Source organism: Sulfitobacter pacificus (genome assembly GCF_030159975.1).
Lineage (GTDB): Bacteria > Pseudomonadota > Alphaproteobacteria > Rhodobacterales > Rhodobacteraceae > Sulfitobacter > Sulfitobacter pacificus.
In genome coordinates this window covers 793,819-848,524 of the sequence record NZ_BSNL01000001.1, presented here as the reverse complement: position 1 = coordinate 848,524, position 54,706 = coordinate 793,819, and the positions used below count along the sequence as shown (strand labels likewise).

Here is a 54,706-nt window from a genome sequence, read left to right as displayed (position 1 = left end):
ACTTCATCTGATCCCACCAGACAGCTCTCTTCAGGCGTCAGTCTAAAAATCTCACGGAGCCGGATCAAGACAGCAGGGCGGATCGGCCTAGTTCAACCGTTTCCACGTCTGTTTGGAACAGATAAGCCCACCCAGCACACAACCGCCAATCTTCAAGGAATTGCCGCTCAATTTTCCGGAGCCGTTATATGTTTTGCCGTTCGAGGGTTTCCATGCCTTGCCCTCATATTCACCGTTGCCCGTGGCCACCAAGTCAAACATGGCGTTTTTTCCAATGACGTCGCTCGCCACCTTCGCGCCATTGTCAAACTTTTGCCGGAAAACACCACAGATCTTCGCCCCACAAGCCTTCATTTCAACGTGATAGTAAACACCTTTATCCGGCTGGGTCTGCCACATACCGAAAACCGGATCCGCCGCCCAGGCCGCCCCGGTACCCATCAGCCCCACCACAACCGCTGCCATGATATTTTTCATCGTAAAATCCTCCCAAATTTCAGAACACTGTGCTCATCCGCTTTTATTGTGGCAAGCGTAACCTTGGGTCGCGTTGCAAATCACTTCGCAGCATGCAAAACCCTGACACAAGCAAACCAAGGGCCTGCAAGATGATCCTCTACCCCGCAATTGACCTCAAAGACGGCAATGCCGTGCGCCTCGTTCATGGCGATATGGACCGCTCCACCGTTTTCAACGACGATCCCGCCGCCCAGGCGCTGGAATTCGTAAATGCCGGTTGCACTTGGCTGCATCTGGTTGATCTGAACGGTGCCTTTGCAGGTACCCCGGTCAATGCCGCCCCTGTCGAGGCGATCCTCAAGGCCTGCAAGGTCCCCGCCCAGCTGGGCGGCGGTATCCGCGACATGGCCACCATCGAAAGCTGGCTGGACAAGGGCCTTGCCCGCGTCATCCTTGGCACTGTGGCCGTGGAAAACCCCGATCTGGTCCGCGAGGCCGCCCGCGCCTTCCCCGGCAAGGTCGCCGTCGGCATTGACGCGCGAAACGGCAGGGTCGCCACCAAAGGTTGGGCCACTGAAACCGATGTGATGGTCACCGACCTTGCCAAATCATTTGAAGACGCCGGTGTCGCTGCCATCATCTACACCGACATCCTGCGCGATGGGGCCATGGGTGGCCCCAATATCGACGCCACCGCCGCCCTTGCCCGCGCGGTCGACATTCCCGTAATCGCCTCCGGCGGCGTCTCCTCGCTCGCTGATCTCACCGCCCTGAAATCCACCGGTGTGATCAGCGGTGCCATCTCCGGCCGCGCCCTCTACGATGGTGCCATCGATCTGAAAACCGCCCTCACATCCCTACAGACCTGACGTCATCGTGCCGTTAAACTCACCTGCACAACGGCAGCCCCAAACATATCTTCAGATAGAACGCCCAAATGCTCAAAACCCGCATCATCCCCTGCCTTGACGTCGCGGACGGCCGCGTCGTCAAAGGTGTGAACTTCGTTGGCCTGCGCGATGCCGGTGATCCGGTTGATGCCGCCATCGCCTATGATGCCGCCGGTGCGGATGAACTCTGCTTTCTCGACATCCACGCCACCCATGAAAACCGCGGCACCATGTTCGATCTGGTACGCCGTACCGCTGAACATTGCTACATCCCGCTGACCGTGGGCGGCGGCGTGCGCAGCGCTCAGGACGTGCGCGCCCTGCTCCTGGCCGGTGCCGACAAGGTCAGCTTCAATTCTGCCGCTGTGGCCGACCCCGATGTCATTGCAACAGCTGCTGATCAATTCGGCAGCCAATGCATCGTCTGCGCCATCGACGCCAAAACAGTCGCCCCCGGCAAATGGGAAATCTTCACCCATGGCGGGCGCAAGCCCACCGGCATCGACGCTGTCGCCTTTGCCAAGACCGTGGCCGCCAAAGGTGCCGGTGAAATCCTGCTGACCTCAATGGACCGGGATGGCACCAAACAGGGGTTTAACCTGCCCCTCACCCGCGCCATTTCTGACGCGGTTTGCGTTCCTGTCATTGCCTCGGGCGGTGTTGGCACCCTCGATCACCTCGTGGACGGTGTGACAAAAGGTGGCGCATCCGCCGTGCTTGCCGCCTCGATCTTTCACTTTGGCGAATTCACCATTGCACAGGCCAAATCCCATATGGCCGCCGCAGGCATCCCTGTGAGGCTGACATGACCCTTGATGATCTCTACGACACCATTCTGTCACGCAAGAACGCTGATCCAAGCAGCAGCTGGACCGCACAGCTCCTTGCCAAAGGCCCTGAAAAATGTGCCGAAAAATTTGGTGAGGAGGCAGTCGAGGCGATCATAGAAGCCGTCAAAGACGACAAAACCGCCCTCACCTGCGAAGCGGCTGACGTGCTCTATCACCTCTTGGTCATGCTCGCCGCCCGCGATGTCCCTTTCAGGGATGTGCTGGACGAACTCGCCAGGCGTCAATCCACGTCCGGCATCGCCGAAAAAGCGGCCCGCTGACCCCGCTCCCCTGCTCTTTTTGGCCCTATATCCTGCGGGAGTTTGAGGGCAGCGCCCTCATCAAATTTTCCCCTTGAGGAAAATTTATAAAATCAAATGCGGGCTTGCCCGCTCCGCGCCATCAGATCACTCAGATGTCACAGCTTGCTGGAGATCACCCCGGTGGCAAACCCGCCCCTGCGCAGCTCACCAAACAACCGTTGATATTCGATCTTGGGACAGCGGTCCTGTATCACCGTCACCCCGCGTGCTTCGGCCATCGCCGCCGCCTCGGCATGTTCAACACCGATCTGCATCCAGATGGTCTGCAACTGGGGAAACACCTCCAGCGCCTCCTCGACAATCTCCGGGACAGCCTCGGAGCGGCGAAAGATATCGACCATATCCACCGGCCCCTCAACTTCCGACAGCCCACCCAGAATCACACTTCCAAACAGCATCTTACCGGCATAGGCCGGATTTACCGGCACCACATCGAAACCGCGCAGATCCAGATAGCGGGCGACAAAATAACTGGCGCGCACCGGGTTTATCGACACACCGACCATGGCGATCCGTTTGGTTCGGCGCAATACATCCCGCAGCAGGGCATCTGAATACATCATCCCTCTTCCCTATACCGGATTCCCGACAAAAAAAAGCACCCTCAAGACATGCCTGAGGGCGCAAAAGTGTGGAACGAGGGACAGTAAAGGACATGCCGGCGCTCCAGACCGGCGTGTCTTGTGACAGAGGTATGAAGCGCTCTTGCCCGATAAAAGAGGTAGCGCGAATTTGTGAACACGATGTTAACAAGATGGGCGAATCCTTGCCGAAACTGCCGTTTTGCCAACTGCTTCAGTCAAAGATGTCTTCCACAAGGTCAAACAGATCTTCTGCCGCCTCTTTCAACCAGCCGATCCGCTTTTTCATTTTGCGGGATTTGGCCTTTTTCACCGGCGGTGCCTTTGGCTTTTTCGCAAACTGGCGCAGCGGGGGCTGATGGCTGATCGCAGGCCGCACAGGCGAGGCTACAGGCAGGGTCTTCAGATTGCGCAGCGGTGCCCCGCAGCTGGCGCAGGCCAGCGCATGCTGCCCCTTGTCGAGCTTCAGCGCAGCCTTGCTGCCGCAGTGACAGCAGGTCGCGATTTTTACGGGATATCCCATGGTTCGTGGCCCTTATGCGTCGCGTCTTGCCGCATATAAGGCGATTGCGGCAGCATTCGAGACATTCAGTGAGCCAAATGCACCAACTGCGTCAATCCGCACCAAGGCATCCACCGTCTCGCGGGTCTTTTCGCGCAGCCCCGGCCCCTCGGCCCCCAGCACCAGCGCCACGGGGCGATCACGTTTGCCCTCGACCGCAGCTTCAATCGACAGCTCCGCCTCGCCATCCAGCCCCAGAACAAGATAGCCCATGTTCTGTAGCGCCCGAATCGCATCCGCAAGATTGCGCACCCGCAAATAGGGCTGGCGTTCCAGGGCACCTGATGCCGTCTTGGCCAGCGCCCCGGTTTCCGGTGCCGAATGGTGGCGCGTGCCAATCACCGCAGAGGCACCCAGCACCTCGGCAGAGCGTAGAATCGCCCCCACGTTATGCGGATCAGTCACCCGATCCAGCAACATCACCCGCGGGGCCGCGTCACCGATACAGACATCCTCAAGCCGGCCCCAATTCAGCGGCTTCACCTCAAGGACAGCCCCCTGATGCACCGACCCCGAATCCAACGGGGGTTTGAATTTACGCGGATCCACAACCTCGGGGGTGATTCCCGCCTGCGCTATCGCCTCTTCCAGCTTTGCCTGGGCATTGGGCGTCACCATCAGGCGCAATTTCTCACGCTCGGGATTCATCAGCGCATCACGCACCGCATGCAGACCAAACAGCCAAACGGTCAAGTTTGCCTCGGCTTTCTTGTCTTGTTCTTTCTGAACGACCCATTTGGGTTTCTTCATCTTTTTTTGTCCTCATGTGCAGTCTGTGCAAAAGGCTATGGTTTTTGCCTTGACGCCCCTTAGGGCCGCTTGTAATCACGCCCTCACGTTCAGCGCAATGCGAAGGACGTAGTGGGCGACAGGCCGCAAGGTGTGGCAGGGGACTGTAACTCCCTCGCGGAGACGCACGCCTGGTTCGATTCCAGGGTCGCCCACCACTTTTTCTCCTCCGCAGCAGAATTTTCCACCTGAGACGAGCCACCGTATACACCGATTGCGATTGATGCCCCGGATCAAGCCTGCGCGCCGCTTCCGTGGCAGGGCCCACCTGCGGTTTCCTTGCGGAGGTATTCGGGACGTTTCAGTGACAGGTCGCAAACTGGCCCGTTTGCAAAACGGCTCCCGGATCACCCCACCCCGCAAAGTCGTGATCAATCAAGCGCCGACCAAATGCGCCGATTTATCAGCGGCGCGCCTGTGAAGAGGGCGAAATCGCGTTCGCCGTATCCTGAAGCCGTGGCAAAATCTCTGCCTCGATGCGTTCGCGGGTCCATGTATGAGCGGAGACCGAACATTGCACTGCCGCAAAAGCATGACCATCCGGCCCGGCGATCGGACAGGCCACGCCCAGTTCTGACAGGATCATCTGTCCGGTCGAGATTGCAAAACCGTTTGCAACGGCTTCATCAATACTGCGACGGATCTCATCGCGGTCCATGGTGGTGCGGTTGGTGAAAGATTTCAGCGACCATGTACGGACCGCCTCTTCGCGGTCTTCAGCAGAAAACGTCGAAATCATCGCCCGCCCTGCCGAGGTGGACAGCGCTGGCAAACGCCGCCCCACAACCGTTGCGGCAAAATAGGTGCGTTTGCAGGGCAACCGGCTGACATAGATGATATGGTCATCAGACAACTCCGCCAGATTGACCGTCTCACCCAGCTCCTGACTGAGGTCGATCAACTTGGGAATGGCCTGCCCGACAAGCTGATCAGACCAATAATAGGAATAGGCCAGTTGCAGCCATGCATGTGACGGCCGAAACCGCCGTGTGACCGGGTTTTTGTCAAGCATGCCTTCGATATGCAGGGTATTGGCCAACCGTTGAACGGCGCTTTTGTCCAGTTCGGTACGTTGGGACAACTCGACCAATGACAGCTCTGTGTGGGTTTCATCAAAGGCGCGCAACAGGCGCAGCCCCTTTGCAAGCGAACTCACATAAAGGGTATTTTGCTTCTTTTCCAAATGCTTGCCTCAAAACCTCGGTGAAACGTCATCCGGCGGCTTGATGCCAGCAAGTCTGATCGTATGAACTGGTCGAATATAAATACTCGGTATCATATTATAATACACCCATCAAGACAGAAAACCCATGGCCTTTACCTTCGACCGCCACGGGTCATCCGGCGACCCTGCCTGCGTCACGCATTCACGGGTGCAGGGACATTCATCCGGTGCGGAACAGCAGCCAAGATAGCAAGCCGTCGCGCACCGGGCAAAATCATGCCTGTGCCATTTCACGCCGCCAATAGGCCGAAACATAAGCGTCTTTGCCGGTCCGGCCTGCCGCCTTATTCGCGCTGCGCACATGATCCGCCTGTGCCCGCTCGCCTGCAAACCAAAGATAGGCCTCCGGAGTTTTTGCCAGTGCAGCGCAGGCATCTTGCGCCATCTGCGCCCCGCTTTGAGGCGGGCAGATCTCGATCTTGACGCCAGCATGTTCGGGCATCGGATAGCGGCCGGCAGCCTCGTTTCTGGGGTACATGCGGATATGCCCGGTCAGCGCCGGATTGGCCTCAAGCACCCGCGCGATGGCCGGAAAGGCGGTGTCGTCCGAGAAGCCAAGGATCGGCCCTGCCAGCTCGCATCCGCCGCCGCCGGGGCCCACGACCAATACATCGCTGCCCATCTGGGTTGTCGTGGCCCATTCAGAGGCGCGGCCCCCGTCATGCTGCAACAGGTCGAAAACAAGTTTCCCGGCCTCAGGGTCAACATAACGCGCGGTGTAGACCGGCAGATGCAGCGCTTCGTCCCCTTTGGGCCAGACTGTTGCGCCATTTGGCCCTAGCCGCGGCCAGACCGGCACCGCCAGATCAGCCGGGGGGAGCGCAAGACGGAAATGTATTGCCCCATTGGAAAACCGCGAGACATCCCCCGCCAGCGTAACACGGTAGAAGCCGCAGGGCATATGTTCGACAGATTGAAGCGTCATCACCTTTGCATTCACCGGCAAGCTGCCCTCTTCAACCTCGGCATCTGACCAACGCAACCCTTGGGCAACTTCAGGAAACACCTCCCCGATCTGCCCGACAATGCTGTCCTTGAGGGTTTGCAGGAAATCCGCACGCTCCGATATGATCTCAGCCCGGCAGCCCTCGCCAAGTGGCACAAAGGTGATGCGCCCATAATAGGTCTGTACTGCCAATCCCCTGGCATCATCTTGCGCCACGGTCAGATCATGCGCCTGCGCCTCGGCCAGGGTAAACTGGCGCAGCGGGGCAAAGGCAATGCCGGGCAAATCTGTATGTGCGATATGTTCAGGCATGACTGACCTCCTTTGGTGAACGATGACCGGCAACGCGCCAGATGATGGGTAGGGAAATCAATGAGGCGATGCAGGCCGCGCTGAAAAAGACACCGTACCCGAGGTATTCCGCGACATAGCCCGCAGTGACCCCGGCCACCATGCTGACGGCGGCGTCCATACATTGAAAAAGGGTGAAATCCACGCCCCCCTGGCGCGGGTCGGACCAGACCATAAACTGCCCGTATAGCGCGACGAAACCAAATGCCATGACGGCCCCGCTGGCCACCATCGCAACCGGGGCAACCACGGCTGCCGGCAACAGGACATCCCCTGCCGATATCCCGACAAGCGCAAGGATCGCGGCCTGAACCGCCACCGCTGCAACCAGCACCCGCCGGGTGCCGAAACGGCGCACAAAGGCCCCGCCAAACAGCGCACCGGCAAGCCCAAGCGTCAGCCCACCCAGCCCGCTGAGCAATCCCAGTTGCGCAAGGTCATATCCTGCATCGATAAAGAAGGCACCGAACATGCCCATACCGGTCTTTTGCGCAATCACATAAAGCGCGGCGACCAACAAACCCTGACGGATCTCGGGGCGGGCTAAAGACGCACGCAGACTGGGGGTATGAGCACGCACGCGGGCTTCTGCCCCTTTGACGTGCCAGACAAACGGCAGGCATAAAATGGCAATCACAACCGCCATTGTCCACGTGCCAACAAACCAGCCGGCATGATCAACAAGGATCATAAACAAACCGCCGCCAATGGCCCCGCCAAGATAGGCCCCGCCCACTTGTGCCGCGTTGCCCCAGCCATAATCACCGTATTTCAGGGCGGCGACCGCGTGGCCATCACAGGCGATATCCACCGTCGCCGTGGCAAAGGCCGCTATCAGCAATATTGCCAGAACCGGCATCAAAGAGGTCGGCCCGATCAAACCAACCAGACCAAGCGACATCACGGCAACCGCCGCACCGATTAACACGATCAATGCCGAGCGGTCACGCCCCTGCAAGGGCAGGCGGAACCGCTCTATCATCGGTGCCCATAGAAATTTCAGCGCCCAGGGCAGCACCAGCAGCGAGACCAACCCGATCTTGTCCAGCGCCAAACCCTGCGCCCGCAACACCCCCGGCAAGCCGGACCATGTCACACCCGCGATGACACTTTGGGCGATGTAAACACCGCCCAAAGCACCGATTGTGGCCCATTTGCCCTGCATGACTGCCATCAGAAACGATAGTTCAAGGTTGCAGTGGCAGTACGGCCTTCCTGACGGTAGCAGAAGCCACCACTGCAATTCTGGCCGGTCTCATCAAAGATGTTTTTGACGTTCACCTGCAAACCCAGGCCATCGTAACCGATCTGGCCAAAGTCATAGGTCAGAGCAAGATCAGCAAAGAAGGCATCGCCGTTCTTGAAACTGTTCTGGTCATCACCCCAGCTTTCACCGACATAGCGCAGACCAGCCCCGAACCCGAAGCCTTTCAAGGCACCTTGTTGTGGCTCGTAGAAGGCCCAGAGAGAGGCGGCATGCTCTGGTGTGGCGGACAGTTTCTTGCCTACGGTTCCGGCGGTCCCTGCCTCGATTTCCATATCCAGATAGGTATAGGAACCGATCAGGCGCAACCCATTGTCATAGTTGAACTGCCCTTCCAGCTCCAACCCGCGCGAACGCAGATCATAAGGCACCTGAATTTGGTTCAACCCGCCAAAGACAGTCGGATCGACGTTCTGGAACACCACACCGTCCTCTTGCTGGATGTCAAAGACCGAGAGGCTGATCAGGCTGTCCGTGCCGGGCAGCTGATATTTAACCCCCACCTCTTTTTGCAGCCCGCGCGTCGGATCCGCCGCACGGCTGCTGAGCGGATCAGTGGGATCGGTGTAGATTAGCCCGGTTGTTGGGACAAAGGAGCTGGAAACATTCCCGAACAGTGACAGGTTCGGGTTCATCATATAGCTGACCCCAACACGCCCGGAGAAACCGTCATGAGATGTATCCGAGCCAACCTGCGCGGCGTCAAATGTGGTGAGGTCAACCTGATCATAGCGCCCGCTGAGGAACACGCTGAACGGGCCGTTGACCATTTGATCATGCAGGTAGATGCCCACTTGATCCATCTCCTGACCGCCGTAATACGGCAAGGTCAGCGCGTCAGTCTCCAGTGCCGAAACATAGCCCAGCGCATAATCCGCATCATAAGAGGTGCGACTTACATCAACCCCGGCAACCATGGTGTGTTGCCAGGACCCGGTGTCAAACCGTGCCTCCACCATAGTGTCGACGACAAGGTTCTCGGACTGCTCGACGTAATGCCCCCAATAGCGGCTCAGCCCGCTGCCAGATGGGTAAACACCGCTAAAGCGCATATCGGCGTCGACATGCGAATAGCGCAGTTTTTGCCGCAAAATCAGGTTGTTGTTAACCTCATGTTCGATCTCGTAGCCCAAACGCCACTGGGTGTTCTCAAAATCATTGTATTCCGGGTCACCAACATAGAAATCCGACGCCACTCCATAGCTGGAATTGTGATAAACCGCCGTACTGCCGACCACCGCATCGGCATATTCACCCAGAATCGTCACCGTGGTCTGGTCAGTCAGCTTGTAGGTCAGCGCAGGCGCAATCAGGTTCAGATCATCGCTATACCCCTCAAGCGGTGTATCCGCATTCCGGCTGATGCCGGTCAAACGATAGCTCAGCCTGCCCTCTTCATCCAAGGGCCCTGAGAAATCAAAGGCCAGCTCTTTGCGGTTCTCAGACCCCGTGGTCAGCTGCAACTCGCGGTAGCGTTCGTCTTTTGGCCGTTTGGATACGACATTCACAATTCCCCCGGCACCGCTGACCCCGTAAAGCGCGGAGGACGGCCCTTTCAGCACCGCCGCCCCCTCGAATGTGAATGGTTCATTGCGATACCATGCCGAGGGGCCGTTGACCTGCCGCAGCCCGTCGCGGAACAACCCGTTGTAATAGGCGGAGAACCCCCGCAAATAGATGGCGTCATACCGGGTATCGAACCCAAAGTTTGTCACCCCTACCCCCGATGAATATGACAGTGATTCCAGCAATGTGCGCGGTCGCTGATCTTCGATCTGATCTTGGGTGACAATGCTGATCGCCTGCGGCACATCCTGAATTGCGGTATCAACACGGGTCGCCTGACGCCCGGATGATCCAACGTAGCCGTCCTGAACCAGCGTCTGGTCGCTCTCTGCTTCCAGCGTAAGGGTGCCCAGTTCGACGGCATCAACTTCTTGCGCATGCACCCCCGGCGCAACCGAAAGGGCCGCGATAATCGCGATATATGAGGTTCTCATGTTCTGTCCCGTATTTGATTTTCCCCTGTGATGGCGGGAAGAAAGCAGAGAGTCAAACTATTTTAGTCAGGATTATTTTAAATATCATTTACAGCACCTTACGAAATATCTGCACAGAATATGCCAGAGTAATCCCCGTCGTCGGCACTGCAATACGCTGATTGCTGTCGCCACCAACCGGCGGTGATTTCTGCCTTGGGTAGTAAAAATATCTTCCGATTGATGTTTCGCGCTTTAGATGCATAGTTCTTTGATATGCCACGCACTGGCCTTGCCGGGCCTGCCGACATGCGCCACCTTTTGGCACCCTTTTATCAGGAGAATAAATTGAAACTGCTGCTCAAGACATTTGCCATCGCATCTGCCATGGCCCTGACCGCCGCACCCTCTTTCGCCCAAGAGCGGATCACCTATAAGTCGGCCAAAACAGCCTCTTCCTATTACCAGATGGGTGTGCAAATTGCCGAAGCCATGCGGACCGGCACCGATGGTGCGGTTGTTGTGACTGTGGAAGAAAGCCAGGGGTCGGTTCAAAACGTCATGGAAGTGCGCGCACGCGGGGCGGATTACGTCTTTACAACCCCGCCCGCCCTTGTCGGTTTGGCGCAGGGAGGAAAAGCGATGTTCGAGGGCAAGGGTGATCCCTCCTTTGACAACATCCGCGCGCTGTTTCCGATCCCCTCCCTGACCATGCATTTTGTGGTTTCTACCGACAGCGGCATCGAAAAATTCGAAGATATGGCAGGCAAGAACATCCTGCTCGGCAGCGGCAGTTTCGGGGCCCGTGAGGGGGAGAAATATCTGTCGCTCTTTGGTCTGGAAGGCAAAGTGGAACTGGCGGATTCAGAACTGTCGAACGCTGTTTCAGCTTTGAAAAACGGGCAGATTGACGGGTTTGTGACGGCTGGGTCTTATCCGGCACCCAACGTGATTGAAGCGGCGGCATCCACCGGGGTGCGGGTTCTGTCCCTTTCCGAGGAACAGGTCGCGCAAACCAAACGTACACCGCTAACCATCCCGGCCGGAACCTACGCCGGTCAGGAGGCGGATGTTGCCACAACCTCTTTGCCGGTTGTCGCCTATACCACCACCGCAATGAGCGACGACACCGCCTATCTGCTGACCAAGACGTTCTGGGATCAGAAGTCCGAACTGGGCAGCGCCGCCGCATGGTGGAACGCCATCAGCCCTGACATGATTGCAAACATCACCACAGCGGTTCACCCCGGTGCGCTGCGCTACTACGAAGAGGTTGGCGCGCCGATTTCTGACGCGCATAAGTAACCATCTCAGCCCCTGACCTGCCCGGCGATACCGCCGGGCACATTTCATTTCTTCGAGTTCCCACTATGATCAACACCCGCACTACGGCCCTTTGGGCCGGGCTCGGCATGCTGATGATCATCGCCCATATCGGGCTGATCTTTTATGGGCTGGTGCCTAATCTTGTGGCCCGCCCTCTGCATCTGGCCCTGATCCTGCCTTGGGTGTTTGTCTTTCCAGCCGTGTCGTCGGGGCAGCGCATCTGGGGGCTGCTGCTTGCGGGTGGCGGGGTGGCCTGCTGTCTCTGGATTGCGCTGCACCATCAGGAATTGCGCAACCAATACGGGTTTCTGGAAGGGCAAGGCCAGATCCTCATGGCACTGTTCCTGCTGGCGCTTGTGCTGGAAGCCGCGCGGCGGATGATTGGCTGGCCGCTGCCGCTGGTTGCTGCGCTTTCACTGGCCTACGGGCTATTTGGCCAACATATTCCGGGGCAATTTGGCCATTCCGGCACACCGCTTGCCAGTTTTCTGGGGACGCTGACCATTGCCGAGGGCGGGCTCTGGGGTAGTCTCACTGGGGTTTCCGTAGGTGTGGTTTCGATCTTTGTGATTTTTGGGGCGGTGCTGAACGCAGGTGAAGCGGGTCAAGGGTTCATGAATGTCGCCGCCGGGGCGGCGGGCCGGTTGCGCGGCGGGGCGGCAAAGGTATCGGTGTTGTCCTCCGCCCTGTTCGGGTCCATTTCCGGCTCAGCCTCTGCCAATGTCGCCTCGACCGGCGCGGTAACCTTGCCCGCGATGGTCAAACTTGGCTACCCCAAACGCCTTGCCGCCGCGGTAGAGGCTGTTGCCTCTTCTGGCGGGCAGATCATGCCGCCGCTAATGGGGGCCGGTGCCTTTGTGATGGTCGAACTGACCGGGGTGCCCTATCTGGAAATCATGCTTGCCGCGACCCTGCCTGCGGTATTGTTCTTCTTTGCCGTCTGGATTGGCATTGATGCCTTTGCCACGCGCCATGCGCTGAAAGGCATTCCAAAAGACGAACAACCTGCCCTGCGCGACATCCTGATTACCTCCTGCTTTTTTGCCCTACCGTTTTCCGTGCTGCTGCTGGGGATGTTTGCCCTGCGCCTTACCCCGCAATATGCCGCCGCATTGGCGATTTTTGTCGGCATCGCCCTGCTGGCCTTTAACGGGCAAACCGGTCTTGACCTGCGTCAGGGGGCACAGCGTTTGTCACAGACCTGTATCAGCGCGGGACGTCAGATTGCGATGATTGGGTCGATCATCATCTGCGCCTCGATTGTGATTGGTGTGCTTGGCATCACCGGACTGGGGGTCAAGCTGACCTCTTTCATCGTTTCCGGTTCTGGCGGCGCGCTTTGGCCTTCGCTGTTGCTGACCGCCCTGGCCTGCCTGTTGCTGGGGATGGAGGTTCCAACCACTGCCGCCTATGTGATCTGCGTTTCTGTCGCCGGGCCTGCCCTGACCGATCTTGGTCTGGACCCCTTGCAGGCGCATTTGTTTGTCTTCTGGTTTGCCCTGCTTTCAACCATCACCCCGCCGGTCTGTGGGGCAGTGTTTATCGCGGCGGGGATGATTGGGGAAAACTGGCTAAAGGTGGCACTCAGCGCGATGGCGCTTGGGATTGGTCTGTATTTCATTCCGCTGGGCATGATTGCCAACCCCCAGATCATCCGGCTAGGGGATGCCCCGCTTGAAGCACTTATCGCCTTTGCCAAAATGGCATTTGGGCTGGCCTGCCTATCGTTTGGTCTGATCTCAAACTACCATCTGGCGCTGCGACTGGGGTTGATCCTGCTGGGGCTTGGGGTCTTTTTTGCAGGCGCCTTTGTCTAGCGCCAAAGGACGGCATCGGGTAAGCCCCGTTGGTCCGCCACAGGGGTCCCCCGTGGTCCCGCCTGCTGCTTGCAGCAGTTAAGGAGTCAGAACGTCGCCCCGTGCAAAACGCGCCACATCCATGCTCAGATCATCATAGACGATCTGGATGGTGATGTCCTGCACAGAGCCCAGCCGCAAGGTCAGATAGGGCGCCCCATCCTCTGCCAACACCGCGTTGGGTGTGGAAAATTCCGTGTGACAAGGGGGCAGTGGCCAGTTCTGCATCGTCTCGCCATTGACGGAAATCGCCATCGCCTTCAGCCCGCAACGCCAAGCCCAAAGATGCGTCACATAAAGCAGGTCCTGCCCGTCGTATTCGCGCACCGCAACCCAATTGCCCTTGGTGGCGTTCAGGATCGGCTTGACCTCTGCCGCAGTGGTGAACTTTCCGCTGGGGGTCTGCGCCTCTGGGGTCAGCCCGGCAGGCACCACGGTCATGTTGAATTGTTGCTGTGATGTATCTGCTGCCGCATTTGGTGTCGCGGGCACGGGTGTGCCTTCGATCACCATCCCCTGCCCGATCACCACACTGTTGGTATCGACCTGAACCCCCGCCGCCTGTGCTGACGTTTGTGCCGATGGGGTGCCGTTCAACGTGGCGGCCACCATCGCAAAGAAAATCTCCAACATGGTCTGTCTCCCTGTCCGTGGCGAAATTGCCGTCTTTTGTGCAAACCCATTCGCGCCTATAGTCCCCAAAAAACAAGGCGCAGCAGAACTATGGCACGTGAACAGGCAAGCCCGCAAACCTCCAATCCCGCTTTTAATGTGGTGATCGTTGGTCAACACGGACGGTTGGCCTATGAGGCGCTGATCTTTGCCGCGTCGCTGCGCCATTGCAGTCCCGGTTTCAAGGGGCGGCTGTTTGTCGCCGAACCCCAGCCCGGGGTACTTTGGAAAAACGACCCGAGCATCAAGAACGCTGAGGTGCGCAGCGCGCTTGAAAACCTAGGGGCGGAGATTATTCCATTTGAAAGCAAACACTTCGGTCAGGAATACCCCTACGGGAACAAGATCGAAATGTTGAAGGTGCTGCCCAAGGGCGAGCCCTTTGTTTTCTTTGACACCGATACGTTGATTACCGGCGATCTAATGTCTGTCCCGTTCGATTTTGACCGCCCCAGCGCCTCCCTACGGCGCGAGGGCACATGGCCGATTCCGCAGATTTACGGCCCCGGTTACACCGGATTGTGGAAATCACTTTATGATAAATTCGACCTCGATTTCGACAGCAGTCTCGATTTAAGCCAGCCGGATGAATACTGGCGCCGCTACCTCTATTTCAACGCGGGGTTCTTTTATTATCGCTGTCCGCGGGAATTTGGCGCGAAGTTCCTGCATTACGCCTTGGCGATCCGTGACACACCGCCTGTCGAACTTTGCGCACAGTCCTTTGATCCATGGCTTGATCAGGTCGCCCTGCCTTTGGTTATTCATGCACTTGGCGGCGGGCGCGACACCCTGCCCGAAGGCTACCTGGATGGCGAGGTCAGCTGTCATTACCGTTTCCTGCCGCTGCTTTATGCGCGCGAAAGTGACCGGGTGATCGAGCTGCTGGAAACCGTCACCGCCCCCAATAAACTGAAAAAAGTGCTGAAAGGATCAAATGCCGCCAAACGCATGATCTATCAGGGCCGCGGGCATAAGGTGCGCGCCCTGTTTGATCAGGGCAACCTGCCAAGGCGCGAACAGATGATCCGCAACCAGATCAAGAAAAACGGATTCTGGATCCGCTGACCGCCGCGGCAACGACCAAACACCCGTTTTGCCACCGATCCGCTTTGCAGAACCCTTGTTCCTAGAACGGGCGGCTCTCTTGTGTGGGCAATGCCCATCCGCTAACCATTTGCCAAACCCCAAGGAGGAGATCCCCATGTCTGACCAAACCTACGGCTTCGACACGCTGCAAATTCATGCAGGTGCCCGCCCCGATCCAGCAACCGGTGCGCGCCAGACGCCGATCTACCAAACAACGGCCTATGTGTTCCGCGATGCCGATCACGCAGCGGCGCTGTTTAACCTGCAAGAGGTCGGATATATCTATTCCCGCCTGACCAATCCGACGGTTGCGGTTTTGCAGGAACGCATTGCCACGCTTGAGGGCGGTGTGGGCGCGGTTTGCTGCTCCTCCGGTCATGCCGCACAGATCATGGCGCTGTTCCCGCTGATGGGCCCGGGCAAGAATATCATCGCCTCGACACGTCTCTACGGCGGTACGGTCACGCAATTCAGCCACACGATCAAGCGTTTCGGCTGGGAGTGCAAATTCGTTGACTTTGATGATCTGGACGCGGTGAAAGCGGCGGTTGATGACAACACCCGTGCGATCTTTGGCGAGGCGATTGCCAACCCCGGTGGTTATATCATGGATGTGCGCGCCATTGCCGATATCGCTGATGCGGCAGAGGTGCCGTTGATCATCGACAACACCTCGGCCACACCCTTCCTGTGCCGCCCCATCGAACATGGCGCGACACTGGTTGTGCATTCGACCACCAAATACCTGACCGGTAACGGCACGGTCACGGGGGGCTGTGTTGTCGATTCGGGTAAATTTGACTGGTCCGCAAACGACAAATTCCCCTCGCTCAGCGCGCCCGAGCCCGCCTATCACGGTCTGAAGTTCCACGAGACCTTCGGCAATCTGGCCTTTACCTTCCACGGCATTGCCATTGGTCTGCGTGATCTGGGCATGACGATGAACCCGCAAGCGGCACATTACACACTGATGGGCACAGAAACCCTGTCGCTGCGCATGGAGCGCCATGTGGAGAACGCCAAGAAAGTGGCGGCATGGCTGGAAAAAGACGACCGCATCGAAAAGGTCACCTATGCCGGTTTGGAATCCTCACCTTATTTCGAACGTTCCAAAACCGTCTGCCCCAAGGGTGCCGGTGCCTTGTTCACGATCAGCGTGAAAGGCGGCTATGACGCCTGTATCAAACTGGTGAATGCGCTGGAAATCTTCAGCCATGTGGCAAACCTGGGCGACACGCGCAGCCTGGTGATCCACTCCGCCTCGACCACCCACCGCCAGCTTTCGCCAGAGCAGCAAGAAGCCGCCGGTGCCGGTCAGAACGTGGTGCGCATTTCCATCGGCACAGAGGACGCAGATGACCTGATCGCAGACCTTGATCAGGCGCTCAGCAAGGCCTCAAGCTAGGAAACACCGCCCGTCGGGCGGCATGATACCACCAACAAGGGCCTGTGGCGGGCATCGACCTGCCGCAGGCCTTTTCATACGCGTTCCTACAGGCTATTCTAACGTCAATCCGCGGTTAGGAAATTGCCGTTAGTCCTTGTGTAAAAGTCTCTCGTGATGAAGCCCAGTTTTGCCCTTTCCCTTTCAGTTGACGGTATTCGCCTGTTGCACCGTGCAGTGGGGGGGTGGCGCATTGTCGGAGATGTAGCGCTCGATGCAGGGGATATGGCCGCGGAACTGGCCGTGCTGCGCAAAACCGCCAGTGATCTGGAACCGGGTGCATTGCACAGCAAGCTTTTGCTGCCCAACGAACAAATCAAATATCTGACCATCGACACCCCCGGTTTTGACACTGCCGCACGCCGCGCTGCTGCTGTTTTCGCATTGGACGGCGCGACCCCCTATGCGGTGGATGATCTGGTCATTGATTGCAGTGTTGATGGCGATCACACACATATTGCTGCCGTGGCCAAGGAAACGCTGGAAGAAGCAGAAAGCTTCGCCCGCGACCACCGGTTTAACCCGGTCAGCTTTGCCGCAACGCCGGGGGATCAGCCCTATGTGGGCGAACCGTTTTTCGGGCAAACAGAGGATTGCGAAACCTTCCTGCAACCCGGTGAGACGGTTACGCCGGATGACGTTGCCGTAAAGATCGTGACGACCCCTCGTGTGACGCCGCCTGAAGGTGCCACCGAAGCAGCCGCATCAAAGGACCCAACGCCAGCGCAGGATGTTGCGCCAATGGCTGTGGAAGCGACCCCGGAAGCCGCCGAACCAAAATTTGATCAGACCGAGGAAGCACCCGCCGGTTCAGCACCTGCTGCCAAGGTCGAAAGCAAAACAGCAAAAGCCACTGCGACCCTTTCTGAAAAATCGGGGCCATCTGAAGAAACCGCGCCTTCCGAGAACATTGCATCGCGAGAAATTAATCCGCCGCTGGACAAACCTGCGACACCCGACAAGGCGGCTGCGTCTGATCCTACCGCGGCAAGTAAGGCCGCCACCCCAGTGGAACAGCCCGCCGCACAGGAAAAAACACCGCTCTCCAAAATAGACCTACCGCCTGAAAAGGCCGCACCGCCATTGGTCGGCTTTGCCAGCCGCCGCGGGCCGGAGGCCGCGACACCGCCTAAACTGGACGGGGTACAGCGCGATCGTATTGCCGCCGCCGACGTTTCGGTCAGTTCAGGGCATATCGCCATTGAGCCCGAGACCATTGCTCCCACTCCCGCTGCGGAATTGCCTGCGGACGTTATGGCCGCCCCATCAGCGGACCGTACAAGCGGCTTCCTCAGCCGGCGCTCCTCCAAAACTCAGGGTGCCAAAGCGAAAAAGGCGGCGGCACATCCCCCCGTCGCCGGCACGGAAGAAGCGTCTGAATCAGAGCGGATGACAATTTTCGGGGCCCGCAAGTCACAGGTCGGCGGCAAGCCACGGTTTCTGGGGTTGATCCTGACAGCGGCCCTTTTGATGTTTCTGGCAGGTGTGGCGGCATGGGCATCGGTATTTCTGGATGACGGCATGCGCCTTTCGCGGCTGTTTGGGCAGCGCGCCGAACCTCAAGTCGCATCCGCCCCCCCGGCTGTTGTGGCGGAACCGGAAACCGCCCCCGAAGTGCAGCTTGCCGCGCTGGAAACCAGCCTGAGCGAGGAAGACGCCGCTGTGCTGGATGCGCTGCGTGAGCCGGTGCAACCCGCGGTCCCTGCTGCCCCGACAAAGGCCGAGGTTGAAGCCCGCTATGCCACCACCGGCATCTGGCCGCTGGCACCGCAAGTGCCGCCTGAACCCGCCGGTTTGATCAATATCGAAGACCTCTATCTGACAAGCATTGACCCGGTCAGCACCACAACCGATGCGGTTGCCCTGCCAAATGGGGCCAGCTTTGGCACCGATATTGTGTTGGCGGCATTGTCCTCACCGGCTGCGGCGGGCACCGCCTTTAAACTGGATGCGAACGGTCTGGTTGTTGCCACAGCCACTGGCGCGCTAAGCCCTGATGGTTACACCGTTTTTCTGGGTAAACCCCCATTGGTCCCGCCCGCCATTCCGGCGCGTTTTCAAACCACACCGGAAGAGACCGCCGTTCAGGATGCTCTGGCTGCGGCGCGCCCCAAACCACGTCCTGCTGATCTGGTGGAAAAAACCGAACGTGCGCAGCTTGACGGGCTGACACGCAGTGAGCTGGCCGGCTACCGCCCTGCCCTGCGCCCAACATCACTTCAACAAAAAGCCGCCGCGCAGGCGGCTGTTCAAGAGGCACCGACGGTTAAACCGATTAACGTTGACGGTGCTATCGCCCTTGCGCTTGCCACCCCCAATCCAATTGAAAATGCGACTAAATTTGCCGTTCGCGCCTCTGTGCGGCCTGATGTGCGCCCCCGCAACTTTTCACGGATCGTAAAGCGCGCGCAAAAGGCCAAACCCGATCCGGCCGTTCGCGTCGCCAGCGCAGCAACCATCGCCCCGCGCAGCGTCACACCCAAGATCCCGTCAAGCGCCTCTGTCGCGAAACGGGCCACGGTCAAAAACGCGCTCAACCTGCGCAAGGTGAACCTGATTGGGGTTTACGGCAAACCCTCCAGCCGCCGCGCCTTGGTCCGTCTGGGCAACGGGCGCTATCAAAAAGTTGTTGTTGGCGACAGGATAGATGGTGGACGGGTATCCGCAATTGGCGAAAGTGAATTGCGCTACAAGAAAAGAGGCCGCGATCTGGTCCTCAAGATGCCAAGATAGGGCAGCTTTATACCGCCCTATCCCGTGCCCCCGCCGTCAGGAGGCGTCTTTTAACTCACCGTTGTCGATCTGCTCCTGTTCGATGCTTTCGAACAGCGCTTTGAAGTTCCCTTCACCGAACCCGTCATCCCCCTTGCGTTCGATGAATTCGAAAAAGATCGGACCAATCACGGTTTTTGAAAAGATCTGCAACAAGATCCGCGTCTCACCGCCATCCACGACGCCTTCACCGTCGATCAGGATGCCGTGTTTGCGCATCCGGTCCAGAGGTTCGTCGTGGTCTTTCACACGTGCCTTGCTCATATCGTAATAGGTCGCAGGCGGGCCGGGCATGAATTTCACACCTTTGTCGGCAATCGCATCCGTGGCCTCATAGATATCACGTGCGCCCACTGCGATGTGTTGAATGCCCTCCCCCTTGTATTTCTTCAGATAGGCAACGATCTGGCCCTTTTCATCCCGGTCCTCGTTGATTGGAATGCGGATGCGACCACAGGGAGAGGTCAAAGCGCGTGATGTCAGGCCGGTAAACTTGCCCGAAATGTCAAAGAAACGGATTTCACGGAAGTTGAACAGGTCGCCATAGAACTTGAACCAGACGTCCATATTGCCCTTGAACACATTGTGGGTCAGGTGATCGAGATAGTAAAAGCCGACCCCTTCAGGCTTGGACTGGGTGATCCAGTCATATTCCCAGTTGTAGGGCGATGTATCGTAATACTGATCCACAAAGTAGATCAGTGACCCGCCGATCCCCATAATCGCGGGCACATCCAGCACCTTGCCGTCCCCAGTGTATTCCTCTGCCCCATTGGCGATGGCATGGGCCAATGCCTTTTGCGCATCCACAACACGCCAGCCCATTGAGGGGGCACAGGGGCCGTGTTCTTCCACGAATTTCGCAGCAAAGCTCGATGGCTCCGCGTTCAGCACATAGGTGATGTCCCCCTGCTGCCAGAGTTCGATTTTCTGGGTCTTGTGGTTGGCCACATGGGCATAACCCATCCGGGTGAAGAGATCGCGCAGCTCTTGCGGTTCGGAACTGGCGAATTCAACAAATTCAAAACCATCCGTACCAGCCGGATTCTCTGCCGAGATGATAGATTTGGGGGCGTCATGCGGGAAAGGGCCCATGGGGCAACTCCTTGAATGTGGAAATGGCGTTGGCGACCGTTATATAAGCAACGACCCGCCAAGTTTCCGCATTCTGTCGCTTTCGTCTGGCAATTTCCGTTCAATTCCCGCAGGAATGTCGAAAACCACGCGAGAAACCCGCACCATGCTGGATGAAATTGACACCCGCCTTTTGGCCGCCCTGCAAAAAGACGCACATTTGACTGCGCAGGAGTTAAGCGAACGCTTGAATCTGTCGGCCTCACAGGCCGGGCGACGGCGTCAACGGCTGGAGTCAGAGGGATTTATCAAAGGATACACCGCGCGACTTGATCCCTTGCGGCTGGGGTTGAACGTTCAGGGGTTTGTGCAGGTCCATCTGACGACCCATGGGCCGGAAAACTCCCGCAGTTTCGGGCAATTGATGGCCGCACGTGCCGAAATCGTGAGTGTCTGGACGATGACAGGGGATGCAGATTACCTGTTACGGGTCTATTGTGCAGATCTGCCCAGCCTCAACCGGCTTATTCACGAGGTCTTGCTGCCCCATCCGGCAGTCTCGCGCGTGAACAGCCAAATTGTGATGGACCAGCTTAAACCTGACGGGCCGCTGCCCACCTGATAGCATGCCCACTCTTTCGACCTATATGACACCTGATCGCCCCAAGCCTCTATTCCTTTGAAAGGACCGACATGGAAGGTTTCCTGTTCCAAGCCACCATCTACCTTGCAGCTGCTGTCATCGCGGTGCCGATTGCCGCACGGTTGGGGTTGGGGTCTGTGCTGGGATATCTGGCGGCAGGTATCCTGATTGGTCCCGTGCTGGGGCTTGTGGGTTCCGAAACCAAGGATCTGCAACATTTCGCCGAATTCGGCGTGGTGATGATGCTGTTCCTGATCGGGCTTGAATTGGAACCACGCGCCCTTTGGGACATGCGACACCGGCTGTTGGGCCTTGGCGGATTGCAGGTGGTGATTTCTACCGCAGCGCTGATGGGCATTGCCATGGCCTATGATCAACCGTGGAATGTGGCACTGGCGATTGGTTTGACGCTGGCCTTATCCTCTACCGCGATTGTGCTGCAAACCCTGTCAGAAAAGAACCTGATGCGCACCAGCGGCGGGCGCTCTGTGTTTTCGGTGTTGTTAACGCAGGATATCGCCGTGATCCCGATCCTTGCTTTTTTGCCGCTGCTGGCGATCTCGACGGTTGCGGGGGTCATGCCGGACGGATCAATCTCGGTTAACCCAGAGAAAGTCGACGCCGCCCATAAATCCACCGAAGGCTCCCATGGCCCCGCCGCTGCCGAAGCTGCGTTCTCCTTTGTGCAAAACCTGCCCGGCTGGGGGGTCACCCTTGTGACCATCGCCGCCATCGCTGCCATTATTGTTGTTGGCGTGTTTTTCACACGGCCCGTGTTTCGCTATATCCACTCGGCCAATCTGCGTGAGATGTATACCGCCATTGCCCTACTGATCGTCACCGGTATCTCGTTTCTGATGATGCTGGTGGGGCTGTCACCCGCATTGGGTGCCTTTCTTGCGGGCGTGGTCCTGGCCAGCTCTGAATTCCGCCACGAGCTGGAAACCGACCTTGAACCCTTCAAAGGGCTGCTGCTGGGGCTGTTTTTCATCACCGTAGGCGCGGGTATCAATTTTGAGCTGCTGTTCTCCGACGCGGTGATCATCATTGGCATGGCGCTGCTGGTGATCATCATCAAAGGGATGATCCTCTATGGGTTGGCCCGTATCTTCAAACTGCGCGGGCGGGACCAATGGTTGTTTGCCTTGGGGTTAGCGCAGGCCGGTGAATTTGGATTTGTACTGGTCAGCTTCTCGGTGACCACCGGCGTGATGCCCAGCGTGGTTGCCGAAACCCTGCTCTTGGTGATTGCCCTGTCGATGCTGATCACGCCGCTGTTGTTCATCCTTTATGATGTGATTCACAAACGGATGGAGGATACCGGCGGCACGGCGGAACCGGATGATATCGAAGATGACGGTCCTGTAATCATCGCGGGGATCGGGCGCTTTGGTCAGGTCGTGAACCGTTTGGTACAGACCAGCGGCTTTCAGACCGTTGTTCTGGATCACAACCCGGAGGCAATTGCGGTGATGCGCCGGTTTGGGTTCAAGGCCTATTTGGGCGACCCGACCCGCCCAGATATCCTGCGCAAAGCGGGCATCAAGGATGCACGTGTGCTGGTTGTGGCGCTGGACGACCCCAAAGCTGCGCTGGGGCTGATCACCTATGCCCGCAAGGAACGCCCGGATCTGCACATCATCACCCGCGCACGCGACCGCACAGAGGTGTACCGCCAATATCAGGCCGGTGCCAATGACATCGTGCGCGAGATGTTTGACAGCTCCCTTCGGGCGGGTCGTTACGTGTTGGAAAACATGGGCCTGTCAGAGTTCGAGGCACATGAGGCAGAACGGATGTTCTACGCGCATGACCGCATGTCGGTGCGCGAATTGGCCGCCCTGTGGCGGGCAGATGTCGAACCTTCTGCCAATAAGGAATACGTGGCCCGCGCCAAGGAATTGCAAAAGGACCTTGAAACCGCCTTCCTCAATCGTGGCGATGACACGGAAAAGAAACGCGCGTGAAAAATAGGGAGGAGCAGCACTCTGCGGCCCTTCCCTTTCCTTACTTCGATCCGTCGCATTTAGCTGTCGCTGACACCCGCCTGTGCAAAGGTGGCCATGCTGGCGTGACAGGCCATCGCGCCTTTCAGAAGGCCAATCGCCAAAGCCGCACCAGATGCTTCACCCAGCCGCAAACCCAGCTGCAACAAGGGAGGTTTGCCCAAAGCCTCCAGCAGGCGGGCATGCCCGGCCTCGGCGCTTTGATGGCCGGCAACCGTATGATCTAACGCACCTTTTTGCGTATGCTCCAGACAGAGGGCAGCAGCGCAGCAGATGAACCCATCCAGAATGACCGGGATGCGCAAATCACGTGCCCGCGCCATCGCCCCTGCCATTGCGGCCAATTCACGCCCGCCCAGACGGCGCAGGGTTTCTAACCCATCCCCCTGCCCCTTGTGCAGGGTCACACCCTCTGCAACGACCTGTGTTTTCACACTAAGCCCCGCATCATTAACACCCGTGCCGCGTCCGGTCCATTCCGCCGCCTCTCCCCCCAGCAGGGCACAGGCCAGCGCAGCGGCTGAGGTTGTATTGGCGATCCCCATCTCCCCCACAACCAGCAGATCAGCATCCGCGTTCACCGCGTCCCATCCCGCCTGCAAAGCCGCGACAAGTTCTTCTTCGGACATTGCGGGGGCTTGGGTGAAATCTGCCGTCGGCTGATCAAGATCCAGCGCAACCACGTCCAATGTTGCCCCGTTCACCCGCGCAATCTGGTTAATCGCTGCCCCGCCATGTTGGAAATTCATCACCATCTGTGCGGTTACCTCGGCAGGGAATGCCGAAACACCCCGTGCTGCAACCCCATGGTTACCCGCGAAAACAATGACTTGTGGCGTGGAAATTTCGGTATTTTCACCACCGCGCCAGCTGCGGTACCACAGGGCAAGATCCTCCAGCTGGCCCAAGGCACCGGGCGGTTTGGTCAATTGCATGTTGTGCGCATCGGCAGCAGCACGCATATCGTCATCCGCAGGGGTGCACCCGGCCAGACAGGTGCGAAAATCAGACAGGGTTGCAAAATCATGGGTCATGGGCATGCTCTGGCTTTGGATTGCGTTGCCTCCTGTCTATCCACCACATCGCACCACAGGAAGAGGCCAAAAGGCAGAAAAGTGACTGGAAACGACATCATCAAATTTCGCCCCCGTTTTGCCGATCTGACAACCGCCCTGGGGTTGTTGACGCGGCTGCCTTTGCCCTCCTCGGTCTTCACAACGGATCAGACCCGGCCCGCGGCCCATGCTGCATGGGCCTATCCGCTGGTCGGGGTGGTCATCGCCAGCCTGTCGGCTTTTGCCGGATGGTTGACCCTATCGCTTGGCCTACCGCCAGCTGCTGCCGCTTTGTTCATGCTGCTGGCCAGCATCATCAGCACCGGTGCCATGCATGAGGACGGTCTGGCCGATTGCGCCGATGGCTTCTGGGGCGGCTGGACGCGGGAACGGCGGTTGGAGATCATGAAAGACAGCCAGATTGGCACCTATGGCGTGATTGCACTGGTGCTGTCACTGGCCTTGCGCTGGCTCGCCCTTACCGCGCTGCTTGAGGCTGGTGGCTATGTGGTGGCCTTGCTCTGCGTGGCGGTGATGTCGCGGGCGGCCATGGTTGCGGTGATGTATGGTCTGCCTGCGGCCCGCCCTTCCGGCCTTTCAGGCAATACCGGACGTCCGCCGAAATCCGCGATGGTCACTGCGGTGCTATCGGGAGTTATTGCCGCAACGCTGATACTGCCCGTCACCTTATTGCCCGTGCTGGTTACAACGATGGCTGTGGCACTTGTCGCCCGTGCCAAGGTTGGTGGGCAAACCGGGGATGTGCTGGGGGCGACGCAACAGGTGACGGAAATTGCCGTGCTGCTAAGTTTCCTTGCCACGCTGGCATAGAAAAACGCCGCCCCGTTTCAGGAACGGCGTTTTCGGATTATTCACAATCGCTTAGGCTGCGATGCGGCTTTCCAGCACGTCACCGATCTGCTTGGCCGCGGCAACCTCATCACCGCCCCCCACAGCGCCGACTTCGCGGGTCAGCCGCTCAAGTGCCGCTTCATAAAGCTGACGTTCGGAATAGCTTTGCTCGCGCTGATCGTCTGTGCGGTGCAGGTCGCGTACCACCTCAGCAATCGCAATCAGATCGCCCGAGTTGATCTTCTGCTCGTATTCCTGCGCACGGCGCGACCACATGGCCCGTTTGACCTTGGCCTTGCCCTTCAGCGTCTTCATCGCATGGGCAATGACATCAGGTGATGACAGCGCGCGCATGCCGATTTCAGTCGCCTTATGCGTCGGGACGCGCAGGGTCATCTTGTCTTTTTCAAAGGCAATCACAAACAGCTCCAGCGTGATGCCGGCGACTTCCTGCTCCTCAACGGATACGACCTGCCCAACGCCATGCGCGGGGTAGACGACAAACTCATTGGGGCGGAAATCAAGCTTTTTCGATTTAGACATGTAGTGGCTCCTGTGGCGCGGGCGAACCCGCAGTAAATAGTTGGGCTGTGGCAGACACGAAATAACGCATCCAATCGCAGCCATATGGCCCGCGATGGGGTGCGTCTAAGTCGGAATAGAATGGTCAGTTGTGGCAGCAGTTTCGCAAAGAGAAGTGATGCATTGGTGACCGATCGTCTGTTTCAGCTTTCACTTACTATACCACAAAAACGGCCGTTCCGAAAGTTCACCAGATTTGACGCAATTCCCCTGTAAAACAAGGCGCTAGGGGCAGATCATCACGAATCTCGCGCGAATCAGCCGCCCTCGCCGGGGGCTTCGGAAAAGTATTTTTCCAGCTTTCCGGTTTCGCCGTCACGCTCTTCCGCTTCGGGCAACTGGTCTTTCTTGGTGATGATCACCGGCCACAGCTCCGAATACTTGCGGTTGAACTCGACCCATTTCTCCGCATCCGGTTCTGTATCGGGGCGGATCGCGTCAGCGGGGCATTCAGGTTCACAGACGCCACAATCGATGCATTCATCAGGGTGAATCACCAGCATGTTTTCGCCTTCGTAGAAGCAATCCACCGGACATACCTCGACGCAGTCGGTGTATTTGCAGGCGATGCAGGCGTCGTTCACGATGTAGGTCATGGGAGGATCTCTGTCAGGAATGCTTTGGCGTGAAGTAAATCAGGGCGCGCGATCATTCAAGATAGCGGGCCTTAGAAAGATCAAGCGTGCGGCGATCCTTCTTACTTGGGCGCCCTTTCCCGTCAAAGCCGGGGTTTTTGGGTGGTTTGTTCTGGGTTTTGGGCTCTGGCGGGGACAGATCGGTATAAAGCGCCTGTGCTTCCGGGGCCGGACCACGCCGGATCCCCAAGGCGTCGATCTGGATCACGCGAATATGATCGCCCTGCGCAAAGGTCAGCACATCAGCGGGCGATACCGTGCTGGCTGGTTTCTTTGAAACGATGCCATTGATGCGCAGCACACCGGCCTTAACCTGTGCGGCGGCCAATGTGCGTGTCTTGAAAAACCGCGCGTGCCATAGCCATTTGTCCACGCGCAGTTTTTCGGTCATTTCAGACACTTATTTACTGTCCTTCAACCCCATCAAGGCCGCGGCGAAAGGATTGTCAGGGTCAATCGCCTTTTCCTTCTTGGGTGGACGGGCAGAGAAGTTCTGGGCCTTGTTGCCCTTATCACCCTTTGGTCCGCCTTTGCGGCCCTTGCCCTGCGACGGCTTGCCTTTGCCACGTGGCTTGTCATTGCTGCGGCGCGGGTTGCCAGTGTTGCGCGCGGGGCGACCCCAGGTGAAAGTGTAAAACACTTCCATCTCTACTTCGGCCACATCTGCATCAGGCGCCGTGCCGGGCAGGATTTCCTCGGCAGGGGTTTCCGGCAAGGCTGCCGCCACTTCAGGGGCTTCAACTGGCGTTTCTGCAATCGGTGCCACGCCCGCATCGGCGATTTCTGCCGTCGCGTCCGGTGCAGGGGATTCGGTAATTGCCCCTTCCGGTGCGGCATTTACATCCATCACCGGCGTGTCCGCCTTGGCCTCACCAGCTTTTGGCATCACCTCTGTGACCGGCTTTACCTTGCTGCGCTCTGCCTTTTCCGCGTGATAGCCCAACCCGCCCATCAGATCGGCAAATTGCTCAAGCGTCATGCCGGTGATCGACAACATATCCGCCTTGGCCTCAAACCCGCTGCGCGAGTTTTCACTGCGCAGCATGTCGGCCAGACGCTCCAACATATCAATGCGGATCGCACGGGTGCCTGCGTTGCGATATCCTGACATTGTGTCGGCCCCTTCGGGCGCACCGGCATCCACCGGAATGGTCACCAATCCGGGCGGCGGCGCTTCAGGGAATTCTGACAAGCCTTTGGAAAGCGACCACAACACCAGACGCAACCGGGTTGGCGCAGGTTTGAGCAGCAAAGGCATAAAGATGGTGAACTGACCAAAACGAATGCCATGTTTGCGCAGCGCACCACGGGCATCCTGATCCAGCGATTTGACATCCTCTGCCACCCGCGCGCGGGGAATAATGCCAAAGTTTTCAACCATCTGAAAGGCAAAGCCACGGGCCAGCCCGTTCAGTGTCTCATCCTTGGACAGCGCCAGAAGCGGTTCGAACAGCGCGGCAACCTTGCGATCAATGAAGTGCTGCAAACGGCGCTGCACCTTCTGCACAACCTCGGGGCCAGCAACATCATCGACAAATACTTCGACCTGCGGTTTCAGCGGATCCTGCCCCGCGACCAGCTTGCCCACCGCAGAAGCGCCCCACATCAGGCCGCCCTGTTCGGTGAAATCAATTTCCGTGTCGGGCGCATTGTAAAACCGGTCCGCACGCAGATGAAACTGCGGAGCCAACGCCTGAAGCGCTGCGGTCTTGATTGTCTTCTCTTCGGCGCCGCCTGCCCCTTTGTCGGCGCGGAAACGGAAACCGTCCAGCTTGCCTACAAATTCGCCTTCGACGGTCACTTCACCGGTATCGCTTACTTCGGCCACCATGGCTTCCTTCTGTCCTAGCCGGCGCAAAAGCACGGATGTGCGCCGGTCTACAAATCTTTGTGTCAAACGCTCGTGCAGGGCGTCCGATAGGCGGTCTTCTACGACACGAGTTGCCCCGCGCCAATGGCTTTCGTCCCTGGTCCAGTCTTTGCGCTGCGCGACATAGGTCCATGTGCGGATAAACGCCAATCGCTTGGACAGGGCATCGATATCCCCATCGGTACGGTCGATGCGTTTGACCTGACGCGCCAGCCAATCCTCGGAAATTTCACCTCTCTGATGCAGGTCGATGAAAATACTCTCCAGAAGGGCCGCGTGTTCCGCACTGCTGATGCCGCGAAAATCGGGAATACGGCATACATCCCACAGCAATTTCACCGAAGGACCATTGGTACAACGGGCATAAACCTCATCAAGCTGTCCGAGGGTTTTCAGCGCTTTCAGGTCGTCCGCCTCGCGGGCACGGACCAGTCTTTCCTCCTTGGGACTTACCTCTAGAGTTGAAATTAAACGGTCAATTGAGCCGAATTGCAAGGCATGGTTGCGCCAATTCAACTTGTTTTGTGGCGTGAAGTTATGGTCCATGATCGCCTGCGCCACGCCGTCATCCAGCGCCGGTGCGTCACCGGTTGTGCCAAAGGTCCCGCTTTTGAAACCGCGTCCCGCCCGCCCGGCGATCTGCGCCAGCTCATTTGGTGCCAACGGTCGCATCCGGCGCCCGTCAAATTTGCTGAGCGCGGAAAAGGCCACGTGATCTACGTCCAGATTCAGCCCCATCCCGATGGCATCTGTCGCCACCAGATAATCAACCTCACCGTTTTGATACATGTCGACCTGCGCATTGCGCGTGCGCGGGCTGAGTGCGCCCATCACCACCGCGGCTCCGCCCTTCTGGCGGCGGATCAACTCTGCGATGGCATATACATTCTCAACCGAAAATCCCACAATTGCACTGCGTGGCTTCATCCGGCTTATCTTTTTCTGACCTATATGGGTGAGTTCGGACATCCGCTCGCGAGTGACAAAATGCACCTCGGGCACCAGTGCTGCAATGCTGCCACGCATGGTGCTTGCCCCCAGAAACAGGGTTTCATGCAAACCCCGATAGCGCAGCAGGCGGTCGGTAAACACGTGCCCACGCTCTGGATCGGCACAAAGCTGGACCTCGTCAATTGCAACGCAATCCGCGCCCATTCCTTCGGGCATCGCCTCTACGGTGCAGACCCAGTATTGCGTGCGCGGCGGCACGATACGCTCCTCTCCGGTGACGAGCGCCACCACGGAGGGACCACGGATCGCAACGATCCGGTCATAGACCTCGCGCGCCAAAAGGCGCAGCGGCAGTCCGATGATGCCGGTACGATGCCCCAGCATCCGTTCGATTGCATAGCTGGTTTTGCCTGTGTTGGTCGGGCCCAATACGGCCACAACCTTTCCATTGCCTGACACTTTTTATCCGATCAGAGTTCGCGGCCAATGCCGTCGCGTTTCAATCGGCTTAATGCCTCGCGTGAATTCTCATGGCTAGGGTAGATCGCCAAGACTTTGCGATAAAGCTGCGCCGCTCTGCGCAGATCCCCAAATTCCTGCAATATCACCCCCAAACCGAACATCGCCTCATAATGCAGTGGATTCAGGGCCAGAGTGGTTTCAAGATCATCCAGCGCCGGGCCATAAAGATTGGCCCTAAAATAGGCTTCAGCGCGAGCATGGAACCCTTCGGCGAAATCTGGCGCATGGTCGGTCAAGGCTGTCAGATGTTCGATCGCCAGAGGGTATTGCCCATCTGACAAGGCCTCTCGCCCGCGCCGCAACAGCAAATCCATCGCCGCAGAGCCGGATTTTGACCACTCCAGCTCGATTTCCTTGGCCACGCGGGGCGCATCAATTTCATTGGCGTTTTTCAACCTATCGAAGACTTCCGGTGCCACAGTCCCCGCAAAACCTGTGCTGCACAGCAACACAAAGGCACCGAGTGCCGCAAGGTGACGTTTGAGGTTGACGGGTAAGTTGCGCATAACAACAGTGAATGTAACAGGCTGCCGCCACAAATCCAGACGTGACCGGCACCATTTTGCCAAAAAGGGCTGAAGATGAGCGATATTGTGAACGAAGCTGTCACTGTACTGAATGCAAAGCTGGCGGGGGCTGATTTTGACGGATCTGCCAAATTCGACATTGAGGGCGAAGGTGCCGTAATGATCGATGGTTCTGGCGCACGTGCCGCTGACGAAGACGCCGATGTCACGCTGAGCGCGGATGCCGATACGTTTAAGGAAATCCTTGACGGTGAAACCAACCCGACCTCTGCCTTTATGACTGGCAAGCTAAAGGTTGATGGCGACATGGGCATGGCAATGAAACTGGCCTCTGTTCTGGCCTGATGGACCTGACTGCGGCACCTCTGTTTACTGATGTGTTCCCCGGTCCCGAGGGCGGGGTTGCGCATTGGGCTGTCACCTCTGACGGCAAGCGGATCAGGGTCGCCCACTGGCCGCTGACCGGTGCCAAAGGCACTGTGCTTATGTTCCCCGGCCGCACTGAATATATTGAAAAATATGGACAAACTGCGCGCGAACTTGCCGGGCGCGGCTTGGCCACACTCTGTATTGACTGGCGCGGACAGGGGCTGTCGGACCGGCTGCTTGACGATCCGCTTGTCGGGCATGTCGACAGTTTTTCCGACTATCAAAAAGATGTCGCTGCCCTGATGCGGGCCGCGCGGGCACTGGCACTGCCACGGCCCTACTTTCTGTTGGCCCATTCGATGGGCGGCTGTATCGGATTGCGCGCGGTGATGGAGGGGATGGGCGTTCAAGCCGCCGCCTTTACCGGTCCGATGTGGGGAATCTACCTCAAGCCGCATCTGCGCGGCGTGGCACAATTCCTTGCCAATGTGATGCCGCGATTTGGCAAGGGCCACCAGCTGCCCCCCGGCACCATAAAAGAACCCTATGTGATCAGCGCCCCGTTTGAGGACAACCTGCTGACCACAGATTTGGAAATGTACGACATGATGCGCGATCAACTGGCCGCCCATCCTGAATTGTCGCTGGGCGGCCCAAGCTACATCTGGCTACGCGAGGCGCTGGCAGAAACCCGCCACCTTGCCGAACGCGCGGCTCCAAACCTGCCGGCGGTGACATGGCTGGGCACCAATGAGCGTATCGTCAATGTCCTGCCTATTCACACGCGCATGGAACATTGGGTCGGCGGGCGGCTTGAACTGGTCGAAGGCGGCGAGCATGAGATCCTTATGGAACATCCTCAAATCCGCACACAGGCGTTTGACGGGATCGAAAAGCTGTTCCTCGGGACGGTGACAAGTTAAAACACCCCTCGTCACTTTGAAATACGCGCGTTTGGACTAGGTTAGGCCTATGACACGCGAACCCATCCTGAGCTTCACAGACAAGGGCATCTATTGCGCCGCTGGTGATTTCTATATCGATCCCTGGCGACCGGTAGAGCGCGCCTTGATCACCCATGCCCATGCGGACCATGCACGCCCCGGCATGGGGACATATCTGGCCACAGATGGCACATTGCCAATAATGCGCCACCGGCTTGGGGATATCTCTGCCAGCAGCATCGCATATGGACAAGCGCTGCGGATCGGGGATGCGCAGGTTTCCTTCCATCCGGCGGGGCATGTTCCGGGCTCTGCGCAGATCCGGGTGGAGGTCGGCGGCGAAATCTGGGTGGCCTCCGGCGACTACAAGACCACCAATGACGGGCTGTCCGAACCGTTTGAGACAGTAAAATGCCATCATTTCATCACCGAAAGCACCTTTGGTCTGCCCGTGTTCCGCTGGGCAGACCAAAACGCCGTGGCAGCGGAAATCAACGCATGGTGGGCCAGATGTGCCGCTGTGGGAAAGACTGCGTTTCTAGGGGCTTACGCCTTGGGCAAGGCGCAGCGGTTGATGTCTATGCTGGATCCGCAGATCGGTCCGATCCTGACCCATACCGCCGTTGAAAACACCAACCGGGTGCTGCGGGAACAGGGCTATGCCTTGCCTGATACGATCCTTGCCAATGCGGATCTGAACCCAAAGGAACACCCCGGTGCGATTGTGATTTGCCCGCCCTCTGCCATGGGCAGTGCATGGGCGCGCAAGTACGGGCCACAGGAAACCGGCTTTGCCTCCGGCTGGATGGCGGTTCGCGGCATTCGCCGACGTCGCGCAGGGGACCGCGGCTTTGTCATTTCCGATCACGCGGATTGGGCTGGGTTGCTGGCTGCAATCAAAGAAACTGGTGCAGAAAATATATATGTAACACACGGTTACACGGATATCTTCAACAGATACCTTAATGAAAACGGTTGGCAATCACAGGTCGTCCCAACCCAGTTTGAAGGCGAAACACTGGAGGCGCAAGAAGACACATGAAACGTTTTGCCACCCTGTTCAACGCCATTGACCAAAGCACCAAAACCACGGTGAAAGTCGCCGCCTTAGCCGATTACTTTGCACAGGCGGATGATCTTGACCGGTTGTGGACGGTTGCGCTGTTCTCGGGCCGACGTCCGAAACGTGCTGTGACGACCACACGGCTGCGCGAATGGGCGGCAGAGGTCGCGGATGTGCCGCTTTGGCTGTTTGAGGACAGCTATGCAATTGTCGGGGATCTGGCCGAAACCATCTCCTTGATTTTACCCGTGACCAGATCGAGTGACAATCGCCCGCTTTCACATTGGATCGACGCCTTACGCGATCTTTCTAATGTGGAAGAGCCTGAACGAAAGGCCTTTGTTCTGAATGCCTGGCAACGCTTGGGCGGCACCGAGCGGTTCGTCTTTAACAAGCTGATCACCGGCGGGTTTCGGATGGGAGTCAGCCAGAAACTGATGACCCGCGCATTGGCACAGGCCACTGGCAAACCGGAGGCGGAGCTTGCACATCGCCTGATGGGAAACTGGCATCCGGACACCCACAGCTGGCACAGCCTGATTGAAGCCGAAGACGCCAGTGCCGACGCCTCGCGGCCCTATCCGTTCTATCTGGCCTATGGTCTGGAACAGGAACCACAGGCCTTGGGCACCCTCGAAGATTGGCGTGCGGAATGGAAATGGGATGGCATCCGTGGTCAGCTGATCCTGCGCGATGGCGGTTACTTTGTCTGGTCACGAGGTGAGGAACTGATGACCGACCGCTTTCCGGAATTGGCCCGCGCAATCGATCATCTACCGGGCGGCACGGTACTGGATGGTGAACTGCTGGTCTGGCAGGCAGGCATGGACAGCCCCGCCTCCTTCAACGCCCTGCAACCCCGTATCGGGCGCAAGACGGTGCCAAAAAAACTTCTGGCCGAAGCACCGGTGGTGCTGCACGCCTATGATCTGCTGGAATGGCAGGGCCAAGACATCCGCAATCTACCCTTTGCCGAACGCCGCGCCTTGCTGGAAACCGCCTGTGCCGATCTGCCTGTTGACGCCCCCATCAGACTTTCGCCACAGCTTGAATTTACCAGCTGGGACAGGCTGGCCGACTATCGCCGCAATGCACGGGCGGCCCATGCCGAGGGTCTGATGCTGAAACGCACCGACAGCCCCTATCTTGCAGGTCGTAAAAAGGGGGATTGGTGGAAATGGAAACTGGACCCGCTCACCATTGACGCGGTGATGATCTATGCACAGTCGGGATCCGGGCGGCGGGCCAACCTGTTCACCGATTTCACTTTTGCCGTGCGCAATGGTGATGATCTTGTCCCATTCACCAAGGCGTATTCGGGACTGACCGACGCGGAGTTTCGCCAGATCACCGCTTGGGTGCGCAAAAACACCCTGCAAAAATTCGGCCCCGTGCGTCAGGTCACCCCGCACCATGTGTTCGAAATTGCCTTTGAGGGTATCCAGCCCAGCACACGCCACAAATCCGGCGTGGCCCTGCGCTTTCCGCGAATGAAACGCTGGCGCAAGGACAAGCCACTGGCCGAGGCGAACACGTTGGACGATCTGAACGAAATGCTGCGCATTTATGGCTGACCGGGCGCTTGTCCCTCTGCCCTGCCACGCTTAGGTAGGTTAAAACAGATGAGGTATCCGATGTTCCAACTCCCCTTCCCCCTTCGTGACGTAAACGCCAGCCATGGCGATAAAAACCTGGGCGATCTGCCCGAATGGGATCTAAGTGATCTATATACGGGCGAAGATGCGCCGGAATTGAAACGCGATCTGGACTGGCTGGAGCAGGCTTGCGCCAGTTTCGCCAGCGACTACGAAGGCAAACTGGAGGGGCTGGATGCTGCCGGATTGCTGGAATGCGTGCTGCGCAACGAAAAGATCAACCAGATTGCTGGCCGCATCATGTCCTTTGCTGGTCTGCGCTATTATCAACTGACCACGGACGTGGGTCGGGCGAAATTCATGTCCGACATGCAGGAGAAAATCACCAATTTCACCACGCCGCTGGTGTTCTTCACGCTGGAACTGAACAAACTGCCCAATGATCACATGGGCAAACTGCTGGCGCAGAACGTTGATCTGGCACGATACAAGCCAATCTTTGACCGCATCCGCGCGATGAAGCCCTATCAGCTGTCTGACGAGCTTGAGAAGTTCATGCATGATCTGGGTGTGGTTGGTGACGCATGGGAACGAATGTTCGATGAAACCATCGCCGGTCTTGAGTTCGAAGTTGACGGTGAACAGCTGGGCATTGAGGGCACATTGAACCTGCTGACCGATCCTGTGCGCGAAAAACGCGAGGCAGGCGCACGCGAATTAGCGGATGTTTTGGGCAGCAATATCAAAACCTTCGCCCGTGTGCATAACACACAAGCCAAGGAAAAAGAGATCATCGACCGGTGGCGCGGGATGGAAACCGCGCAGACCGGCCGTCACCTGAGCAATCAGGTTGAACCTGAGGTCGTCGAGGCGCTGCGCGATGCGGTTGTCGCCGCTTACCCCAAGCTAAGCCACCGTTACTACGAGCTGAAACGCAAATGGCTGGGGCTGGACAAGATGCAGGTCTGGGACCGCAACGCCCCCCTGCCGATGGAAGATCCCCGCGTGGTGGATTGGGCTTCGGCCGAAAAAACCGTGATGGAGGCCTATAACGCCTTTGATCCGCGCATGGGTGAACTGGCCGCGCCCTTCTTTACCAAAGGCTGGATTGATGCCGCGGTAAAACCGGGCAAGGCACCGGGGGCATTCGCCCATCCCACTGTCACCGATGTGCATCCCTATGTGATGCTGAACTATCTGGGAAAACCCCGTGATGTCATGACCCTGGCGCATGAGTTGGGCCATGGTGTGCATCAGGTTTTGGCGGCAGATCAGGGCGAAATGTTGTCCTCCACCCCGTTGACGCTGGCAGAAACCGCCAGCGTCTTTGGCGAGATGCTGACCTTCCGCAAAATGCTGGATGGGGCCAAGACCCAGGCAGAACGCAAGGTCCTGCTGGCCGGCAAGGTCGAGGATATGATCAACACAGTTGTGCGCCAAATCGCGTTTTACGATTTCGAATGCAAACTGCATGCGGCCCGGCGTAACGGGGAGCTGACCCCCGATGACATCGACGCCCTGTGGATGTCCGTGCAGGGTGAATCCCTTGGACCGGCCTTTGAGTTTATGGAAGGGTATAAACACTTCTGGGCCTATATCCCGCATTTCGTGCATTCACCCTTCTACGTCTACGCCTATGCCTTTGGCGATGGCCTCGTGAACGCGCTTTATGCGGTCTATGCAGAGGGTGAAGAGGGCTTTGAAGAGAAATACTTCGACATGCTCAAGGCTGGTGGATCAAAGCACCACAAGGAGTTGCTGGCCCCTTTCGGCCTAGATGCCAGCGATCCGGCGTTCTGGGATAAAGGGTTGTCGATGATTTCCGGCTTCATCGACGAATTGGAAGCGATGGAGGATTAATCACGCCACGCGTAACACCCCACGCCGTCCCTTTTCAGGGGGCGGCTGAAGGGCACGGCATAATCCACCTGCGTATTCCACTGACCAAAATCAGGGGTGCGCGGGTTCACCGTATTGAAATCAAACTGAAAATCCCCTCCGGTGCCAAATTTCCAGCCATTGCAGATGGTGGTCAGCTCCTGCCGCATCACCCATTTTTGCGAAGCTTCAAAACTCTGGTAACCAGCCAGCCCTTTCGACTGCGACAGCCAGCAATATTCCACCATTCCCGATGAAAGCAGGTGCTCGCACACCAGCCCGCCGCCATAGCCGCCGATTTTGTAGCGGATGCCGGTTTGATTGCCGAAATTTGTGAATATCGTCTGAATATCGCGGAAATATGTGTCAATATAGGGCAGGATATCGTGCGGCCCGTGTTTGCCCGCCGTGCCGCCGAACAGGTCCACCGCCTCTTCGCGGTAAATGTCGTAGAATTCCTGATGTTTGCGGAACGATCCCGCTCCCATACTCGCTTTCAACGTCGCTTGGCGCGATGGCGAAATCTCTCCACCAGCGCTTTTGGCGTATTCGTAATTGGCCGATTGTATCGCCCCGTCCACACCATCCACCCCGAAGTAGATCGCCGAGCCGCTGGGTTGCCCGTTGGCGAGCGCCAGCTCAATCGCGCGCTGCGCATCCAGCGTACCGCGTCCCGGCGTGACAAAGGTCATCGGATTGTCATTGTTATGCTGGAACACCGCCAGCAGGCTGAAACCCGCCTGCAAAATTGCTTGGGTTTCCTCCGGCACCAATGTCTTGCACGGCAGGGTTTCCGCGACATTGTCATAATAGCGAATGATCGTATCCACCCCCAAATCACGGATCGCTGCCATCGCAGGCCTGCCAGCGCGCGGTAGAATGTCAGTCAACGGATGTGAGGCGTCAATCACTGTGAACCCGGGATGCGCCTCGCAAGATGGCCCCGCATCAGCCGCTTGTGGTAAGCCGATGACAAGAAATGAAAGAATAGCAGCGTGAAGGGTCATTTCGCCGCTGTGAAAGGGGATGCAGTCGCGCTTTAGCATACAGCAGCTTACCAGAAATCCCCGGGTCACGCTACTTCAACTGACTGTCTTTCGAGCCACGCCGATTGATGCCGCCCCGCGCCTGAAACTGCTGGTCCCGTTCACGCACGCACTCAATACAAAGTTTCACCCCCGGCAAAGCCGCGCGCCGCGCCTCTGGGATCGGTTCTTCGCATTCTGCGCAGTGGGTCCGGCTCTCGCCCACCGGTGTTTTACGCGCCTTCAATCGCGCCAGTTCATCGTTGATGGATGCCTCGATCTGTTCGGATACCGCGCCATCCTTTGCCCATCCGCCTGCCATACCCTGCCCTTTTCATGAAAAAACCCTGCCCTATGATGTGGGCAGGGTTTCAATCTCGTCAAGTCAGCCAATCCTCAGGCCCGCATTTACGCCGTGGCGAGCATGCCCTTTTCCTTGGCCAATTCGCGCATCCGCTTTTGCAGTTTTTCAAACGCCCGCACCTCAATCTGGCGGATCCGCTCGCGGCTGACGTCATATTTGCTGCTCAGATCCTCCAGCGTGATGGTTTGGTCGCTCAACCGGCGCTGGGTCAGGATATCGCGTTCACGTTCGTTCAACACTTCCATCGCATCCGCCAGCATCTCGCGCCGCGTCTCAAGCTCGTCACGTTCGGCATAATCACCGGCTTGATCGGCGTTGTCATCCTCCAGCCAGTCCTGCCATTGCATGGTGCCCTCGCCTTCAGAGCCGACCTGTGCATTCAGCGAGGCATCGCCCCCCGACATGCGCCGGTTCATCGAGATGACCTCGGCCTCTGTCACGCCCAGCTGGTTGGCGATGGTTTTCACGTTTTCCGGGCGCAGATCACCCTCTTCCAGCGCGCCAATCTTGTTCTTGGCCTTACGCAGGTTAAAGAACAGTTTTTTCTGGCCGGATGTCGTGCCCAGTTTCACCAAGGACCACGAACGCAGGATATATTCCTGAATCGACGCCCTGATCCACCACATCGCATAGGTGGCCAGCCGGAACCCTTTTTCGGGGTCGAACCGTTTCACCGCCTGCATCAGGCCGACATTCGCCTCTGAAATCACTTCGGCCTGCGGCAAACCATAGCCACGATAGCCCATGGCGATCTTGGCCGCCAAACGCAAATGCGATGTCACCATCTTATGCGCGGCTTCGGTATCCTCTTTTTCCACCCAGGCCTTGGCCAGCATATATTCCTCTTCCGGCTCCAGCAGTGGAAACTTACGGATCTCCTGCATGTAGCGGTTCAAACCGCCTTCCGGTGTGGGTGCCGGCAGATTTGCATAATTGGCCATAACTGGTCCCTTTCCCTGAAGATCCCGCTTTTCAAGAACTGATGTTTACGGGCTTAACATCAATATGGGCGGCCCCGTTTCTTTTACAAGACCATCTGCATCGGTTTTGTTCATATTGGCATAAGATTGATGAATGGGAAGTTACCTTACAGGGCGCTCACGTGCTTGTGCAGTTCCCTTCAAACCGCCAGGCGGACCACATCCAAGAGATCGGCCATATCCTGTGGCAACTGCGCCTCAAACCGCATCATCTGCCCTGACACCGGATGCTCAAACCCAAGGACCGCCGCATGCAGCGCCTGCCGGGGAAACCCCTTGACCGTCTCGGCGGCAATCTGTGGCAGGGCTGCCTTGGGCAGTTTGCGTCGCCCGCCATAGGTCGGATCCCCCACCAGCGCATGTCCCGCATGGGCCATATGCACCCTGATCTGATGGGTGCGCCCGGTTTCCAACCAGCATTCCATCAAGGCCAAGACCGGTGGCGTGCCGAAACTTTCCACCGTGCGGGCCCGCGTCACCGCGTGACGCCCGCCATTAAACAACACCGCCTGCCGCTGCCGGTCGGTCTTGTGCCGCGCCAGCTGCGTGGTCAGCTTCAAGATATTGCCGGGTTCAAACGATGCCCCCTTGATGCCCCGCAAGCGCGGGTCATTGCCATCGGGCACACCGTAGACCAGCGCCTTATAATACCGTTCAACCGTGTGTTTCTCAAACTGCCTGGCCAGGCCATGATGCGCCGCATCCGATTTTGCCACCACCAGCAAGCCACTGGTTTCCTTATCAATCCGATGCACAATGCCGGGACGTTTCATGCCACCAACTCCGGACAGGTTGTCGCCGCAATGCGCCATCAGGGCATTCACCAAAGTCCCCGAAGGTGATCCCGGTGCCGGATGCACCACCATACCTGCAGGTTTGTTGACGACCACCAGATCATCATCTTCAAACACCACATCCAGTGGGATCACCTCGGCCTGAATATGGCTCTCCTCCGCCTCCTCCACACCAATCTCGACCATCTGGCCTTCGGCAACCCTTGCGCGCGGATCGCGGACCACCTCGCCGGCCACCCTCACCGCACCCTGCTCGATCAACTTGCCCAGCCTCGTGCGCGACAGGTTCGCCTCCTCTGGCACATCCCGCGCCAGCGCCTTATCAAGACGGGGGTGCGGGCTTTCCCGCAGGACAAATGAAATACGGCGGTGAATTGACATGGATGATCCCATTGAGCCTGCAAACCTGCGGTTCTTACGGCGGTTGGTGACGGTGCTGACCGTGGTGATGATTGCGGGCGTTCTAGTGGTGATTGGCCTGCTTGTCACGCGATTGAACCGGGATACGCCGGTTTTGCCCGACCAGATCACCCTGCCCGAAGGAAAAACCGCCCGTGCTTTCACCCAAGGCCCGGATTGGTATGCCATCGTCACCTCAGAGGATGAGATCCTGATCTATGACCGCCTCACCGGTGGTTTACGACAGACCCTCCAGATCGACTGATCGCCCCTCTTTTTGGCCGTATATCCTGCGGGGAATCGATCTTTGATCGATGGGGCAGAGCCCCAAAAACATTCTCAACAAGTGACCTCAAGGCAAAATAGTGCCCAGCATACCTTCTCAGCTGAGCCGCGCCTTTGCTACGCAAAGACTCACACCCACCGCTTTCAAAAAATCGTTGATTTTGTTGAAGGTGGTACCGCCTCCCCGGCTTGAACGGGGGACCCCTGGTTCCACAAACCAGTGCTCTAACCAACTGAGCTAAGGCGGCACACGAGGCCGATTTAGCGGCCCCTCACAAAGATTGCAAGACCAAAGGCACCGCTTAAAGCGTGATTTCCCAATGCTGTTCGATCAAAGGCTGGCCAAAGGAGACAACTGGCTCTGATGACATCAGCTGCCAGCCGTTTTTGGCATAAAGCGCGCCTGCCGCGCGGTGGGATTCATGGGTCCAGAGCTTCATCTCGCTATATCCCTGCGCCTGGGCGAATCCCATACATTGCGCCAGCATCCGCTGTCCCAGCCCCTTGCCACGCGCCTTCTCCGTCAACAAAAACAACCGCAGCTTTGCAGTCTGATCATCCAGTTTCACACAAAAGATACTGCCCAGCCGCTGCCCCTCCTGACATGCGATCCAGCCCCGTTCACATGTGGGATCATGCTGATCTAGGAAATCATCCAGAATACTGGCCACCAAGACACCAAAACTGGAGTCAAACCCTTCTGCGCGCGCATAGGACTCTCGGTGCTCTGCCGCCAGCCAATCCCGGTCCTGCGCCACAAATTTGCGAATCTCGACATTCTCCATCCTGTCACCCTGCCCGCACAGGTGCTTGCCTTTCAAGCCTGTACAGGTTAGCGATGCACCCGAGATTTTGGAGGCAGCCATGGGCATCAACACCGAACGCGACATCGAAGCCAACCTTCAGATCGGCCCCACCGATGCGGGCATGGTGCGCCTCTTCGTTGAAGGCGATGGCATTGAGATCCCGATGGATTTCACCCCGGAAGAGGCCTATGAAATTGCTGAAGAAATCACCGCGGCCGCCAATCGGGTCAGCGGCAGCAAAGCCAACCGTTAACACCCATTGGTTTAATCCCACTGCGGGTGCATGTCGGGATCGCGCAGCAAGTGCAGCCGCCGCGCCGCATGGAAAGCGAACTTCTGCACCATGACCTTGCGCCGTGCAGCGGCCAATCGGCTTTCCGGCCCCATGCGAATGATCTCCCCGCCATAGGCGTCGGCAATGATCAAACCGCTGTCATCGGGCAGCAGCTCGGTTGGAAAATCACTGTCCACCGCCCAGAAAAACCGGTCTGCCCATTCAAGATAGCCGCGCCATTTGCTGTCTGACATGTAATCCGCGCGCGAGGATTTACATTCCACCACCCAAATCTCCCCTTTGGGACCCAGCGCCATCACATCCACCCGCAAACCGCGCGTGGGCACCAGCTCCTCAACGCAGGCAAAGCCGTGGCTGACCAAATGCCGCGCCGCCCCCCGCGCCAAAAGCTGGCCGGGTTGAAGCGACAAAGGGGGCACTGCGTGTTCGACAATAGACATATGACAATCATGAACATTTCATGAACATTTGCAAGAGAGCTTGTCCCATTGCCTGCTTGATCACCAGATCCACCACATAAATGGCTTGACATGATACCTTATGGTTTCGCATGTATGAAACCATAAGGTATCACAAAGAGGAGCCTCCATGCCCGACAGCACACAGATGACCTTTCGCGCTCTCGCTGATCCGACTCGGCGCGACATCCTTGCCCTTCTGCGTACCAAGGACATGACCATCGCGGATGTCTCGGATCAATTCGACATGACCCGCGCAGCGGTCAAGAAACACCTCACCGTGCTCAGCGACGGCGGGTTGATCACCATCACCCCGCGCGGCCGTGAACGCATCAACAGCATCAATCCAAACGGCTTTGCACCGGTCCTCAGCTGGCTCGAAGTCTTTGACAACTTCTGGGACGACCGCCTCGACGCCCTGAAAAATGCCATCGAAAAGGATAATACATGACCCACCCCGTAATCGAAAAAACCATCTTCCTGAAGGCCCCCCGCGCCGATGTCTGGGAGTATCTGACCCAGCCGGACAAACTGGCCTTGTGGTTCCACCCCCCAAAAACACCACTCACCGAAGGCCAACCGCTTGCCATGTTCGGTGCCGAGTCCGGAGATAAATTGATCAGGGGAGATGTCATCACAGCCCGTGCACCGGAATATCTGGAATATACTTTCACCGTCGGCCCGATGGGGGATGCCACCAGTACTGTCAAATGGACCTTGGATGAGGTTACGGGCGGCACCCGTCTGCATCTGCGCCATGAGGGCCTGCCCACAGGTGACGCGGCATTTGGTCTGCTGCTATCGCTGGACAAAGGCTGGGACGAACACATGGGCCGCATGCGCGGGTATATCAACGAGGATACCTAGATCGAAAAACGCAGGCGGGACAAATAACCCCGTCTGCGCCCTTGCGCGCCCCCTGCCCGCGCCCTACCTATGAGGGGTGGCGGGTTCTACCCTGTTCGTGAGACGTTACATTCCAGTGGCCTTAAGCAAATCCTAGGGAGCTGGCTCTGTTCGAGCCCTGGTTCGTTTATCTGGCGCCCACCTGTACATACAGGTCCCCGGGAATAAAAAACCGACCGGCAATGGTGGTCCCGTCACACCCACCTTACCAAAAACCCATGAATGCACTCAGTTGCGCGGCTCTCCGGCCCTTACCCGCAGTGGTGTCAGCCCGGCAGGAGTGCCGCCTTTGGGCCCTTTGTCCTCGCGGTTTTCCTCACTCATCAGCATCACGGCCACGCCGGTTTGCACCCCGGCAAAGACAATCCCGTTCAGCACCCAGAACACCACCAGCGCCATCAATCCGATGTCAGAGGTGCTGATCAGATGCCACAGGTTCGCGATGTTCAGCCACAACAACCCCGCGATAAAAATGGCGGAAAGGGCAAAACCAATCACACAATGTTTGATGTAGAATCGAAAGATAACCGGCATGAGGCGACTCCTTTAGACCAATATAGCCTAAAACCGCCGCTTTCAAAATTGGTCAAAACGCCTCGGGGCGTGCCTCGCGGGCCATGTGATCCAGCACCGCGTTTACAAAACTCGGTTCCTTACCCTCGGGAAAGAACGCGCGGGCAATGTCGACGTATTCTGAAATCACCACTTTCGGCGGTGTGCCCGTGTCGCGCAGTTCCGCACCGGCGGCACGAAACAGCGCACGCAAGGTCGGGTCGATCCGCGCAATTGCCCATTTGGCCACCAACCCACGATCGGTCATCTGGTCAATCGGGGCCTGATAATTTACAGCATCGTCAAGGACCTGCGAGAAATGCGCAATATCACCGTCCTGCATTTCAACACCGTCCAAGGTCGCGCCAAATCGGTGGTCCAGAAACTCGGCACGCACTTTTTCAACGGTCAGCGACGAATGCTCCATCTGAAACAGCGCCTGCACAGCATAGAGCCGCGCGGCGGATTTCATCTTGCGTTTCTGATTCCCCGACAGGCCAGTCGTCATGCGATTTTACTTCCATCTGTGTCGCCAGCCATCAGCGTATCCTCGCCCCGTGGTTTGAAGCCGATACCCTTGCTGGTGTGCGCCCACTTACGGGCCAGTGCGATCAGATGCAAGGCCGCCGCTGCTGCGCCGCCGCCTTTGTTCTGCCCCTCAGGATCTGCGCGCACTTCCGCCTGCTTTTTATTCTCTACTGTCAGGATGCCATTGCCAATACACAGCCCCTGCAAGCCCAGCAATTGCAGCGCACGGCTGCTGTCATTGCAGACGGTTTCATAATGGGTGGTTTCCCCTCGGATAACACAGCCCAATGCAACGTATCCGTCAAAGTTGCTGCGCCGGTCACTGATGCCGATGGCCGTCGGAATTTCCAGCGCACCGGGCATTTCCACCACCTCAAAATCCGCACCTGCGGCGCTCAATTCAGCCTTGGCACCGGTCAACAACCCATGGGCAATATCGCTGTAATAGGGCGACACCACGATCAACACCTTTACAGGCTTGTCAAATTCGGGCCGTGCAAGGACGGTGTGTTCTTCCGAGGATGCCATGTCTTAACCTTCCGCAATCGGGCGGGTGCCCACGATTTCAATGTGATAAGCGTCCAATCCTAAATATCGCGTTTCAGGATTATCCGTCAGCAACACCAACTTGCGCAGCCCCAGCGTAGAGAGGATCTGAGCGCCCAAACCGGTGTTCTTGACCGTGCGCGGCCCTTCGTCCTCATCGTCCAGGCGCAATTTTGGATAGGGATCACGGAACAGCAAAACCGCGCCGCGCCCTTCCTCTGCAATGATCTGCATCGCGCGGGGCAATTCATCTGCCGGGCTGGGCCCAAGACCCAGAATATCCTCCAGCGCGTTGATCGCATGGGTGCGCACCAGCACAGGATCATCCGTGGAAATATCGCCTTTGCTCAGCACCACATGGTCCGTGCCGGTGATCTGATCGGCAAACACCCGCATCTGCCATTCCCCGCCATAGGCCGAAGTCACCTTACGGCTGTCGCGTTCTACCAACAGATTGTCATGCGCATGACGATAGGCAATCAGATCGCTGATCGTGCCGATTTTCAGACCATGTGCCGCGCCAAACTCCACCAGATCCGGCAGACGCGCCATGGTGCCATCTTCTTTCATGATCTCGCAAATCACGCCCGAGGGATGTAGCCCTGCCAAGCGGCTGATATCAACCGCCGCCTCGGTATGACCGGCGCGCACCAGCACCCCGCCATCACGTGCACGCAAGGGAAACACATGCCCCGGCGTGGCAATATCCGCCGCGCCGTTTTCCTCGTCAATCGCCACGGCCACGGTCAACGCCCGGTCAGCGGCTGAAATCCCCGTGGTGACCCCCTCGCGGGCCTCGATGCTGACGGTAAAGGCGGTCTCGTGACGCGAAGAGTTGTTCATCGCCATCATCGGCAATTCCAGCGTGGCAATCCGCTCTGCGGTCATCGGTAAACAGATCAACCCGCGCCCATGGGTCGCCATAAAGTTGATCGCATCCGCATCAGCAAACTGTGCCGGGATCACCAGATCGCCTTCATTCTCGCGGTCCTCATGATCCACCAGAATAAACATCCGGCCAGCCCGCGCTTCTTCGATAATCTCCTGGATCGGAGCAATGGCTGCTGACAGCTGCTCTTCCACGGGTCCGGGTGTTTCAAAGTTCATGACATTTCCTCGCGTCTATGCCCCGCTGATACCTCAGCACACCTGTCTTGACCAGAGCCGCGCCACCGCTCGCAACCCGCCGCTGCGTCACCAAAAGGTGCCCGGCCACAGCCCCTTCATCTTGCCCTTAAACTCGATCCCGCAGCCCGCCAAATCGACAAACAGCCGTGTTCAACCCGTGGCCAAAACCAGCCTGCCCCGCCGGACCTTAAGCAAAATACCGTGCGGTTTCCAGATAGCCCGCCGCCTGCGCCGCCGTGCTCCAGTCACGCTCAAATCCCGTGTCGCCAATGATCAGCACCTGATCCCGACTAAGACGCTGACCGGTGATCACCTCACCCAGATGATCACGCATATCGGCCCAGTTATCAGTGAACCTCGGTGCCATCGCCACATGATCCAGCATCGGATTGGCCGTGGCCACCACATCGGCCCGCAACGGCGCATGCACCAGCGCCAGCTTGCGTGCGCCCTGCACTGCGCTTACAGCCTCGCCACGTGCCACCGGCATGGCCGGCGCATCTGCCCGCACAATCCGCAAGGCGTTTGACGAAAACAACAACCCCATCACATCACGCCCCGTGGCTTTGCGCACTGCCGCATAGGTCGGGTAATCCAGCCCAAGTGCGCGCGCCCGTGCCACATGCATCTTGACCACCATCAAGGGCACCGCCTTGGGCATCGCCGCATCCCGGGCCTTTTGCCACTGGAACGCGCGGTATTTACCGCCCCGCTCCATGGTTGGCCCCTGATTATGACCGATCCCCGCAATCATGACATTTCCGCCAGACGCGCCACATAACGGGCCAAGGTGTCGATCTCCAGATTGATCCGATCACCAAGCGTCACATCACCCCAGGTGGTCACCTCTTTGGTATGGGGGATGAAATTGATGCCGAAATCACAATCCGCCACCTCGTTCACCGTCAAAGAGGTGCCGTTCAAGGCAACCGAGCCCTTGGGCGCAATGAAGCGCGCCAACTCTTTGGGCGCACGCAGGGTCACCCGCGTGCTGTCCCCCTCATCGACGATGGCGACAACCTCGGCCACACCATCCACATGGCCCGACACGATATGCCCGCCCAGTTCATCCCCTACTTTCAGCGCGCGCTCCAGATTGATCCGCTGTCCCTCGATCCACCCATCGAGGTTGGTCTTGCTGACAGTTTCGGCGCTGATCTGCACCTCGTACCAATCCGGTCCCAGATCCACGACGGTCAGGCACACCCCGTCGCTGGCAATCGACGCCCCCATGTCAATGCGGCTGGTGTCATACCCCGTAGTGATCCGCGCCCGCAGATCGCCGTCCTGCTGTAACGCAGCGATACTTCCAACGTCGGTGATTATTCCGGTAAACATGGCGGCCCTCTCCTATACATCTTCCCTTGACGTATCCCTCGTAGCCTACCCTGACAAGAGAGCCGCCCAACAGAGCAAATCTGTTGCCTTATTTTCGCCCAGATTTAATATAAAATTAAGAAAACGCATAATAAAGAGGCCCTGATGAGCACGACAGAACCCGACAAGCGGGTCTTCCTCTTTCTGCAAGGGCCGCATGGTCCCTTCTTTCACCGGCTCGGCAAAATGCTGCGGCTGGCGGGGGCAGAGGTATGGCGTGTCGGGTTCAATGCCGGGGACCGCGCTTTCTGGTTCCATCCGGCCAGCTACATCCCCTTTCACGGCGCAGCAGGCGAATGGAATGATACCTTTGCCACACTCCTAAGCGAAAAAAGCGTCACCGATGTTGTGCTATATGGCGATACCCGCCCGATCCACGCCGGCGCGGTCGCAGAGGCCAAACGGCGCGGCATTACCGTACATGTCTTTGAAGAAGGCTATATGCGCCCCTATTGGGTGACCTATGAACGGGGTGGCTCCAACGGCAATTCACGCCTGATGGAGATGACAATCCCGCAGATGCAGGCCGCGCTGGCCCAATCCGACATGGAGGCCCCCCTGCCCCCCGGCCATTGGGGCGACATGCGCCAACATATCTTTTACGGCGCACTATATCATTCGTTTGTGATGTTCCGTAACGCGGAGTACCGCAATTTCCGCCCCCACCGCAGCCTGCCTGTGACCAAGGAATTCACACTATACATCAAACGCCTGTTGCTGATGCCGCTGCTGGCGGCAGATCGCTTGCTGGCCACAATGCGCATCCGGCTGGGCGGATTTCCCTATCATCTGGCGCTGCTGCAACTGGAACATGACAGCTCTTTCCAAAAACACTCGCCTTTCAATACAATGGCTGATTTCCTTGAGCTGGTGATCAAAGGATTTGCCGAAGGCGCACCCAAACACCATCACCTTGTGATCAAGGCCCATCCACTTGAAGATGGCCGCGTGCCTGTGCGCCGTGATGTCAAGCGTCTGGCCGCCAAACTGGGGATCGCAAACCGCGTGCATTTTGTGCGCGGCGGCAAGCTGGCGCAGCTGCTCAATGATGCCCGCACAGCCGTGACCGTCAATTCCACGGCCGGTCAACAGGTGCTTTGGCGCGGCATCCCGCTGAAGGTTTTTGGCCGCGCGGTCTATGCCCAGCCGGAATTTGTATCAGATCAACCATTGGCAGAGTTCTTTGCGCAAGCCTCGCGCCCTGACAACAAGGCCTATAAGGACTTTCGCCGCTATCTCCTTGAAACATCACAGGTTCCCGGTGGTTTCTATTCCTCCCGTGGCCGCCGCCAATTGCTGCGACAGGTGGTTGATATGATGCTTTCCGGCGAAGATCCCTATGATGCGCTGCAATCGGGCACCGCGGCCCCACGGCAACAGTTGCGCCTTGTCACCTGATCTAACCACCTCGTCCCACTGGATTTTCAAATCTCCCTAGGGTAGCGTGGGCGTAATTACGTCGAAACAATCGGCGAATTTTGAGGCAGAGTTGAACAGGTCGAGGAGACCGGGCAGTGAAATCCATATTTTTCCGGTGGGCGCGTCCCATCGCAACCGTCGCGGCCTTGGCCGTTGTTTCGTCATGTGGCTTGCCGCAGGTTGGTCCGAACAAGCGCCAGATCTATGCCGGTTCGGTCCAGAAGGAGGGCGATGCATTTGTGGTTTCGGTCAACGACCGGGTAACCCGCGCCACCGCAGTGGTTCCTGCATTGGGCTTTTCAGATTCCTTCAAGAACGCCGCACGGCTTGGCTCTGACACAATCCGCGCCGGCGATGTTCTGGGCATTACCGTCTATGAAAACGTCGACGATCCCCTGCTGGGTGTCGAGGGAACCCCCGCCGCACTTTTGGAAGAGGTTCAGGTCGACGGGGCCGGTTTCATCTTCATCCCATACGCTGGCCGGATCAAGGCGGCAGGCAATACGCCGGACGCGATCCGCCGCATCATCACCAACAAGCTGGGCGAACAGACACCCGATCCGCAGGTCGAAGTGCGCCGGGCGGCAGGGGATGGATCAACCGTTTCCCTGATCGGCTCCATCGGGGCACAGGGCGTCTATCCGATTGAACGTCCCACCCGCACTTTGGGTACGATGCTGGCGCGGGCTGGCGGTGTGACCATTGAACCGGCCATCGCACAGGTTACCGTGATCCGGGGCAAGCAGCGCGGCAAGATCTGGTTTGAAGATCTTTATGACCACCCCGAGCTGGACATCGCCCTGCGTTCCGGGGACCGTATTCTGGTTGAAGAAGACAGCCGTTCCTTCACCGCCCTTGGCGCCACCGGCGGTCAGGCGCAGGTGCCGTTTGAATCTCAAACCCTCTCTGCCCTTGAAGGCATTGCACAGGTCGGCGGGTTGAACGCCGCCACCGCCGACCCCACTGGCGTGTTTGTCTTCCGCAACGAACCCGTCGAAGTGGCCTCACAGGTGTTGGGCCGCAATGATCTGGTCGGGGCACAGCGCATGGTTTACGTGCTGGACCTGACCAAACCCAACGGCATGTTCATGGCCCGTGACTTTGTGATCCGCGACGGCGACACGCTTTATGTCACCGAGGCCCCCTTCACCCAGTGGAACAAGGTCATTTCGGCGATCACCGGCACAGCAACCTCCGCTGCTGGTCTGACAACCCTGTCAGGCGGCTGATCCGCGTGGCTCTCGGGCCCGAGATATATGACACACCCGTCGCCGGCCCTGCACAGGACCGGCGACTTTTCGTCTATAACGGTGGCTTTCTGACCCAACGACGGGTGCGGCGCATCCTGCAACTCTCGGGCTATTCACTGCACCTTGGCCTGCCCCGTGCCGGTGACAGCGTGGCAATCTGGGGCAAATCCCCCACCGCCCATCGCGGATTGCGAGTCGCCGAAAAATACGACGCCCCCGTTGTTCGCGTCGAAGATGCCTTGCTGCGTTCCCTGCATCCGGGCCGCGCAGGTGAACCGCCCCTGGGTCTGCTGATCGACAGCAAGGGCGTGCATTTTGACCCCTCAACCCCATCCGAGCTGGAAGAGCTGCTGGCCAGCCATCCGCTGGATGACACCGCCCTGCTGAACCGCGCCCGCGGTGCCATTGCGCGGCTGACCGAAACACATCTGACGAAATACACCGGTTTCGATGCGGATACCCCCGCCCCCGATCCCGGCTATGTGCTGGTGATTGACCAGACCTTTGGCGACGCCTCTGTCACCGCCTGTGGCGCAGATCGCGCGCGGTTTATGGAGATGCTGGTTTTCGCGCAGGAGGAACATCCCGGCGCGCGGGTCATCATCAAAACCCATCCTGAAACGCGGGCTGGCTATCGCAAGGGGTATTTCAGCGCTGAAGATGCCAATGACCGCATCACCCTGATGAGTGACCCGATCAGCCCGTGGAAACTGTTTGAGGGAGCGGTGGGTGTCTATACCGTCTCATCACAAATGGGGTTCGAGGCGATCTTTGCCGGTCATAGGCCGCGTGTTTTTGGACAGCCAATTTATGCTGGCTGGGGGCTGACGTCGGATGAATTTCCCGTCCCCCGCCGCCAGCGCAGCCTGACCCGCCCACAGCTTTTTGCTGCCGCGATGATCCTCTACCCAAAATGGTACGACCCATTCCATGACCGCCTTGGCACACTGGAAGACGCGATTGAGGCGCTGGCCGCCCAGACTCGCAGCTGGCGTGAGGATCACCAAGGCTGGACCGCCTCTGCCATGCGCATGTGGAAACGCAAACCCTTGCAGGGGTTCTTTGGCCAGTACAAACCCGTGACCTTTGAGGACGATCCGGCCAAGGCCCGCCAGACCGGCACCCCATGGATGGTCTGGGCCGGCAAGGCACAGGTCGGCCACGCCGATGCTATTTCGGTCGAGGATGGCTTTCTGCGATCCAAGGGCTTGGGCGCAGCGCTGATCCCGCCCCTATCCCTCGTCTGTGACGATCTGGGCATCTATTATGATCCTTCTCGCCCCAGCCGCCTTGAGAAATGGATCGAGAAACGCGCCACCCTGCGCGCCGACCAACAGACCCGTGCACGCCGCTTGATCGAACGGCTGACCGAGGACGGCCTGAGCAAATACAACCTCAATACCAGTGCACCGGGTCTTTCCGGCCTGGCCAAGGGCCGCCGCATCCTTGTACCCGGTCAGGTCGAGGATGACGCCTCAATCCGCAGTGGCACTGATCTGGTGCGAACCAACCGTGCCCTGCTGGAAACGGTCCGCGCGGCCCATCCTGACGCTGTGATCCTCTATAAGCCACACCCTGATGTCGAAGCGGGGCTGCGTAGCGGAGCCATTGATGCCACGGGTTTGGCTGATGTGATCCTGCCTCAGTGCGATCCCATTGCACTTCTGGGGCAGGTGGATGAGGTCTGGACCATGACTTCCCTGCTGGGGTTTGAGGCGCTGCTGCGCGGCATCCCCGTCATCACATTGGGTGCGCCTTTCTACGCAGGCTGGGGGCTGACGGTGGATAAGGGGGATGTGCCCCCGCGCCGCCGTGCAGAGCCCTCAATCGAAGGGTTGGTGCATGCCGCCCTCATCGACTATCCGCGCTACCGTGACCCGCTGACCGGCCTGCCCTGCCCGGTTGAGGTGATCGTGCAACGGCTGGCCACTGGCACCGTGCCGCGCCCCGGTCCCGCCAATCGCATGCTGTCAAAACTGCAAGGTCTGTTCGCCACACAAGCGCATCTCTGGCGGCGGTCCTGAGCTGCAAACACTATCGCACTTCGCGGAAAACTTGGCTCACCCAACGCGGCCTGAAATCAGAAATTTCAACATGTTACCTGATGCTCTGTGTATCAGATTTTCAGCGAAACGCTTTAGCTCCGCGACCAGACCTGCACCACATCAGCGCCCACTGCACGGGTAGAGCGCAGCACAAAACGCGGGGCCTCACTTAGCCTTGCTACACCCATTGCGCCAATCCCCGGCAGCCCCTCTGCGCCGATCACCACGCCAGCAGTAAAACCGACCAGATCATCGACCAGATCCGCCTCCAGCAAAGAGGCCGCCAACGCCCCACCGCCTTCACAAAATACACGTGTCAATCCGTGGCTGCCCAATTGCTGCAGAACATCTGCCGGATCCAGCTGCGACCCTTTGGCCCTACACGCCAGCAAGGTGGCCCCCAGATCGCGCCATGTCTGCACCAGCATGCTGTCCGCATCTGTCCCATGGCACAGGATCAGCGGCACTTCATTGGCGCTGCGCGCCAGCTGTCCCATCAAGGGCAGATCAAGCCGACGGGACACCACAACGCGTGCCGGTTGATGGGCGATGCCCAGATCGCGCACTGTCAGGCTGGGATCATCCTTGCGGGCGGTGCCGCCGCCCACCATCACCGCATCATGACGGCTGCGCATGGCGTGCACCTCCCGGCGGGCTTGCGCACCGGTGATCCACTGGCTTTCGCCGGTGCCGGTGGCGATGCGCCCGTCAAAGGAGTTTGCCAGCTTCAATGTCAGGAAAGGACGGCCCAATTCAGTGCGGGCAAAGAACCCGGCGTGATCCCGCGCGGCCTGCTGCGCGCCTTCGCCCAGATCCACCTTGATGCCTGCGTCGCGCAGCATCGCGATGCCTTTGCCGTCAACCCGCGCGTCTCTGTCAGTGATGGCAACAACCACCCTTGCCACACCTGCCGCAATCAGCGCCTCGGCACAGGGCGGGGTTTTACCGTGATGTGAACAGGGTTCCAACGTGACATAGACCGTGGCACCGCGTGCCGCCTCACCGGCCTGCGCCAGTGCTTCGGTTTCGCCATGTGGCCTGCCGCCGTCCTTGGTCCAGCCGCGACCGACTATGCGCCCGTTTTTGACGATCACACAGCCGACCGCAGGATTGGGCCAGACGCGGCCCATCCCCCGACGCCCCAAACTCAGCGCCAATCCCATGAAACGGGTGTCGTTCTGGGCCGGTTTGCTCACTCTTCCGACGGTTGGTCTGGACGCAATTCCTGAACAAATTTGTCGAAATCATCCGCCGCCTGGAAGTTTTTGTAAACACTGGCAAAGCGCACATAGGCCACCGTGTCGATCCGCGCCAAGGCTTCCATTACGATCTCGCCGATCTGCTTGGACCCTATATCGGTTTCACCCATGCTTTCCAGTCGGCGCACGATGCCGCTGATCATCTGGTCGATCCGCTCCGGATCAATTGGGCGCTTCTGCATGGAGATACGGATAGAGCGTTCCAGCTTGTCGCGGTCGAAATCCTCGCGCTTGCCCGAGGTCTTGATCACCACCAGATCGCGCAGCTGCACCCGTTCATATGTGGTAAAACGTCCACCACAGGCCGGACAGAAACGCCTGCGCCGGATCGACACATGGTCCTCTGCCGGACGGCTGTCTTTTACCTGAGTATCAATGTTTCCACAAAACGGGCAGCGCATGGGCCGTCCCCCTTCTTTTCCTGTTACAACCGCACTTGTGGGACGTCTCTCCCGCTTCCCTACAGGTATAGGGGAGCCGCGAGGTTTTGGGTAGGGGAGAATTGCTGCGCAACATCTTGGGGGTCAGCTTGAGTCTTGTGGGCAACGCTGTTTGCCCCCGCACTGTCTAATCCGATGCGAAATGCGCCGCCACGCTGCGGGTATGGCGGGCATCACGGTGTTCAAACAGATAGATCCCCTGCCATTGCCCCAAACGCATCTGCCCCGCCGCCACCGGAATGGACAGGTTGATCGGCAGCATCGCCGCTTTGATATGGCCCGGCATATCGTCAGGGCCTTCATAGGTATGGGTCAGATACTGCATTGAAGGATCGGTGGTAGGCGGCACAAGCCGCTGAAAATAAGCCAGAAGATCGGCCTGCACCTCCGGGTCCGCATTTTCCTGTATCAACAGCGAGGCAGAGGTGTGGCGGACCATCAGCGTCAGCAACCCGTCGCCCTGCCCGCGCAGCCAATGGGCCACTTCGCGGGTAAACTCGTAAAGCCCCTGCCCCGATGTTGTGATTTGAAAGGTGGTTTGCATCCGGATCCCTATTTGGTTGATCGGGTAAATGCATCACGACAATAGCGCCGTGCAACCGCAGATTTACGCATCGCCCCGGCCTTGCGAACAGAAAGCGTCAAACCGCTGGGGGCCTGCGCCACATCTGTTGGCGCGGTGGTAAAGATCACACTTTTACGACCCGGCGCTGTCGCGCTGGGCCCCTCCGGTTTCTTGACATAGATGGGCGTGGTTTCGGGCCATCCCCGGCGGCGTTCGACATAGGTTGCGGCACCACACCAATATTCCGCCGCACCAAAGTTCGTCCCCTGAATCACCTCGAAATCGGTGTTGCCAAGCGGGGCAATGACAATCCGGTCCTCTTCCCCATCGGTATTCGCGCTCAGAGCATATGGGATCAGGGCCAGAAACAGCCCGACACCCGCCATCCTCATCGATTGCTCAACCGGGCATCCGCGCAGAACTGATGGGCATGATCCACCGACAGGGAGGCCCCCGCCTTGCGCGGCGATGCGCCCACAATGACAACCGGTGACGGGTTCAGCCCTGCGGGATCAAGGGTAAAGCGCACCGGCGCCCGCTGCCCCAACCCCGGCACGCGCCCTTCAGCGATGTACATCCGTGTATTTCCAGGCGCGCCCAAAACACGACGCGCATAATCCGCAGCGGCGCACCACATGCCCCGCGCACCATATCCACCTCCATTTGCGACCTCAAAACCTCCGGCGGTGCCCGTGACTTTTACATGGTTCTCAGCCCGAAACACCTCTGCGGCAAGCGGGGTGGAAAATCCGATTACAACCGACAGAACCAGCAGCTTGCGGATCATGCTCACGATCCCGACCGGCGCAGCAGGATGTCTTCCAATTCGATCTGATAGTCCTTGCAGAACTGATAGGCATGGCGCAGCGGCAGGCCCAGACCCGCCGTTCTGACACTGACTGAATAGGATTGCTTTGCCCCACCCGGCAATGCGTTCACGTCCGTGGTAAACACTGCCCCCTTGCGGCCCGGTGCCGTTACCGATGGCCCGCGTGCCGATTGCACATAGAGCCGTTGGTCGCCCGCTTGCCGCTGACCATTCAACACATAGTCAGCCGCCGCGCACCACATGCCGCGCGCGCCTTCGCCGCGGCTCTCGATCACTTCGAAAGAGGTGGCGCTGATCGGAACAACATTCAACCGGTTCACCGCCAGATAGGATTGCGCCACTGCCGAAACCGGCAGGGCCGCACAGATCAAAGAAAGGCATAGACGTCGCATAGGAAGGCTCCTTCAGGTTCGACACCTAACTTAGGGCATACTGACGAAAGGGCAAAGTCACGAGCCCGTGCGTGCCAAACGAAAAAGGGCCGCCCCAAAAGGCGACCCCCGATTTGTTAACCGTCATCCTGATCACTGAT

General features: G+C 58.4%; 59 protein-coding genes, 2 tRNA genes and 1 other RNA gene (2 of these 62 running past the window's edge). 25 read left to right on the top strand and 37 right to left on the bottom strand.

The window, feature by feature from the left end; translation table 11 throughout:
* Together QQL78_RS04255 and QQL78_RS04250 are read right to left on the bottom strand one after the other, a co-directional pair.
* Window positions 1-7 carry the 5' portion of a DUF2147 domain-containing protein gene (locus tag QQL78_RS04255; RefSeq protein ID WP_284370889.1) on the bottom strand. The gene continues 401 nt to the left of window position 1, outside the view, so 7 of the gene's 408 nt are visible here — the first part of the coding sequence; the start codon lies at window positions 5-7; its stop codon lies beyond the left edge, outside the window.
* 80 nt (window positions 8-87) lie between these two features.
* A complete protein-coding gene (locus QQL78_RS04250; RefSeq protein ID WP_284370887.1) occupies window positions 88-477 on the bottom strand; it encodes a DUF2147 domain-containing protein in 390 nt (129 codons plus the stop codon).
* A 131-nt stretch (window positions 478-608) separates the two neighbouring features.
* On the opposite strand from QQL78_RS04250, the gene hisA reads away from it, so the two are divergent.
* The 3 genes from hisA (at window position 609) to QQL78_RS04235 (ending at window position 2,460) form a co-directional block, all read left to right on the top strand.
* Window positions 609-1,328 (top strand): 1-(5-phosphoribosyl)-5-[(5-phosphoribosylamino)methylideneamino]imidazole-4-carboxamide isomerase, encoded by a 720-nt coding sequence (gene hisA / locus QQL78_RS04245; protein ID WP_284370885.1) that lies wholly within the window; start codon window positions 609-611, stop codon window positions 1,326-1,328.
* A 68-nt stretch (window positions 1,329-1,396) separates the two neighbouring features.
* Window positions 1,397-2,158, top strand: coding sequence for an imidazole glycerol phosphate synthase subunit HisF (gene hisF, locus QQL78_RS04240; RefSeq protein ID WP_284370884.1), 762 nt, complete (start codon window positions 1,397-1,399; stop codon window positions 2,156-2,158).
* Window positions 2,155-2,460: a phosphoribosyl-ATP diphosphatase gene (locus tag QQL78_RS04235; RefSeq protein WP_284370883.1), complete on the top strand. Its 306-nt coding sequence runs from the start codon at window positions 2,155-2,157 to the stop codon at window positions 2,458-2,460. The genes hisF and QQL78_RS04235 overlap by 4 nt, the downstream gene beginning before the upstream one ends.
* 137 nt (window positions 2,461-2,597) lie before the next feature.
* Here QQL78_RS04235 and QQL78_RS04230 read toward each other — a convergent pair whose 3' ends face one another.
* The 3 genes from QQL78_RS04230 to rlmB all read right to left on the bottom strand — a co-directional run bounded on the left by QQL78_RS04230 (window position 2,598) and on the right by rlmB (window position 4,395).
* The gene (locus QQL78_RS04230) at window positions 2,598-3,065 is read right to left on the bottom strand and encodes a CoA-binding protein (RefSeq protein WP_386257448.1); all 468 of its coding nucleotides are present in this window, start codon (window positions 3,063-3,065) and stop codon (window positions 2,598-2,600) included.
* 232 nt (window positions 3,066-3,297) lie between these two features.
* Window positions 3,298-3,606: a hypothetical protein gene (locus QQL78_RS04225; protein WP_284370881.1), complete on the bottom strand. Its 309-nt coding sequence runs from the start codon at window positions 3,604-3,606 to the stop codon at window positions 3,298-3,300.
* 12 nt (window positions 3,607-3,618) lie between these two features.
* Window positions 3,619-4,395: a 23S rRNA (guanosine(2251)-2'-O)-methyltransferase RlmB gene (gene rlmB, locus QQL78_RS04220; protein WP_284370879.1), complete on the bottom strand. Its 777-nt coding sequence runs from the start codon at window positions 4,393-4,395 to the stop codon at window positions 3,619-3,621.
* 113 nt (window positions 4,396-4,508) lie between these two features.
* Between rlmB and QQL78_RS04215 the strand changes: the two genes are divergently transcribed.
* Window positions 4,509-4,592, top strand: a tRNA-Tyr gene (locus QQL78_RS04215).
* Window positions 4,593-4,837: 245 nt separating this feature from the next.
* Here QQL78_RS04215 and QQL78_RS04210 read toward each other — a convergent pair.
* The 4 genes from QQL78_RS04210 to QQL78_RS04195 form a co-directional block, all read right to left on the bottom strand.
* Window positions 4,838-5,590 carry an IclR family transcriptional regulator gene (locus QQL78_RS04210; protein WP_284370877.1) on the bottom strand — a complete coding sequence of 251 codons (753 nt, stop codon included), beginning with the start codon at window positions 5,588-5,590 and terminating at the stop codon, window positions 4,838-4,840.
* Window positions 5,591-5,873: 283 nt separating this feature from the next.
* On the bottom strand, window positions 5,874-6,917 hold the full coding sequence (locus QQL78_RS04205) for a siderophore-interacting protein (protein WP_284370875.1): 1,044 nt from the start codon (window positions 6,915-6,917) through the stop codon (window positions 5,874-5,876).
* Window positions 6,910-8,130, bottom strand: coding sequence for an MFS transporter (locus QQL78_RS04200; protein WP_284370873.1), 1,221 nt, complete (start codon window positions 8,128-8,130; stop codon window positions 6,910-6,912). Before QQL78_RS04200 ends, QQL78_RS04205 begins: the two co-directional genes overlap by 8 nt.
* On the bottom strand, window positions 8,130-10,220 hold the full coding sequence (locus QQL78_RS04195) for a TonB-dependent siderophore receptor (RefSeq protein WP_284370871.1): 2,091 nt from the start codon (window positions 10,218-10,220) through the stop codon (window positions 8,130-8,132). The genes QQL78_RS04200 and QQL78_RS04195 overlap by 1 nt, the downstream gene beginning before the upstream one ends.
* A 288-nt stretch (window positions 10,221-10,508) precedes the next feature.
* Between QQL78_RS04195 and QQL78_RS04190 the strand changes: the two genes are divergently transcribed.
* Together QQL78_RS04190 and QQL78_RS04185 are read left to right on the top strand one after the other, a co-directional pair.
* The gene (locus QQL78_RS04190) at window positions 10,509-11,504 is read left to right on the top strand and encodes a TAXI family TRAP transporter solute-binding subunit (RefSeq protein ID WP_386258901.1); all 996 of its coding nucleotides are present in this window, start codon (window positions 10,509-10,511) and stop codon (window positions 11,502-11,504) included.
* A gap of 65 nt (window positions 11,505-11,569) precedes the next feature.
* Window positions 11,570-13,342, top strand: coding sequence for a TRAP transporter permease (locus tag QQL78_RS04185; protein WP_284370867.1), 1,773 nt, complete (start codon window positions 11,570-11,572; stop codon window positions 13,340-13,342).
* 78 nt (window positions 13,343-13,420) lie between these two features.
* Here the strand turns inward: QQL78_RS04185 and QQL78_RS04180 are convergent, their stop codons facing one another.
* Window positions 13,421-14,014: a hypothetical protein gene (locus QQL78_RS04180; protein ID WP_284370865.1), complete on the bottom strand. Its 594-nt coding sequence runs from the start codon at window positions 14,012-14,014 to the stop codon at window positions 13,421-13,423.
* A gap of 90 nt (window positions 14,015-14,104) precedes the next feature.
* Between QQL78_RS04180 and QQL78_RS04175 the strand changes: the two genes are divergently transcribed.
* The 3 genes from QQL78_RS04175 (at window position 14,105) to QQL78_RS04165 (ending at window position 19,319) form a co-directional block, all read left to right on the top strand.
* Window positions 14,105-15,121, top strand: coding sequence for a hypothetical protein (locus QQL78_RS04175; protein ID WP_284370864.1), 1,017 nt, complete (start codon window positions 14,105-14,107; stop codon window positions 15,119-15,121).
* Window positions 15,122-15,257: 136 nt separating this feature from the next.
* The gene (locus QQL78_RS04170) at window positions 15,258-16,547 is read left to right on the top strand and encodes an O-acetylhomoserine aminocarboxypropyltransferase/cysteine synthase family protein (protein ID WP_284370862.1); all 1,290 of its coding nucleotides are present in this window, start codon (window positions 15,258-15,260) and stop codon (window positions 16,545-16,547) included.
* A 156-nt stretch (window positions 16,548-16,703) separates the two neighbouring features.
* Window positions 16,704-19,319 (top strand): hypothetical protein, encoded by a 2,616-nt coding sequence (locus tag QQL78_RS04165; protein ID WP_284370859.1) that lies wholly within the window; start codon window positions 16,704-16,706, stop codon window positions 19,317-19,319.
* Window positions 19,320-19,355: 36 nt separating this feature from the next.
* On the opposite strand, the gene hppD is transcribed toward QQL78_RS04165, so the two are convergent.
* Window positions 19,356-20,453: a 4-hydroxyphenylpyruvate dioxygenase gene (hppD, locus tag QQL78_RS04160; protein ID WP_284370857.1), complete on the bottom strand. Its 1,098-nt coding sequence runs from the start codon at window positions 20,451-20,453 to the stop codon at window positions 19,356-19,358.
* A 145-nt stretch (window positions 20,454-20,598) separates the two neighbouring features.
* On the opposite strand from hppD, the gene QQL78_RS04155 reads away from it, so the two are divergent.
* Together QQL78_RS04155 and QQL78_RS04150 are read left to right on the top strand one after the other, a co-directional pair.
* Window positions 20,599-21,054 carry an Lrp/AsnC family transcriptional regulator gene (locus QQL78_RS04155; RefSeq protein ID WP_284375439.1) on the top strand — a complete coding sequence of 152 codons (456 nt, stop codon included), beginning with the start codon at window positions 20,599-20,601 and terminating at the stop codon, window positions 21,052-21,054.
* A 71-nt stretch (window positions 21,055-21,125) separates the two neighbouring features.
* Window positions 21,126-23,042, top strand: coding sequence for a cation:proton antiporter domain-containing protein (locus QQL78_RS04150; protein WP_284370855.1), 1,917 nt, complete (start codon window positions 21,126-21,128; stop codon window positions 23,040-23,042).
* Window positions 23,043-23,101: 59 nt separating this feature from the next.
* Here the strand turns inward: QQL78_RS04150 and cobT are convergent, their stop codons facing one another.
* Window positions 23,102-24,115, bottom strand: coding sequence for a nicotinate-nucleotide--dimethylbenzimidazole phosphoribosyltransferase (cobT, locus tag QQL78_RS04145; protein WP_284370853.1), 1,014 nt, complete (start codon window positions 24,113-24,115; stop codon window positions 23,102-23,104).
* Between the two features lie 81 nt (window positions 24,116-24,196).
* Between cobT and cobS the strand changes: the two genes are divergently transcribed.
* Window positions 24,197-24,967: an adenosylcobinamide-GDP ribazoletransferase gene (cobS, locus tag QQL78_RS04140; protein ID WP_284370851.1), complete on the top strand. Its 771-nt coding sequence runs from the start codon at window positions 24,197-24,199 to the stop codon at window positions 24,965-24,967.
* A gap of 51 nt (window positions 24,968-25,018) precedes the next feature.
* Here the strand turns inward: cobS and QQL78_RS04135 are convergent, their stop codons facing one another.
* From QQL78_RS04135 to QQL78_RS04115, 5 genes are all read right to left on the bottom strand, one after another.
* Window positions 25,019-25,531 carry a CarD family transcriptional regulator gene (locus tag QQL78_RS04135; protein ID WP_025044283.1) on the bottom strand — a complete coding sequence of 171 codons (513 nt, stop codon included), beginning with the start codon at window positions 25,529-25,531 and terminating at the stop codon, window positions 25,019-25,021.
* 296 nt (window positions 25,532-25,827) lie between these two features.
* A complete protein-coding gene (fdxA, locus tag QQL78_RS04130; RefSeq protein WP_025044282.1) occupies window positions 25,828-26,166 on the bottom strand; it encodes a ferredoxin FdxA in 339 nt (112 codons plus the stop codon).
* 52 nt (window positions 26,167-26,218) lie between these two features.
* Complete coding sequence (locus QQL78_RS04125) at window positions 26,219-26,596, bottom strand: RNA-binding S4 domain-containing protein (protein ID WP_284375437.1); 378 nt, start codon at window positions 26,594-26,596, stop codon at window positions 26,219-26,221.
* Between the two features lie 9 nt (window positions 26,597-26,605).
* A complete protein-coding gene (locus QQL78_RS04120) occupies window positions 26,606-29,464 on the bottom strand; it encodes a helicase-related protein (protein ID WP_386258900.1) in 2,859 nt (952 codons plus the stop codon).
* A gap of 32 nt (window positions 29,465-29,496) precedes the next feature.
* On the bottom strand, window positions 29,497-30,054 hold the full coding sequence (locus QQL78_RS04115; RefSeq protein ID WP_284370842.1) for a tetratricopeptide repeat protein: 558 nt from the start codon (window positions 30,052-30,054) through the stop codon (window positions 29,497-29,499).
* Between the two features lie 75 nt (window positions 30,055-30,129).
* On the opposite strand from QQL78_RS04115, the gene QQL78_RS04110 reads away from it, so the two are divergent.
* From QQL78_RS04110 to QQL78_RS04090, 5 genes are read left to right on the top strand one after another with little or no spacing between them, the layout of a single operon-like run.
* Window positions 30,130-30,420: an SCP2 sterol-binding domain-containing protein gene (locus tag QQL78_RS04110; protein WP_284370840.1), complete on the top strand. Its 291-nt coding sequence runs from the start codon at window positions 30,130-30,132 to the stop codon at window positions 30,418-30,420.
* Window positions 30,420-31,367 (top strand): alpha/beta fold hydrolase, encoded by a 948-nt coding sequence (locus tag QQL78_RS04105; protein WP_284370838.1) that lies wholly within the window; start codon window positions 30,420-30,422, stop codon window positions 31,365-31,367. The genes QQL78_RS04110 and QQL78_RS04105 overlap by 1 nt, the downstream gene beginning before the upstream one ends.
* 49 nt (window positions 31,368-31,416) lie before the next feature.
* On the top strand, window positions 31,417-32,430 hold the full coding sequence (locus QQL78_RS04100) for a ligase-associated DNA damage response exonuclease (RefSeq protein WP_284370836.1): 1,014 nt from the start codon (window positions 31,417-31,419) through the stop codon (window positions 32,428-32,430).
* A complete protein-coding gene (locus QQL78_RS04095; RefSeq protein WP_284370834.1) occupies window positions 32,427-34,025 on the top strand; it encodes an ATP-dependent DNA ligase in 1,599 nt (532 codons plus the stop codon). The genes QQL78_RS04100 and QQL78_RS04095 overlap by 4 nt, the downstream gene beginning before the upstream one ends.
* Before the next feature lie 60 nt (window positions 34,026-34,085).
* Window positions 34,086-35,906: a M3 family oligoendopeptidase gene (locus tag QQL78_RS04090; protein ID WP_284370832.1), complete on the top strand. Its 1,821-nt coding sequence runs from the start codon at window positions 34,086-34,088 to the stop codon at window positions 35,904-35,906.
* On the opposite strand, the gene QQL78_RS04085 is transcribed toward QQL78_RS04090, so the two are convergent.
* From QQL78_RS04085 to QQL78_RS04070, 4 genes are all read right to left on the bottom strand, one after another.
* Window positions 35,903-36,931, bottom strand: a complete 1,029-nt coding sequence (locus tag QQL78_RS04085; protein ID WP_284370830.1) for a glycoside hydrolase domain-containing protein — start codon at window positions 36,929-36,931, stop codon at window positions 35,903-35,905. The genes QQL78_RS04090 and QQL78_RS04085 overlap by 4 nt on opposite strands.
* Before the next feature lie 70 nt (window positions 36,932-37,001).
* Window positions 37,002-37,271 (bottom strand): DksA/TraR family C4-type zinc finger protein, encoded by a 270-nt coding sequence (locus tag QQL78_RS04080; protein ID WP_284370828.1) that lies wholly within the window; start codon window positions 37,269-37,271, stop codon window positions 37,002-37,004.
* 86 nt (window positions 37,272-37,357) lie between these two features.
* Window positions 37,358-38,254 carry an RNA polymerase sigma factor RpoH gene (gene rpoH, locus QQL78_RS04075; RefSeq protein WP_284370826.1) on the bottom strand — a complete coding sequence of 299 codons (897 nt, stop codon included), beginning with the start codon at window positions 38,252-38,254 and terminating at the stop codon, window positions 37,358-37,360.
* Between the two features lie 179 nt (window positions 38,255-38,433).
* Complete coding sequence (locus tag QQL78_RS04070; protein ID WP_284370824.1) at window positions 38,434-39,468, bottom strand: RluA family pseudouridine synthase; 1,035 nt, start codon at window positions 39,466-39,468, stop codon at window positions 38,434-38,436.
* On the opposite strand from QQL78_RS04070, the gene QQL78_RS04065 reads away from it, so the two are divergent.
* Window positions 39,467-39,751, top strand: a complete 285-nt coding sequence (locus QQL78_RS04065; protein ID WP_284370822.1) for a DUF6476 family protein — start codon at window positions 39,467-39,469, stop codon at window positions 39,749-39,751. The genes QQL78_RS04070 and QQL78_RS04065 overlap by 2 nt on opposite strands.
* A 191-nt stretch (window positions 39,752-39,942) precedes the next feature.
* Here QQL78_RS04065 and QQL78_RS04060 read toward each other — a convergent pair.
* Window positions 39,943-40,019: transfer RNA gene (locus QQL78_RS04060), tRNA-His, on the bottom strand.
* A 54-nt stretch (window positions 40,020-40,073) separates the two neighbouring features.
* Window positions 40,074-40,637: a GNAT family N-acetyltransferase gene (locus QQL78_RS04055; protein ID WP_386257435.1), complete on the bottom strand. Its 564-nt coding sequence runs from the start codon at window positions 40,635-40,637 to the stop codon at window positions 40,074-40,076.
* On the opposite strand from QQL78_RS04055, the gene QQL78_RS04050 reads away from it, so the two are divergent.
* Window positions 40,636-40,830, top strand: coding sequence for a DUF6324 family protein (locus tag QQL78_RS04050; protein WP_284370820.1), 195 nt, complete (start codon window positions 40,636-40,638; stop codon window positions 40,828-40,830). The genes QQL78_RS04055 and QQL78_RS04050 overlap by 2 nt on opposite strands.
* Before the next feature lie 11 nt (window positions 40,831-40,841).
* On the opposite strand, the gene QQL78_RS04045 is transcribed toward QQL78_RS04050, so the two are convergent.
* Window positions 40,842-41,312: an MmcB family DNA repair protein gene (locus QQL78_RS04045; RefSeq protein ID WP_284370818.1), complete on the bottom strand. Its 471-nt coding sequence runs from the start codon at window positions 41,310-41,312 to the stop codon at window positions 40,842-40,844.
* 148 nt (window positions 41,313-41,460) lie between these two features.
* Between QQL78_RS04045 and QQL78_RS04040 the strand changes: the two genes are divergently transcribed.
* The 3 genes from QQL78_RS04040 to ssrS all read left to right on the top strand — a co-directional run bounded on the left by QQL78_RS04040 (window position 41,461) and on the right by ssrS (window position 42,432).
* Entirely contained in the window at window positions 41,461-41,781 is a 321-nt protein-coding gene (locus QQL78_RS04040; protein WP_284370815.1) for an ArsR/SmtB family transcription factor, read from the top strand.
* Window positions 41,778-42,197: an SRPBCC family protein gene (locus tag QQL78_RS04035; protein WP_284370813.1), complete on the top strand. Its 420-nt coding sequence runs from the start codon at window positions 41,778-41,780 to the stop codon at window positions 42,195-42,197. Before QQL78_RS04040 ends, QQL78_RS04035 begins: the two co-directional genes overlap by 4 nt.
* 80 nt (window positions 42,198-42,277) lie before the next feature.
* A non-coding RNA gene (ssrS, locus tag QQL78_RS21670) (6S RNA) lies at window positions 42,278-42,432 on the top strand.
* A 32-nt stretch (window positions 42,433-42,464) separates the two neighbouring features.
* On the opposite strand, the gene QQL78_RS04030 is transcribed toward ssrS, so the two are convergent.
* The 6 genes from QQL78_RS04030 to QQL78_RS04005 all read right to left on the bottom strand — a co-directional run bounded on the left by QQL78_RS04030 (window position 42,465) and on the right by QQL78_RS04005 (window position 46,328).
* Window positions 42,465-42,770 (bottom strand): hypothetical protein, encoded by a 306-nt coding sequence (locus tag QQL78_RS04030; RefSeq protein WP_284370811.1) that lies wholly within the window; start codon window positions 42,768-42,770, stop codon window positions 42,465-42,467.
* A gap of 52 nt (window positions 42,771-42,822) precedes the next feature.
* The gene (gene nusB / locus QQL78_RS04025; RefSeq protein ID WP_284370810.1) at window positions 42,823-43,296 is read right to left on the bottom strand and encodes a transcription antitermination factor NusB; all 474 of its coding nucleotides are present in this window, start codon (window positions 43,294-43,296) and stop codon (window positions 42,823-42,825) included.
* Entirely contained in the window at window positions 43,293-43,844 is a 552-nt protein-coding gene (locus QQL78_RS04020) for a 6,7-dimethyl-8-ribityllumazine synthase (protein WP_284370808.1), read from the bottom strand. The genes nusB and QQL78_RS04020 overlap by 4 nt, the downstream gene beginning before the upstream one ends.
* Before the next feature lie 3 nt (window positions 43,845-43,847).
* Window positions 43,848-44,969: a 3,4-dihydroxy-2-butanone-4-phosphate synthase gene (gene ribB, locus QQL78_RS04015; protein ID WP_284370806.1), complete on the bottom strand. Its 1,122-nt coding sequence runs from the start codon at window positions 44,967-44,969 to the stop codon at window positions 43,848-43,850.
* 208 nt (window positions 44,970-45,177) lie between these two features.
* Complete coding sequence (locus QQL78_RS04010; RefSeq protein ID WP_284370804.1) at window positions 45,178-45,744, bottom strand: hypothetical protein; 567 nt, start codon at window positions 45,742-45,744, stop codon at window positions 45,178-45,180.
* Entirely contained in the window at window positions 45,741-46,328 is a 588-nt protein-coding gene (locus QQL78_RS04005; RefSeq protein WP_284370803.1) for a riboflavin synthase, read from the bottom strand. The genes QQL78_RS04010 and QQL78_RS04005 overlap by 4 nt, the downstream gene beginning before the upstream one ends.
* A 144-nt stretch (window positions 46,329-46,472) precedes the next feature.
* On the opposite strand from QQL78_RS04005, the gene QQL78_RS04000 reads away from it, so the two are divergent.
* The 3 genes from QQL78_RS04000 to QQL78_RS03990 all read left to right on the top strand — a co-directional run bounded on the left by QQL78_RS04000 (window position 46,473) and on the right by QQL78_RS03990 (window position 51,060).
* Window positions 46,473-47,765: a capsule polysaccharide biogenesis protein gene (locus tag QQL78_RS04000; protein WP_284370802.1), complete on the top strand. Its 1,293-nt coding sequence runs from the start codon at window positions 46,473-46,475 to the stop codon at window positions 47,763-47,765.
* Window positions 47,766-47,881: 116 nt separating this feature from the next.
* Window positions 47,882-49,015: a polysaccharide biosynthesis/export family protein gene (locus QQL78_RS03995; protein ID WP_284370801.1), complete on the top strand. Its 1,134-nt coding sequence runs from the start codon at window positions 47,882-47,884 to the stop codon at window positions 49,013-49,015.
* A gap of 5 nt (window positions 49,016-49,020) precedes the next feature.
* The gene (locus tag QQL78_RS03990; protein ID WP_284370799.1) at window positions 49,021-51,060 is read left to right on the top strand and encodes a capsule polysaccharide biogenesis protein; all 2,040 of its coding nucleotides are present in this window, start codon (window positions 49,021-49,023) and stop codon (window positions 51,058-51,060) included.
* Between the two features lie 113 nt (window positions 51,061-51,173).
* Here QQL78_RS03990 and ribD read toward each other — a convergent pair whose 3' ends face one another.
* From ribD to rpoD, 7 genes are all read right to left on the bottom strand, one after another.
* Entirely contained in the window at window positions 51,174-52,277 is a 1,104-nt protein-coding gene (gene ribD / locus QQL78_RS03985) for a bifunctional diaminohydroxyphosphoribosylaminopyrimidine deaminase/5-amino-6-(5-phosphoribosylamino)uracil reductase RibD (protein ID WP_284370797.1), read from the bottom strand.
* Window positions 52,274-52,741, bottom strand: coding sequence for a transcriptional regulator NrdR (nrdR, locus tag QQL78_RS03980; protein ID WP_025052368.1), 468 nt, complete (start codon window positions 52,739-52,741; stop codon window positions 52,274-52,276). The genes ribD and nrdR overlap by 4 nt, the downstream gene beginning before the upstream one ends.
* Before the next feature lie 166 nt (window positions 52,742-52,907).
* The gene (locus tag QQL78_RS03975) at window positions 52,908-53,324 is read right to left on the bottom strand and encodes a secondary thiamine-phosphate synthase enzyme YjbQ (RefSeq protein ID WP_284370793.1); all 417 of its coding nucleotides are present in this window, start codon (window positions 53,322-53,324) and stop codon (window positions 52,908-52,910) included.
* Between the two features lie 8 nt (window positions 53,325-53,332).
* Window positions 53,333-53,737 (bottom strand): hypothetical protein, encoded by a 405-nt coding sequence (locus tag QQL78_RS03970; RefSeq protein ID WP_284370791.1) that lies wholly within the window; start codon window positions 53,735-53,737, stop codon window positions 53,333-53,335.
* Entirely contained in the window at window positions 53,734-54,132 is a 399-nt protein-coding gene (locus QQL78_RS03965) for a hypothetical protein (RefSeq protein WP_284370789.1), read from the bottom strand. Before QQL78_RS03965 ends, QQL78_RS03970 begins: the two co-directional genes overlap by 4 nt.
* 2 nt (window positions 54,133-54,134) lie before the next feature.
* Window positions 54,135-54,566: a hypothetical protein gene (locus QQL78_RS03960; RefSeq protein ID WP_284370787.1), complete on the bottom strand. Its 432-nt coding sequence runs from the start codon at window positions 54,564-54,566 to the stop codon at window positions 54,135-54,137.
* 132 nt (window positions 54,567-54,698) lie between these two features.
* Window positions 54,699-54,706, bottom strand: the end of a protein-coding gene (rpoD, locus tag QQL78_RS03955) for an RNA polymerase sigma factor RpoD (RefSeq protein ID WP_284370784.1). It continues 1,981 nt past the right edge of the window; the window shows 8 of its 1,989 coding nt (coding positions 1,982-1,989); its start codon lies off the right edge, out of view; it ends in the stop codon at window positions 54,699-54,701.

Coding starts and splice junctions, on each gene's coding strand:
- QQL78_RS04005 (WP_284370803.1), bottom strand. CDS start 46,328: ATGTTTACCGGAATAATCACCGACGTTGGAAGTATCGCTGCGTTACAG.
- QQL78_RS04180 (WP_284370865.1), bottom strand. CDS start 14,014: ATGTTGGAGATTTTCTTTGCGATGGTGGCCGCCACGTTGAACGGCACC.
- QQL78_RS04190 (WP_386258901.1), top strand. CDS start 10,509: ATGCGCCACCTTTTGGCACCCTTTTATCAGGAGAATAAATTGAAACTG.
- QQL78_RS04115 (WP_284370842.1), bottom strand. CDS start 30,054: ATGCGCAACTTACCCGTCAACCTCAAACGTCACCTTGCGGCACTCGGT.
- QQL78_RS04070 (WP_284370824.1), bottom strand. CDS start 39,468: ATGTCAATTCACCGCCGTATTTCATTTGTCCTGCGGGAAAGCCCGCAC.
- QQL78_RS04035 (WP_284370813.1), top strand. CDS start 41,778: ATGACCCACCCCGTAATCGAAAAAACCATCTTCCTGAAGGCCCCCCGC.
- QQL78_RS04185 (WP_284370867.1), top strand. CDS start 11,570: ATGATCAACACCCGCACTACGGCCCTTTGGGCCGGGCTCGGCATGCTG.
- QQL78_RS04090 (WP_284370832.1), top strand. CDS start 34,086: ATGTTCCAACTCCCCTTCCCCCTTCGTGACGTAAACGCCAGCCATGGC.
- QQL78_RS03965 (WP_284370789.1), bottom strand. CDS start 54,132: ATGATCCGCAAGCTGCTGGTTCTGTCGGTTGTAATCGGATTTTCCACC.
- QQL78_RS04050 (WP_284370820.1), top strand. CDS start 40,636: ATGGGCATCAACACCGAACGCGACATCGAAGCCAACCTTCAGATCGGC.
- ribB (WP_284370806.1), bottom strand. CDS start 44,969: ATGAACTTTGAAACACCCGGACCCGTGGAAGAGCAGCTGTCAGCAGCC.
- QQL78_RS04010 (WP_284370804.1), bottom strand. CDS start 45,744: ATGATTGCGGGGATCGGTCATAATCAGGGGCCAACCATGGAGCGGGGC.
- QQL78_RS04030 (WP_284370811.1), bottom strand. CDS start 42,770: ATGCCGGTTATCTTTCGATTCTACATCAAACATTGTGTGATTGGTTTT.
- QQL78_RS04195 (WP_284370871.1), bottom strand. CDS start 10,220: ATGAGAACCTCATATATCGCGATTATCGCGGCCCTTTCGGTTGCGCCG.
- QQL78_RS04125 (WP_284375437.1), bottom strand. CDS start 26,596: ATGACCGAAAAACTGCGCGTGGACAAATGGCTATGGCACGCGCGGTTT.
- nusB (WP_284370810.1), bottom strand. CDS start 43,296: ATGACGACTGGCCTGTCGGGGAATCAGAAACGCAAGATGAAATCCGCC.
- QQL78_RS04080 (WP_284370828.1), bottom strand. CDS start 37,271: ATGGCAGGCGGATGGGCAAAGGATGGCGCGGTATCCGAACAGATCGAG.
- rlmB (WP_284370879.1), bottom strand. CDS start 4,395: ATGAAGAAACCCAAATGGGTCGTTCAGAAAGAACAAGACAAGAAAGCC.
- QQL78_RS04170 (WP_284370862.1), top strand. CDS start 15,258: ATGTCTGACCAAACCTACGGCTTCGACACGCTGCAAATTCATGCAGGT.
- QQL78_RS04095 (WP_284370834.1), top strand. CDS start 32,427: ATGAAACGTTTTGCCACCCTGTTCAACGCCATTGACCAAAGCACCAAA.
- QQL78_RS04250 (WP_284370887.1), bottom strand. CDS start 477: ATGAAAAATATCATGGCAGCGGTTGTGGTGGGGCTGATGGGTACCGGG.
- QQL78_RS03975 (WP_284370793.1), bottom strand. CDS start 53,324: ATGCAAACCACCTTTCAAATCACAACATCGGGGCAGGGGCTTTACGAG.
- QQL78_RS04235 (WP_284370883.1), top strand. CDS start 2,155: ATGACCCTTGATGATCTCTACGACACCATTCTGTCACGCAAGAACGCT.
- QQL78_RS04200 (WP_284370873.1), bottom strand. CDS start 8,130: ATGGCAGTCATGCAGGGCAAATGGGCCACAATCGGTGCTTTGGGCGGT.
- QQL78_RS04045 (WP_284370818.1), bottom strand. CDS start 41,312: ATGTCTATTGTCGAACACGCAGTGCCCCCTTTGTCGCTTCAACCCGGC.
- cobT (WP_284370853.1), bottom strand. CDS start 24,115: ATGACCCATGATTTTGCAACCCTGTCTGATTTTCGCACCTGTCTGGCC.
- QQL78_RS04000 (WP_284370802.1), top strand. CDS start 46,473: ATGAGCACGACAGAACCCGACAAGCGGGTCTTCCTCTTTCTGCAAGGG.
- QQL78_RS04105 (WP_284370838.1), top strand. CDS start 30,420: ATGGACCTGACTGCGGCACCTCTGTTTACTGATGTGTTCCCCGGTCCC.
- hisF (WP_284370884.1), top strand. CDS start 1,397: ATGCTCAAAACCCGCATCATCCCCTGCCTTGACGTCGCGGACGGCCGC.
- QQL78_RS04135 (WP_025044283.1), bottom strand. CDS start 25,531: ATGTCTAAATCGAAAAAGCTTGATTTCCGCCCCAATGAGTTTGTCGTC.
- QQL78_RS04100 (WP_284370836.1), top strand. CDS start 31,417: ATGACACGCGAACCCATCCTGAGCTTCACAGACAAGGGCATCTATTGC.
- QQL78_RS04155 (WP_284375439.1), top strand. CDS start 20,599: ATGCTGGATGAAATTGACACCCGCCTTTTGGCCGCCCTGCAAAAAGAC.
- QQL78_RS04230 (WP_386257448.1), bottom strand. CDS start 3,065: ATGATGTATTCAGATGCCCTGCTGCGGGATGTATTGCGCCGAACCAAA.
- QQL78_RS04205 (WP_284370875.1), bottom strand. CDS start 6,917: ATGCCTGAACATATCGCACATACAGATTTGCCCGGCATTGCCTTTGCC.
- QQL78_RS04040 (WP_284370815.1), top strand. CDS start 41,461: ATGCCCGACAGCACACAGATGACCTTTCGCGCTCTCGCTGATCCGACT.
- QQL78_RS04225 (WP_284370881.1), bottom strand. CDS start 3,606: ATGGGATATCCCGTAAAAATCGCGACCTGCTGTCACTGCGGCAGCAAG.
- QQL78_RS04165 (WP_284370859.1), top strand. CDS start 16,704: ATGAAGCCCAGTTTTGCCCTTTCCCTTTCAGTTGACGGTATTCGCCTG.
- QQL78_RS04085 (WP_284370830.1), bottom strand. CDS start 36,931: ATGACCCTTCACGCTGCTATTCTTTCATTTCTTGTCATCGGCTTACCA.
- QQL78_RS03960 (WP_284370787.1), bottom strand. CDS start 54,566: ATGCGACGTCTATGCCTTTCTTTGATCTGTGCGGCCCTGCCGGTTTCG.
- QQL78_RS03970 (WP_284370791.1), bottom strand. CDS start 53,737: ATGAGGATGGCGGGTGTCGGGCTGTTTCTGGCCCTGATCCCATATGCT.
- QQL78_RS04055 (WP_386257435.1), bottom strand. CDS start 40,637: ATGGCTGCCTCCAAAATCTCGGGTGCATCGCTAACCTGTACAGGCTTG.
- hisA (WP_284370885.1), top strand. CDS start 609: ATGATCCTCTACCCCGCAATTGACCTCAAAGACGGCAATGCCGTGCGC.
- fdxA (WP_025044282.1), bottom strand. CDS start 26,166: ATGACCTACATCGTGAACGACGCCTGCATCGCCTGCAAATACACCGAC.
- hppD (WP_284370857.1), bottom strand. CDS start 20,453: ATGGGCCCTTTCCCGCATGACGCCCCCAAATCTATCATCTCGGCAGAG.
- QQL78_RS04175 (WP_284370864.1), top strand. CDS start 14,105: ATGGCACGTGAACAGGCAAGCCCGCAAACCTCCAATCCCGCTTTTAAT.
- QQL78_RS04065 (WP_284370822.1), top strand. CDS start 39,467: ATGGATGATCCCATTGAGCCTGCAAACCTGCGGTTCTTACGGCGGTTG.
- QQL78_RS04020 (WP_284370808.1), bottom strand. CDS start 43,844: ATGGCATCCTCGGAAGAACACACCGTCCTTGCACGGCCCGAATTTGAC.
- nrdR (WP_025052368.1), bottom strand. CDS start 52,741: ATGCGCTGCCCGTTTTGTGGAAACATTGATACTCAGGTAAAAGACAGC.
- QQL78_RS04150 (WP_284370855.1), top strand. CDS start 21,126: ATGGAAGGTTTCCTGTTCCAAGCCACCATCTACCTTGCAGCTGCTGTC.
- rpoH (WP_284370826.1), bottom strand. CDS start 38,254: ATGGCCAATTATGCAAATCTGCCGGCACCCACACCGGAAGGCGGTTTG.
- QQL78_RS04110 (WP_284370840.1), top strand. CDS start 30,130: ATGAGCGATATTGTGAACGAAGCTGTCACTGTACTGAATGCAAAGCTG.